The following is a 55,579-nucleotide window of genomic DNA, read 5'->3' as shown; positions in this document are numbered from 1 at the left end:
GCAGCGCGCACCTCGGGCGGCGGGGGCGGATAGGCCTCGCTGTAGTCGGCGGTGCGCAGGGCGGCGCGTACGGCTTCGGGGGCCGTGTCCCACAGCTCCATCGCCCGTTCCAGGAGGCGTACCTGCTCCGAGTAGGCGTGCCGGCGGCGGGCCGCGACGGAGGCGTCGAGGACGGCCGGCAGGGCCTTGGCGGCGTCGTGCGCGTGGTACCAGTGGCTGGCCAGCCGGGCGGCGCGCTCCCCCGCCGGTACGAGGGCGGGGTCGGCCTCCAGGGCCTCGGCGTAACGGCGGTTGAGGCGGGAGCGCTCGCCGGGCAGCAGGTCGTCGCCGACGGCCTCGCGCACCAGGGAGTGGCGGAAGCGGTAGCCGTCGCCGTCGGGTGTGGCGAGCAGGATGTTGGCGCCGACGGCGGCCCGCAGCGCCTCGATGAGGTCGTCCTCCGAGAGCCGTGCCACGGCCGCGAGCAGCCGGTACTCCACCGTCGAGCCGCCCTCGGCGACGATCCTGGCGACCCGCTGGGAGCTCTCGGGCAGGCTCTCGACGCGGACGAGGAGCAGGTCGCGCAGGGAGTCGGTGAGGCCGGTGGCACAGCCGTCATGGGCGGCGACGGCCAGTTCCTCGACGAAGAAGGCGTTGCCGTCGGAGCGGGCGAAGATGTCGTCGACCTGGGCCGCGTCGGGCTCGGAGCCGAAGATTCCGGCGATCTGGCGGGCGACCTCGGCGCGGGTGAAGCGGCGCAGCTCGATGCGGCGGACGGTGCGCAGCCGGTCGAGTTCGGCGAGGAGCGGACGCAGCGGGTGGCGGCGGTGGACGTCGTCGGCGCGGTAGGTGGCGACGACGAGGAGGTGGCCGCTGCGCAGGGTCCGGAAGAGGTAGGCGAGGAGGTGGCGGGTGGAGGCGTCCGCCCAGTGCAGGTCCTCCAGGAGGACGACGACGGGGCGGTCTGCGGCGACGCGTTCCAGGAGGCGGACGGTGAGTTCGAAGAGGCGGGCCATGCCGTCCTCGTCGTGCCGTCCGCGGGTGGTCTCCCCCAACTCCGGCAGCAGCCGGGCCAGTTCCTCCTCCTGGCCCGCCGCCGCGGTGGCCAGTGCGTCGGGCAGATGGCGCCTCAGGGCCCGCAGGGCGGTGGAGAAGGGGGCGAAGGGCAGTCCGTCGGCGCCGATCTCGACGCAGCCGCCGACGGCCACGACGGCGCCCTCGCGGCAGGCGCCCGCCGCGAACTCCTCGATGAGCCGGGTCTTTCCGACGCCGGCCTCGCCGCCGAGGAGCAACGCCTGCGGCTCGCCCGCGGTGGCGCGGGCGAGCGCGTCGTTCAGTACGTCCAGTTCGTCGGTCCGGCCGACGAAGACGGGACTGACGGACCTGGTCTCCACAGCGCCGAGCATCGCACAGGGGTCGGACACGACGGCACTGGTTATCCGCGGCCGGGCCGCGGCCCCCGGGCCGTCCGGCCGGAGCATGCCGGTGGCCTCGGGCCCGGCCGCGGCGGCCGGGGGCGGGTCCGTGACCGGGTGAGCGGTCGTCGCCCCTTCGTTCCGTGCGGGGCGGCCGACCCCCGTGCGGCCGCCCCTCGGTGCCCCGGCGTTCACGCGGCGCGTGCGAACCGGGGCCTGCGGGGGCGGTGGCCGTTCACCCGCCCCTCGCCGTCGTGGTGACCGGACCGCGCGGCCTCGTGCCGGGCGGCACGGCGGGTGCGGACGGCCTCGCGGGCCATGCGGTAGTCGTCGGCGGCGCGGATCATTTCCGCGGCCCGGATCTGCTGGAGCTCGTACTCGAACATCTCGTACCCCTTGGGAAGAGTGACCGGCGAAGAGTGACCGGTGGGGAGTCACCGTCGGCTTCGCTCGTTCGTGATGCCTCCACCTTCGTCTCCCAGGGGGTGCGCCACATCGGGAGAGTTCCGCATCTTGCACGCGCGAGGGGCCTTAGTCCCGCCGTGAGTGGCTCACGGCGGGACTAAGGCCCCTCAGGACGCGCGGTTCCTCGCGTACGTGCAAAGTGGTGCGGTCGGTCAGCCGGTGGTCGTCGGCATGCCGAGCAGGACGTCGGAGTACTTGAGCGCGGCCAGCAGCAGGCCGATGACGCCGAGCGAGACACCCGCCCAGGCGACGGACTTGACCCACGGGGACTGGGCGGGGATCCGGTCCGGGTTGCCGAACGCCGGCCGCACCAGCACCACGACGCCGACGATCAGCGCGGCCAGCGCGAAGAAGCCGGCGACCAGGGCGTTGGCGTTCCAGGAGTCGGCGTACACCTGCTTGATCTGGGTGGCGACGGGCGAGCCCTGCGCGGTCTCCAGCTGGCCGTACAGCGAGTCGCGCGCCTGCGCGATCGTGCCGACCCAGCTGCCGGTCAGCGAGACGATGCCCAGTCCCGCGGAGACGACCGCGGCGGCGCCCATGCCGACCCCGGAACCGCTTCGCGCCGCCACGACGTCCTGTTCGTCCTGCTCCAGGTCGCCGTCGGCCGCCTCGGAGTCCTCGGAGTTCTCGACCTCTCCGACCTCGCCGGCCGTGCCCTTCTCCTCGCTGTTGGCCTCGCCCGTCTCATCGCCCTTGCCGAGCTTCACGGCCTCGTCCTCGCGCTGTGCCTCGGTGCCGGTCTCGATCCCGGCCTCGTTCTCTGTCTTGGTTCCCATGCTCCGCACCGTACGGACGCTGTCTGAGAATTTCTTAAAGATCCCAGGATCCTCACGCACGGGCCGGCAGATCCCCTTGTCCGGCGGCGGCCCGGCGGGCGGCCCGCCACTCCCCCGCGAGGACCGACCACACCTCCGTGTCCTGTCGTACGCCCCGGTGGGGCCAGTTCTCGCGCAGGACGCCCTCGCGGCTCATGCCGAGCCGACGGGCCACGTTCAGGCTGGGCTCGTTGGCGACGGCCGCATGCCACTCCACACGGTGGATGCCGCGTGCGTCGACCGCCCAGTCGATGAGGACGCGGATCGCGCGCGTGACCAGACCGCGGCCCGACACCGCGGGCTCCAGCCAGCAGCCGACCTCGCAGACCCCGTGCTCGGCGTCGAAGACACGGAAGAGCACACCGCCGACGAGCAGGCCCTCCAGCCATATCCCGTGCAGGCTGCCCGTGTCGGCGGCCTTCTTGTCGGCGAACGACTGGAGCAGCTCGCGCGCGGAGCCGGCGTCGGTGACACGCGACCCGAAGGAGATGTACTGCTGGACGAACTCGCGTCCGCGGTCGAGATGAGCCAGGAACTCGTCCGCGTGCCACGGCTCAAGAGGCCGCAGTTCGGCACCGTCGTCACCCAGGGATATCGCGTACATCCTGCTGCCGCTCCTTCACGAGTACCGCCACGGGTGCGTCCGCCGCGTCCACGGGCGCGTCGCCGCGCGCCCCCGGGATCGTCGCACGGCGGTCCGGAGCGGCGGTACGGATTTCCGGCGGCTCGATACTGAGCCGCGGCAGGCGCCGGTCGAGCCAGCCGGGCAGCCACCAGTTGGCGCCGCCGAGCAGGTGCATGAGGGCGGGCACCAGGAGCGTACGCAGCACGAACGCGTCGAGGGCGACGGCGGCGGCCAGCCCGATGCCGAACATCGCGATCACGCGGTCGCCGCTGAGCACGAAGGCCAGGAAGACCGAGATCATGATCACGGCGGCGGAGTTGATCACCCGGCCGGTCTCCGCGAGGCCCACGCGCACGGCCCGGCGGTTGTCGCCGGTCTCCAGCCACTCCTCGTACATCCTGCCGACCAGGAACACCTGGTAGTCCATGGAGAGCCCGAAGAGCACGGCGACCATGATCACGGGCAGGAAGGGTTCGACCGGGCCGGCCCGGCCGAGGCCGAGAAGTTCGCTGCCCCAGCCCCACTGGAAGATCGCCACGACGACTCCGAAGGAGGCGGCGACGGCGGCGACGTTCATCGCGGCGGCCTTCAGGGGGATGCCGACGGACCGGAAGGCGAACAGCAGCAGGAGGCAGCCGAGGCCGATCACCACGCCCACGAAGAGGGGCAGCTTCCCGACGATGACGTCCGCGAAGTCGTCGTATCCGGCGGTGATACCGCCGACCCGGAGATCGAGGGTGGTACCGGCCTCGGCCCGCGGCAGCACGTCGGTACGCAGCCGGTCGACGAGTTCGCTGGTCTGCCGGGACTGCGGTGAGGACTCCGGTACGACGACGAGGTGGGCGGTGTCCCCGTCGCCGTCGTACGTCACCGGGGTCACGTCCCGGACGCCCTCGGTCTGCCGCAGTGTGGCGTCGAGGTTGTCGAGGGCGAGCCGGTCCTGGGCGCCGACGACCGGTGTGACGAGGATCAGCGGCCCGTTCATACCCGGCCCGAAGCCCTTCGAGATCAGGTCGTACGCCTGTCGCGTGGTGGCCGTCTCCGGGTTGTTGCCCTGGTCGGAGGTGCCCAGGTGCAGGGAGAACATCGGCAGCGCGAGCAGCGCCATGGCGGCGAGGGCGGCCCCGCCGAGGAGCTTGGGGTGCCGTTCGACGAAGGCGGACCAGCGGGCGGCGAGCCCGGCGGGAACCTCCGGCTGTGGCCCGTGCTCGGCCAGCCGTCGGCGTTCGCGGCGGCTGAGCGCGCGCGTGCCGATGAAGGAGAGCAGCGCGGGCAGCAGGGTGACGGAGGCCGCGACCGTGAGGACCACGGTGAGCGAGGCGGCGATCGCGACGCCGTTCAGGAAGCCGAGCCGCAGGATGAGCATGCCCAGCAGGGCGACGCAGACGGTGGCGCCCGCGAAGACGACCGCGCGCCCGGTGGTGGCCACCGCCTCACGGGCGGCCTCCTCGACCGGGAGGCCGCGCTTGAGACCGCGGCGGTGCCTGGTCACGATGAACAGCGCGTAGTCGATGCCGACACCGAGGCCGATCAGCAGACCGAGCATGGGCGCGAAGTCGGCGACCGTCATCAGGTGTCCGAGCAGCACGATTCCCGCGTACGCGGTGCCGACGCCCACCAGCGCCGTGGCGATGGGCAGGGCCGAGGCGGCGAGGGAACCGAAGGCTAGGAAGAGGACCACGGCGGCGACGGCCACGCCGACGATCTCGGCGAGGTGTCCGCCGGAGGACTCGGTGAGGGCGACGGCCTGGCCGCCCAGCTCGACCTGGAGCCCGTCGGCCCGGGCGGCCTGCGCGGCGGCGACGACGGCCGCGGCCTCGCCCCGGTCGATGTCCTCGGCCGGTTCGTCGAAGGTCACCGTGGCGTAGGCGGTACGCCCGTCGCCGCTGATCTGCCCGGCGCCGGCGCCCTCGTAGGGGCTGAGGACCGTGCTCACCCCCGGCAGGGCGGCGATCCGGTCGAGGGTGCGGGTCATGGTCTGTTCGACGTCGGCCGCGCGGACCGTGTCCGGGGTGGAGTGCCACACGACGGTGTCGCCGTCGCCGCCGAGCCCGGGGAAGTTCTCCTGGAGCAGTTCGGCGGCCCGGCCCGACTCGGTGCCCGGCACCTGGTAGTCGTTCGAGTACGCGGATCCGGCGACGAGTGCGGCGGCGGCGGTTCCGCCGAGGGCGGTGAGCCAGAGCAGTAGGACGACGAGACGGTGCTGCACACACCAGCGTGCGAGGGCTGCCACGGACGAGCTCCCTGGGGGATTTGTGGATCTTTATCGGGAACTGCCCGCAAAGAACGCATGACCGATGCGTTGTCACTCTTCCAGCCCAAAGAGATCGTCGGCCCCGTTCATGGCCTTACTCACACGAGTGCGAGACAGTTCACACGACATTCCACGGGACTCTGTCGCCCCGGACGGGCATCTGCGGCAGGAAACGGCGGAGGGACGCCGCACCCCAGGTGCAACGCCCCTCCGCACAAGCAAGCCCCAGTCGAGGACTAGCCCTCGACACCCAGCTTCTCAAGGATCAGTTCCTTGACCCGCGCGGCGTCCGCCTGTCCCCGCGTGGCCTTCATGACGGCCCCCACGAGAGCGCCGACCGCCGCCACCTTGCCCCCACGGATCTTCTCCGCGACCCCGGGGTTCCCGGCGATGGCCTCGTCGACCGCGGCCGTCAGCGCACCCTCGTCCGAGACGACCTTCAGACCGCGCTTCTCGACGACCTCGTCCGGCGTGCCCTCACCCTTGACGACCCCGTCGATGACCTGACGGGCCAGCTTGTCGTTGAGCGAACCCTCGGCGACCAGCGCGGCCACCCGGGCGACCTGCTCGGGCGTGATGGCCAGGGCGTCCAGGGACACCCCGGACTCGTTGGCGGCGCGCGCCAGCTCACCCATCCACCACTTGCGCGCGGAGGCCGCGTCGGCGCCCGCCGCGATCGTGGCGACGATGAGGTCGATGGCCCCGGCGTTGAGCATCGACTGCATGTCGTGGGCGTTGACGCCCCACTCCTCGCGCAGCCGGTTGCGGCGGGCCAGCGGCTGCTCGGGCAGCCCCGCGCGCAGTTCCTCGACCCACTCGCGGGACGGCGCGACCGGCACGAGGTCGGGCTCCGGGAAGTACCGGTAGTCCTCGGCCTCCTCCTTCACGCGCCCCGAGGTCGTCGACCCGGTGTCCTCGTGGAAGTGGCGGGTCTCCTGGATGATCGTGCCGCCGCCGTCGAGCACGGCGGCGTGCCGCTGGATCTCGAACCGGGCCGCACGCTCCACGGAACGCAGCGAGTTGACGTTCTTCGTCTCGCTGCGCGTACCGAACTTCTCCCGGCCGTGCGGACGCAGCGACAGGTTGACGTCGCAGCGCATCTGGCCCTGCTCCATCCGGGCCTCGGAGACCCCGAGCGCCTTGATGAGCTCGCGCAGCTCGGCGACGTACGCCTTGGCGACCTCGGGGGCACGCTCGCCCGCGCCCTCGATCGGCTTGGTGACGATCTCGATGAGCGGGATGCCGGCGCGGTTGTAGTCGAGCAGCGAGTGCGAGGCGCCGTGGATACGGCCCGTCGCGCCGCCGACGTGCAGCGACTTGCCGGTGTCCTCCTCCATGTGGGCGCGCTCGATCTCCACGCGGAAGACCTCGCCGTCGTCCAGCTGTACGTCGAGGTAGCCGTTGAAGGCGATCGGCTCGTCGTACTGGGAGGTCTGGAAGTTCTTCGGCATGTCCGGATAGAAGTAGTTCTTCCGGGCGAAACGGCACCACTCGGCGATCTCGCAGTGCAGCGCGAGGCCGATCTTGATCGCGGACTCGACGCCGATCGCGTTGACGACCGGCAGCGCGCCGGGCATGCCCAGACAGGTCGGGCAGGTCTGCGAGTTGGGCTCGGCGCCCAGCTCGGTGGAACAGCCGCAGAACATCTTGGTCTTGGTGCCCAGTTCGACATGGACCTCAAGGCCCATGACGGGGTCGTACGACGCCAGCGCGTCCTCGTACGACACCAGGTCATTCGTGACAGTCACGGTGAAACTTTCCCCTCAGCCCAGCAGGACGTCTTCGTCGCCCAGGCGCTTGAGCTCCCGGTAGAGGATGGCGAGGCCGGTGACGATGGCGGCGGCGGACACGGTCGCGTCGATCAGCCTCAGCGTGTCCCCGTCACTGCGGGCCAGCTTGATCTGCTTGGCGACGCTGATCGCGCCGAACGCGGTACTGCCGAGCGACACGTACAGCCCGGTCTTCGACTTCTTGAAGTTCTTTGCCTTCTTGGCCATGGCGGTCACAGCGACGGAGCCTCCTCGATCAACGGGTGTCCCCAGCGTTCCACGAACGCGGCCTCGACGGCTGCTCCCACCTTGTACAGGCGGTCGTCCTTGAGGGCCGGCGCGATGATCTGGAGGCCGACGGGCAGATTGTCCTCGGGTGCGAGGCCGCAGGGCAGCGACATCGCGGCGTTGCCCGCGAGGTTGGTCGGGATGGTGCACAGGTCCGCGAGGTACATCGCCATCGGGTCGTCGGCGCGCTCGCCGATCGGGAAGGCGGTGGTCGGCGTCGTCGGCGAGACGATCACGTCGACCTGCTCGAACGCCTTCTCGAAGTCCCGCGTGATGAGCGTACGGACCTTCTGGGCACTGCCGTAGTACGCGTCGTAGTAGCCGGAGCTGAGCGCGTACGTGCCGAGCATGATGCGGCGCTTGACCTCGTCGCCGAAGCCCGCCTCGCGGGTGAGGGCGGTGACCTCCTCGGCGGAGTGCGTGCCGTCGTCACCGATGCGCAGGCCGTAGCGCAGACCGTCGAACCGGGCGAGGTTGCTCGAACACTCCGACGGGGCGATCAGGTAGTACGCCGACAGGGCCAGGTCGAAGGACGGGCAGTCCAGCTCGACGATCTCGGCGCCCAGTTCCTTCAGGAGCGCGACCGACTCGTCGAAGCGCTGCACGACACCGGCCTGGTAGCCCTCGCCGCGGAACTGCTTGACGACGCCGACGCGCATACCGTCCACGCTGCCGTTGCGGGCGGCCTCCACGACGGCCGGGACCGGCTCGTCGACGGAGGTCGAGTCGAGCGGGTCGTGTCCGGCGATGACCTCGTGCAGCAGGGCCGCGTCCAGGACCGTACGGGCGCAGGGACCGCCCTGGTCCAGGGAGGACGAGAACGCCACCATGCCGTACCGCGACACCCCGCCGTACGTCGGCTTCACGCCGACCGTGCCGGTGACGGAGGCGGGCTGGCGGATGGAGCCGCCGGTGTCCGTGCCGATCGCGAGGGGCGCCTGGTAGGAGGCGAGGGCCGCGGACGAACCGCCGCCGGAGCCGCCGGGGACGCGGGAGAGGTCCCAGGGATTGCCGGTCGGCCCGTACGCGCTGTTCTCGGTGGAGGACCCCATGGCGAACTCGTCCATGTTGGTCTTGCCGAGAATGACGACGTCGGCCGCCTTGAGCCGCGCGGTGACCGTGGCGTCGTAGGGCGGGATCCAGCCCTCCAGCATCTTCGAGCCGACGGTGGTCGGGACGCCCTTGGTGGTGAAGATGTCCTTGAGCGCCAGGGGCACGCCGGCCAGCGGGCCGAGCTTCTCGCCCCGCGCCCGCTTCTCGTCGACCGCGCGGGCCTGGGCGAGCGCCCCTTCCCGGTCGACGTGCAGGAAGGCGTGCACCTTCTCGTCGACGGCGCCGATGCGCGCGAGGTGCGCCTCGGTGACCTCGACGGCGGTCAGCTCGCCGGCGGCGATCGCGGCGGCGATCTCGGCGGCGGTGAGCTTGATGATGTCGACGTTGCTGCTCGTCGTGTTCGTGCTGTCCGTCATGGTGATTAGTCCTCCCCCAGGATCTGCGGCACCTTGAAACGCCGCTGCTCCTGGGCCGGGGCGCCGGAGAGCGCCTGCTCGGGGGTGAGCGACGGACGGACCTCGTCCGCGCGCATGACGTTCGTCAGCGGCAGCGGGTGGGAGGTCGGCGGTACGTCTTGGTCGGCGACCTCGCTGACGCGGGCGACCGCGCCGATGATGTCGTCGAGCTGACCGGCGAAGTGGTCGAGCTCTTCGGCCTTCAGCTCCAGACGCGCCAGTCGGGCGAGGTAGGCGACCTCCTCGCGCGTGATGCCAGGCATGCGGCGATCCTCAGGGGTGAGTGCGTGTGGTGTGTCCCAATCCTATGGGGCGCGACCAGATGCCCGTACATCGGTTTCCCCGGGGCGCCGGGCGAAGGCGAACGGGCAGTCGCCGACGGCGCGAAACCCCCCGCGGAAAACGTCCACCCGCCGAGGTGCATGTCACGGACGGGCGGGTGGGAAGGGCTTTTTATTCGTCCGCCGCTGCCGCAGGCAATGCCGCGGCGGGCCGCTGCCAGCCCCGCGACCCCCGCGCCAGCAACCACGCCGTGGCCTCGTCCGACGGCATCGCCGCGGCGACCAGCCACCCCTGCACCGCGTCGCACCCGAGGTCGCGCAACCGCTCCCACGTCTCGTCGTCCTCGACTCCCTCCGCGACGACGAGCAGCCCGAGCGAGTGCGCGAGATCCACCGTGCACCGCACGATCTCGGCGTCCTCCGTGTCCACCGCGAGCCGCGCCACGAACGAGCGGTCGATCTTCAGTTCGCTCACCGGCAGCCGCCGCAGGTGCACCAGCGACGAGTACCCGGTCCCGAAGTCGTCGAGGGACATCTTCACGCCGTGCGCGGTCAGCGCCGCCAGGGTGTCCGCGGCCCGCTGCGGATCCTCCAGCAGCACGTGTTCCGTGATCTCCAGCTGCAGCGCCCCCGCGGGGACCCCGTGCCGGGCGAGCCGCGCGGCCACCGATCCCGCGAAACCGGGGGTGTGCACGTCCCGGGGCGACACGTTGACGGCGACCGGCACCCGAAGCCCCTGCGCACGCCAGCGCGCCACCTGGGCGAGCGCCGCCTCCAGTACGTACTCGGTGAGATGCGGCATCAGACCGGACGACTCGGCGATGGCTATGAACTCGTCCGGCGGCACCTTCCCGCGCTCGGGATGCACCCACCGGACGAGCGCCTCGAGGCCGGCGACCTGGCCGTCGAAGCGCACCTTCGGCTGGTAGTGCAGTTCGACGTCCCCCGCGTCGAGCGCCCGGCGCAGATCGCCCAGGAGGCCGAGCCGGTCGGGGGTGTTGGAGTCCCGCTTGGACTCGTAGACCTCCACCCCCGTACGGTCCCGCTTCGCCTGGTACATCGCGACGTCGGCCCGCCGCAGCAGCCCCTCCGCGTCCAGCGCGTGGTCGGGGAAGACGGCGAGGCCTGCGCTGGCCTCCAGCACGAGCGTCAGCCCGTCGAGGTCGAGCGGCGATCCGAGCGCGGTCACGAGGCCGCGGGCGACCCGGGTCGCGGTGGTCGTCGAGTCGGCGACGGGCAGCAGTACGGCGAACTCGTCCCCGCCCAGCCGCGCGGCCTCCGCTCCGCGCGGCAGGGCGATCCGCAGCCGGTCCGCTATCTGCAACAGCAGCCGGTCCCCGGCGAGATGTCCGAGGGTGTCATTCACCGACCGGAAGCGGTCCAGGTCGATCAGCATCAACGCGGAACGCGCACCGATCCGCTCGGCGTCGTCCAGCGCCCGCCAGGTCCGTTCGAGCAGCCACTGCCGGTTGGGCAGTCCCGTGAGGGGATCACGCAGTTGCTCCTCGGCCCGGGCCCGCGCTATCCAGAGCGTGGAGTCGAGAGCGATGAGGGGAACGGCGAAGAGCGGCAGGAGCACGGGCAGGGCGATGGCGACGACACAGATCAGCGGGGCGATACCGAGCAGCGCGACCGCCACCAGCCCCTGTCTGACCAGGGCCGTGCGGGCGACGGTGGGCAGTCCGGGCGTGCGCGGCGCGTGGAGGTACCAGAGCAGCGCGCGGCTCACGACGAGATACGCCCCGGCCGCCAACACCACCTGTGGCACGGTGAAAACAGTCCAGTTCTCCGGTTTCCAGGGCGTCTCGACGGACGGCACCCGGCCGAACGCGGCCAGCATCAGCGCCCCGGCGCCGAGGCCGAGGATGTCCACCGCGCCGTGCAGGATGCCCTGGCGCCAGCGGTGCCGGCGGGCGACGCCGACGAGGACGACGACGGTGAGGCTGACCATGCCGGCCGGCACCCAGCCGTACAGCAGCAGGACGGCGAGGGTGAGGGCCGCTCCGGAGCCCGTGCCGCCCCACCAGCGGGAGCGGCCCAGCGCGACCAGGTGACCGACGATGACGCCGACCAGGGCGGCCAGCGCCCAGCCGGCCGAGCCGGACGGGAAGAGTGCGTGCTGGCCGGTGAAGGCGCGGTAGAACCCCGCGCCCAGCACGGCCGCGGCGGCCACCAGGACCGCCGTGGGCAGCGCGGGCCAGGTCAGCCGCCGGTCACCCTCCTGGCCCGGCGACTGGGAGGGGGAGCCGGGGTCGGCGGGGAACCGGCCCGAGCCGTGCCCGTCCGTGCCGGTGCGCCGGGCCCCGGCGAACCGCGCCGACGACGGCCCCGGCACGCGGGACCGCCGCGCGGGACCGGTGACGCCGAGGCCCGCCCCGAACTCCCGGCTTCGCTCCAGCAAGGGGTGCCCCCATCGCCGCACGCCGGTCATCCAGCGTGGGCGCAGCCGTGAGTCCGGGGCGGCGCTCTCGGTCGGTTCCATTCCCGTCCCTCTCACGGCCGGCGGTGCCCACGCCGCGCGGCCCGATGCACGATCAGTCCCTCTGCGGCTCCGCGTCTGGAAAAGCCTTCCCCCGACTCCTGGAGAGCAAGGGGGTGCCCCAACCGCAGCTGGGCACGGCAGGCGCAGACCTCAACAGTAGGCCGCAGAAGGCTCCTAAGGGCAGCGGTCGTCCACGGTTGCCCGAATGCGACACGGCCGCCCCTATGCATCTGGTATGCGCCGAACGGGTGGTCTTCAACCGTTACCCCTCGATCGGAAGTGCCGCTTCAGCGGCTGCCTCCGGTCCTTGTTCGAGCAGAACGGCGAAACCGTCCTCGTTCAGAACCGGCACTTTGAGCTGCATGGCCTTGTCGTACTTCGATCCAGGATTGTCACCTACGACAACAAATGACGTCTTCTTCGAAACAGAACCGGTCACCTTCGCTCCCCTGCTCTGCAGTGCCTCTTTCGCTCCGTCGCGTGTGTGACGTTCCAGCGTGCCGGTGACCACGACGGTCAGTCCGGCGAGCGGGCGGGGTCCCTCGTCCTCCCCGGAGCCCTCCTCCTCCATGCGGACGCCGGCGGCCTTCCACTTGCGGAGGATCTCCTGGTGCCAGTCGACCGCGAACCACTGCTTGAGCGAGGCGGCGATGATGGGCCCGACGCCCTCCACGGCCGCGAGTTCCTCCTCCGTGGCCTGCTCGACGCGGTCGATCGAGCGGAACTCGCGGGCCAGGGCCTCGGCCGCGACCGGCCCCACGTGCCGGATGGACAGGCCCGTGATGATCCGGGCCAGCGGGCGCTCCTTCGCCGCCGCGATGTTCTCCAGCATCGCGAGAGCGTTCTTCCTGGGCGCGCCCTCCTGGTTGGCGAAGACCGTGGCGATCTTCTCCTCACCCGTCTTCGGGTCCCGCTTGGGCAGTCCGCTGTCCTGGTCGAGGACGTACGCCCTGATGGGCAGCAGCTGCTCGATGGTGAGGTCGAAGAGGTCCCCCTCGTCCCCCAGGGGCGGCTCCGAGGGCTCCAGCGGCTTGGTGAGCGCGGCGGCGGCCACGTAACCGAAGTTCTCGATGTCCAGGGACTTGCGGCCGCCGAGGTAGAAGAGGCGCTCGCGCAGCTGAGCCGGGCAGGTGCGGCCGTTCGGGCAGCGCAGGTCGATGTCCCCCTCCTTGGCGGGGGCCAGCGGTGTGCCGCACTCGGGGCACTCGGCGGGCATCACGAACTCCCGCTCGCTGCCGTCGCGCAGGTCGACGACCGGTCCGAGGATCTCGGGGATGACGTCACCGGCCTTGCGCAGCACCACCGTGTCCCCGATGAGGACGCCCTTGGCCTTGACCACGTCCTGGTTGTGCAGGGTCGCGAACTCGACCTCGGAGCCGGCCACCGTGACGGGCTCCACCTGCGCGTACGGAGTGACGCGGCCGGTGCGGCCCACGCCCACCCGGATGTTGACCAGCTTGGTGTTGACCTCCTCCGGCGCGTACTTCCACGCGATCGCCCAGCGCGGGGCGCGGGAGGTCGAGCCGAGGCGGCCCTGGAGGGGGATCTCGTCCAGCTTGACGACGACGCCGTCGATCTCGTGCTCCACGGAGTGGCGGTTCTCTCCGTAGAAGGCGATGAACTCCCGCACGCCGTCGAGGTCGTCGACGACCTTGCCGTAGCGGGTCGTCGGCAGGCCCCATTCGCGCAGCAGCTCGTAGGCGTGCGAGAGGCAGTCGATGTCGAAGCCCTCGCGCGCGCCGATGCCGTGCACCACCATGTGCAGCGGGCGGGTGGCCGTGACGCGGGGGTCCTTCTGGCGCAGTGAACCCGCCGCCGCGTTGCGCGGGTTGGCGAAGGGTTTGTCGCCGGCCTCCACCAGGCGGGCGTTGAGCTCCTCGAACTTCTCCATCGGGAAGTAGACCTCGCCGCGGATCTCCACGAGGTCGGGGATGCGCTCGCCGGTCAGCCGGTCGGGGATCTCCGCGATCGTACGGACGTTGGGCGTGATGTCCTCGCCCGTGCGGCCGTCGCCGCGGGTCGCCGCGCGCGTGAGGCGCCCGTGCTCATACGTGAGGTTGACCGCGAGGCCGTCGACCTTCAGCTCGCACAGGAAGTGGTACGCGCTCGTGCCGACGTCCTTGGCGACGCGGTCGGACCAGGCGGCCAGCTCCTCGTCGTCGAAGGCGTTGTCCAGGGAGAGCATGCGCTCGGCGTGCTGGACGGCTGAGAACGTCGTGAAGTCCGCCGCGTCCGCCCCCGAGACCTTCTGGGTCGGGGAGTCCGGGGTGCGCAGCTCGGGATACTCGTCCTCCAGGGCCTCCAGGGTGCGCAGGAGGGTGTCGAATTCCGCGTCGCTGATGATCGGCGCGTCATTCTTGTAGTACCGGAAGCGGTGCTCCTCGATCTGCTCGGCGAGCTGCGCGTGCTTCTCCCGTGCCTCGCTGGGCGCGGGCCCCGCGGCCGAGGCCTCGACCTTGGCCCCGGCTCCTGCCTCGGCTTCGGCACCGGCCTTGGCTTCGGCACCGGCCTCGGCTTCGGCACCGGTTTCCGCCCCGGCCTCGGTTTCCGCCCCGGCCTCGGTCGAGGCGGTCTGTGCGTCCTTGTCGCCGGCCACCGTGTCGTCCTCCCGTTACTCTGATTACTCCGGGTTGTCAGCGAGCGATCTCGCCGCCCGTACGCAGTGGGCGAGCGCCCTGCGCGCGTACTCGGGAGAGGCGCCCGCGAGTCCGCACGACGGGGTGAGCGTGACCGCGTCCGTGAGAAGCCCCGGACTCAGCCCCAGCCTGCGCCACAGCGTCCTGACACCCATGACGCTACCGGCAGGGTCTGACAACGGACCGTCCGTACCCGGCACGACACCGGCGAAGAGCCGGGTCCCCGCCTCCACCGCCTCCCCGATGACGTCGTCGTCACGCTCGGTGAGGAGCGAGAAGTCGAAGGAGACCCCGGTCGCCCCGGCCCTGCGCAGCAGCGCGAACGGCACGTCGGGGGCGCACGAGTGCACGACGGAGGGCCCGCCCTCCTGCATCCCGATCACGTCCCGGAGAGTCGCCTCGACGAGCTGCCGGTCCACGGCCCGGTGGGTGCGGTAGCCGCTCGCGGACCTCACCTGTCCCCGGAGTACGGCGATGAGCGAGGGCTCGTCGAGCTGCAGGACGATCTCGGCGCCGGGGACACGGCGGCGTACGTCGGCGAGGTGCTCGCGCAGCCCCTCGGCGAGTGATCCGGCGAGGTCCCGGCAGGCTCCGGCGTCGGAGAGCGCCGCCTCGCCGTTGTGCAGCTCCAGGGCCGCCGCGAGCGTCCAGGGGCCGACGGCCTGCACCTTCAGCGGCCCTTCGTAGCCCTGGGTGAACTCCTCCAGGGCGTCGAGGTCCTCGCCGAGCCAGGACCTGGCCCGCTTGGTGTCGCGGCCCGGCCGGTCCCCGAGCCGCCAGCCGCTGGGCTCCACGCGCGCGTACAGCTCGGAGAGCATTCCGGCGGTCCGGCCGATCATGTCGGCGCCGGGGCCGCGGGCGGGCAGTTCCGCCAGGTACGGCATGCCTGTCTCGGGGCCCTCGAAGGTCCCGGCCACGCTCTTGGCACTCTCCCGGGCGTCCCCGCCCGGCATCGACCCGATGCCGGTGGCGGGGCCGGGCCTGAACTCGCTTTTTTCGCTCACCCGGAAAGCGTACGGAACCGGCGGGGGGCCGGGGCCCACGGGAGGGCGGGCGCGGGTCCCGGCGGCGGCCGGGTCTTGGGCCGGGTCCGGTCGGCGGCCGGGTCCCGGTCCGGTCAGCGGCGGGTCCGGGTCCGGTCCGCGGCGGTTCTGAGTGGGTCAGCGGCCGGGGCGTACCGTCAGGTCGTTGACCTCGGCGTCCCTCGGCAGGTCGAGCGCCATGACGATGGTCGTGGCGACGGACTCGGGGTCGATCCACTTCGAGGGGTCATACTCCTTGCCCTCCTGCTGATGCACCTTGGCCTGCATGGCGCTCGCGGTGCGCCCCGGATAGACGGTGGTGACGCGGACGCCGTTGCCGTGCTCCTCGTGCCGCAGGGAGTCGGCGAGGGCCTTCAGACCGTGCTTGGAGGCGGCGTACGCGGACCAGTCGGCGTACGCGTTCAGCCCGGAACCGGAGTTCACGAAGACGACGTGGCCCTGTGTGAGCCGCAGTTGGGGCAGGAAGTGGCGGGTCAGCTCGGCGGGCGAGATCAGATTGACGTCGAGCTGGTGGCGCCAGGTCTTCGGGGTGAGGTCGCCGACCCTGCCGAGGTCGATGACGCCCGCGATGTGCAGGAGCGAGTCCACCCGGTCGGGGAGCGTCTGGTGGGAGAACGCCCAGGACAGCCGGTCCGGGTCCGCGAGGTCGCCGACGAGGGTCCGGGCGCCGGGGAACTCGGCGGCCAGCTCCTTCGCGCGGCCCGCGTCGCGCGCGTGCAGCACGAGTTCGTCCCCCCGCGCGTGGAGGCGGCGGGCGACGGCCGCGCCGATGCCGGAGCCGGCTCCGGTGATCACATGAGTAGCCATGCCCGCCATGCTCGCAGCATCCGCGGGTGCGCCCCGACGGCAGGTCCCGGGCGGTACCCGCCGTCGGGGTGGCGCCCCGGTCAGCGGACGGTGAAGCCGGCCGCCTCGGTGTCCAGCGTCGTGTTGCCGTTCCGGTCGGTGGCCAGGACGGCGACGTGCCAGGCGCCGCGCGGGGACGACTCGGCGTCGGCGGCGGTGACCGGGACGGTGTAGGTGCAGCGCGCGGTGTCCTCACCGGCCGGCTCGCAGACGGCGGACTCCGCCACGGCCATGTCCTTCTTCGTCAGCCCCTTCTCGGCGAAGGACGAGTCCTCGGGCCACGCCAGCACCTTCACGCTCTTGACCCCGGAGGACGCCGTGACGTCGGTGCCGAAGGTCAGCGAGCCGTCGCGGTCGCCCTCGGGAGCGGCGTAGCGGGCGGCGCTGTCCGCCAGGGCCGGGGGCTGCTCGCCGGCGTGGGCCAGGGCGAAGCCACCGGCGCCGCCGAGCAGGACGACACCGGCGGCGACGGACAGGGCAAGACGACGGGACATGGAGTTCTCCACAACTGACTCGGCTGGGACGGCCGGCGCCCCTGGAGTGCGCCGCTGCACCGATACTCGCCGCGCGCCACCCGTCCGGTCATGAGCGCGCGTACTCAGACGAGCCTGGGTACGTTACCCACGGCCCCGTACTCGGGCCGCTCCCAGCGTGCTCCCCCGCTCACTGCTGGCCGCGGCTCTCTTCCAGATAGGCGAGCGCGCCGACGGCTTCCTCGGCGAAGAACACCAGGTCGGTGAGCGGCACGGGCAGGAACCCCTCGGCCTCCATGCGCAGGAACTGCTCCTTCAACCCGTCGTAGAACCCGGCGGTGTTGAGCAGGACGACCGGCTTGTCGGTGTGCCCGTGCTTCTTCAGCTCCAGGATCTCGGTGGCCTCGTCGAGGGTGCCCGTACCGCCGACCATGATGACGACGGCGTCGGCGTGCTCCAGGAGCAACGCCTTCCGCTCCGCGAGATCCCGCGCGACGATCATCTCGTCGGCACCGGGGCGCGCCTTCGCCGACAGGAACTCCACGGAGACCCCCACGAGGCGCCCGCCCGCCTCCTGCACCCCGTCGGCGACGACCTTCATGAGGCCGACGTCCGAACCACCCCACACAAGCGTGTGCCCGCCCTTGCCGAGCAGCTCGGCGAACTCGCGGGCGGGCCGGGTGTAGCGCTCGTCGAGCTCGGCGGCGGAGAGGAAGACGCAGATGTTCATGCGCACAATTTACGGGTCGCCTTCGGCACCCGGGGAGGGAAGAACGCGACGGCGCCGGACGCTGCACTCATCAAGAACGTGACCGGACGCGGCCGTACGGGCCATACGTCAGCCACCTCCGCGCGACCTCTACCGAGGAGTCGAACCGTGACCAAGGGCCATCGCATCACCGTCGAACAGGGCACCGAGCACGTCCGGGCGGTCCACAACGGCAAGGTGCTCGCCGACAGCACCCGCCCCCTGGTGCTGCGCGAGACGGGCCTCCCGCCGCGCTACTACCTCCCGCCGGAGGACGTCCACGTGGACCTGCTGACCCCGTCGGACACGTCCACCCACTGCCCCTTCAAGGGAGACGCGTCCTACTGGTCGCTCCCGGACGCCCCGGACCTGGTGTGGGCATACCCGGACCCGAAGCCGGAGGTCGCCGAGATCAAGGACCACTTCTGCTTCTACGAGGTGGAGACGGTCGAGGCGGGCTGACGCCACCCCGGCTACGCCCTCCGAGCCCTCGGCAGCATGACGGAGGCCCCCGCCGCAAGTGTTCGCGGCGGGGGCCTCCGTCACGTTCCGGAGCGCTACACGGGCTGCTTCTCCGCGACGACGTCGAGCTGCTCGATCGTGGGCTCCTGGAAGAGCACGCCCGTGTTCGCGCCGAGTGCTTGGGCGACCTGACCCGACAGGTGCGTCTGGCGCCCGTCGTCGTCGGGAAAGGCGTCGAAGATCCCGAACGACGAGGGTCCGAACTGGACTCCGAACCACCTGACGGTCTTGGGCTCCCCTTCGACGATCGCGAGCCCCTGGTTCAGGAAGTCGCGGACGTCGTCCTCCTTGCCGGGCAGTGCTTCGAGGCGTACCAGAACCGCTTTGCTGACCTGTGTTGCCATCTCGGGTCTCTCTCCTTTGCTCGGTCCGCGCTGTCGCGATGATCAGAACGCCGCTACGGCCGCGACGGTGGGGCTGGTGCGCGAACGGCCTGCGGTGCGTGCGACTGGCCGGCTCCCTACCGGTGCCTTGCCCTCCGTCGGGTGCTCCTCTCCGGGGACGAGGCCGGGTGGCCGCCAGCGAGCCGTTCGATCCGCCTCTCCCGCCGCACACTCCTGGTGTCGCCTCACTCGTAACCCAGACTGCGGGCGACCGGCGTCCGATTCGTGGCCCGGGCGGGGACTTCCCCGGGTAATCCGCTCCAACGGCCGAGGCGGCCCTGGCCGGGCCTGATCAAGAACAGGCCCGCGCGGGTTTGCCGGGCGGGCTCCGACGTCCGTAACAGAGCCTCGTACTCCGGTAGGCCGGCGGGCTGTCCGGGTCAGGCGACGAGTGCGGGTGCGAGGGTGCCGTTCGGCGGTGGAACGGGCAGGTTCAGCTCGAACCAGAGTGTCTTGCCGCCCGGCCCCATCGGCTCACCGCCTATGGCGCAACCGCCCCACCGGTCGGCGACCATGCCCAGGATCAGCAGGCCTCGGCCGCCGACCGCATGGGCCCCGGGTGACGCGGGCAGCGCGCCCAGTGGTCCGGGCAGCGTCGGCAGGTCCGGGCTCATGTCCCAGACACTGACCCGCAGTACGGGGTGCAGCCACTGGAGCCGTACGGAGGCGGGGCCCTTCGTGTGCCGTACGGAGTTGGTCGCCAGCTCCGACGTCAACAGCTCGGCCCGGTCGTTGAGTTCGTGAAGACCGTGAGCGTCCAGAACGGCGCGCAGCGTCAGACGGGCGATGCCAGGGCCCCGCGGGTCGCAGGGGAAGCGCAGTTCGTAGTGCCAGGGCGCGGTGAAGGAAAGGGGCGGAGGGTCCGGGAGACCGGTCAGGGGGTCGAGGGCGGGGAGGAGGTAGTCGGGGGCAGGAGGGCCGGTCGGGTGGTGACTCCGGTCGTGCTCTGTGCTCACGGGGCATCTCCGAGGGCGCGCGGTCGTGACTACAAGTGGGCGTGCGCCACGAGCTGTTCGGCCGCTCCCACGACGACTACACCTTCGGGCAGACGGGAGGGGCGGTACGTTTCCGACTCCAGCAGGAATCGAAGTGGCGCGAGTCACACCGTAGAGCACAAAGACTCACTAGTGAGTGCAATCTCCACGTTCTAGTGAACTATTGCCATACTCACTAAAATCACCACATCAGGGCGGGCACACTGTTTGCGCGCATGAGAGAGGAACCATGGCCCCAAGAACCCCACTCACGCACCGCAAACGGCGCCTGGCCTCGGAGATGCGCCGGTTGCGCGAGCAGGCGGGCATCTCCATTCAGGAAGCGGCCTCACTGCTCGGGTCGGACCGGACGATGATCTCCAACGTCGAAGCGGCACGCACCGGCCTCAGCGAGGAGCGAGTACGCCAGATTGCGTGCCTCTACAGGTGCCCGGACCCTGCGCTCGTCGACGCCCTGGCAGCGGTGGCGGGACCGCGCCGAGCCACCTACTGGTGGGACGAGTACCGGGGGAAGCTCCCCGACGGCCACCTGGAGGTCTCGGAGGTCGAGCACTTCGCCACCCGCATTCGCACAGCGCAGACGGTTCACCTTCCGGGCCTCTTCCAGACGGAGGACCACGCACGGGCCATCTTTGAGTTCTCGGTTCCCAAACTGCGGCGATTGGAAGTCGAGCTACGGGTCGAACACCGACTCAGGCGACAGGGCATCCTCAACGGCCAGAACCCGACGCCGTACGTCGGAATCATCCATGAGGCCGCTCTGCGGCTGGAGTTCGGCGGACGCGACGTCGCGCGGGCCCAGCTCGAACACCTTGCGGACGCGGCCGATCGCGATCATGTGACGCTGCTCGTGATCCCTTTCAGCGCCGGAGCCTTTCATGGAGCGGGGCAATCAGTCCTCTACGCCGAGGGCCCGGTACAGCAGTTGGACACCGTGCAACTGGACACCACGCTCGGCGCCCAGTTCGTGGATGCCCCTGCCCTTCTGGCGAACTATCGTGCTCTTCTGGACCTGATGGAACAGTCGGCGCTGCCCGCCGACGAGTCACAGAAGTTCATCCGGACCATCGCGCACGCACTCTGAGGGGAACCCGGACATGGCTCAGGTCACCTGGCAACGGTCGTCCTTCTGCGGCGGAGGAGGCAACAACTGCGTAGAAGTCGCCGCGACCACGAACGGCGCCGCCCTCCGCGAAAGCGACAGCCCCACCGAGGTCCTGGCGACGGACCAGCGCACCCTCCTGTCGCTGATACGCGGGATAAAGACGGCCACCATGCCGCTCCGGGCTTCGCGCCCCTGACAGCGAGGCGAACCCAGACGTGACCCAAGTGAGGTGGCAGCGCTCCTCGTTCTCGGGCGACGGCGGCAACAACTGCGTAGAAGTCGCCGCGACCACGAACGGCGTCGCCCTCCGCGAAAACGACAGCCCCACCGAGGTCCTGGCGACGGACCAGCGCACCCTCCTGTCACTCATACGCGGGATAAAGACGGCCACCGTGCCGTCTACGTCCCGCTCAGTGCGCGCCACGCCGCGTTGATCAGGTTCTGTGCGTCAGCCCCGTACACCGCGGAGTCCCGGAGCGTGTGCCACGTGCGCAGATAGGTGGCGATGGAGTCCCTGTCGTCGACCCACAGGTCCGCGTGCCAGACCTCCACCGTGACCAGCCGCTCGTCATGGATCCAGAAGCCGCCGGTGGGCGGGATTCTCAGTGGGGCGGCCATCGGGACGACACCGAGTTCGATGGTGTCCATGCCGATCAGGCGCGAGAGGCGGTCCAGTTGGACGGCGAGCACTGACGGAGAGCAGATCAGAGAACGAAGCGCCGGCTCCCCGATCAGGATCTTGAACCGTTTGTGCGGGTCGTGCAGCAGGTCCTGTCGCTGCATCCGGGCTCGTACTGCTTCTTCGTCTTCTCGCGATGGATGACCGTGGGCAACGTGCATGAGCGCCCTCTGGAGCAGATCTTCAGCGGTGTCGCCATGCGTGCCGCGCGGGCCGAACTCGAAACCGTCTTCCCGGACACGGCCACCTCGGATCGGCCCACGTGCCTCCCCGAGTGCAATCCGTCGTTCGAGACGTGCGCGCCACAGACAGTGTGCGCGCCGGATGCCGCGTGCACGCCGACCAGCGACGGAGGTCTGTTGAACCGGCCTCTGCCCTCTCCTCACCAGTCGGTGCGCTATCACAACCCGGGGGTGAGCGGCACGCGATGTTGACCGGCGACCGGCGACCGGCAGCGATTCCGGAGCCGACGCCGCGCCGCGCTGGGTAGCGTTGCGGCGTCCGCTATGCCCTCGCCCGGGAGTGACCATGGATGACGTGTCGTTGTACCTCGCGCGGCGTGACGCGTACGCCGCCTTCCTCGTGGCTGCCGACGCGGAATCCCATGTGGCGTGGCATCGGGTGGACGGGCGCTACGCCGACGAGAGTGCCGCGGTGGCCGCGGTCGACGCGGCCTACGCCGCGACGCGGGGCGCCTTCACCGTGATCGAGGTGGAGGGGATCGGCCCGGTCGAGGAGGGGCATGCCGTACTGACGCAGTTGGCCGCGATACACAAGGGGCATGGAAGCAATCCGGATTGGAAGGCCTTCAAGGGGGCGCGTGAAGAGTTCCTGCGCGCGGCGACCGGCTGTCTCCAGGCGATGCGCGACGAACGCTGAGGGGCGGTCGCCGCGCGGTCCGTCGGAGCCTCAGCCCGCGTTGGCGACCGCCGCCCGCACAGTCGTCGCGATCGTCGCCGAGCCCACCACCCGCGTGTCGTCGTACAGGACGATCGCCTGGCCGGGGGCCACTCCGCGGACCGGCTCCGTGAAGGTGACCTCCAGGGTGTCGTTCACCAGTTCCGCGCGGACCTCCGTCTCGCCGCCGTGGGCGCGGAGCTGGGCCGTGTACGTGCCGGGGCCCGTCGGGGCCGCGCCGCACCAGCGGGGCTTGATGGCCGTAAGCCCACTCACGTCCAGGGCCGCCACCGGGCCCACCGTCACCGTGTTGTTCACCGGTGAGATGTCCAGGACGTAGCGCGGCTTGCCGTCGGCGGCCGGCGTGCCGATGCGCAGGCCCTTGCGCTGGCCGATCGTGAAGCCGTACGCCCCCTCGTGGCTGCCGACCACCGCGCCCGACTCGTCGACGATGTCGCCCTCCGCCTTGCCCAGGCGCTTCGACAGGAAGCCCTGGGTGTCGCCGTCGGCGATGAAGCAGATGTCGTGCGAGTCCGGCTTCTTGGCGACGGCCAGGCCGCGGCGTTCGGCCTCCGCCCGGATCTCGTCCTTCGTCGTCACCGTGTCGCCCAGCGGGAACATCGCGTGCGCGAGCTGGCGGTCGTCCAGGACGCCCAGCACGTACGACTGGTCCTTCGCCATGTCGGAGGCGCGGTGCAGCTCGCGCGTGCCGTCCTCGTTCACCAGCACCTTCGCGTAGTGGCCCGTGCAGACCGCGTCGAAGCCGAGGGCGAGGGCCTTGTCCAGCAGGGCCGCGAACTTGATCTTCTCGTTGCAGCGCAGGCAGGGGTTGGGGGTGCGACCCGCCTCGTACTCCGCCACGAAGTCGTCCACCACGTCCTCGCGGAAGCGCTCGGCGAGGTCCCACACGTAGAACGGGATGCCGATGACGTCCGCGGCCCGGCGGGCGTCGCGCGAGTCCTCGATCGTGCAACAGCCACGCGCGCCCGTGCGGAACGATTGCGGGTTCGCCGAGAGGGCGAGATGCACACCGGTCACGTCGTGCCCGGCCTCCGCGGCACGGGCGGCGGCGACGGCGGAATCCACGCCGCCGGACATGGCGGCCAGGACGCGGAGGGGGCGGGGGCGCTGCGAGGTCTCAGTCATAACCCCTCAAGGGTACGGGTCCCCGGGAACCGGAGCCCGCGAGTATCCGTTGACGATCACATGGGGGAGACGACGAACGACTCGGACCGGGGCATCTCGCGCCGCGCGCTGTTCATCGGCGGGGCCGCTGCCGCCGTGGGCACCGCCGTGCTGGCCCGGGACGAGCTGGGGCGTCTGTGGTGGCGCACTCCCGGTGTGGAGAAGCCGCGCAAGGAGGGCGAGGTCGACTTCGGGGGCGCGCGCTGGGTGGCCGCGTCCTCGGCGAACTGGCGGCGGGCGGACCGGCCCGACGACTTCGGCATAGACCGTGTGATCATCCATGTCACGCAGGGCAGCTTCAAGAGTGCCGTGAAGGTCTTCCAGGATCCCGGTCACGGCGCCGCCGCGCACTACATCGTCGGCAAGGACGGCCGTATCACGCAGATGATCCGCGAGCTGGACGTGGCCTTCCACGCGGGCAACCGCGAGTTCAACGAACGCAGCGTCGGCATCGAGCACGAGGGCTTCGTAGACCGGCCGGAGGATTTCACGGACGCCATGTACGAGGCGTCGGCGCGGCTCACCGCCCGGATATGCGCCCGGTACGACATCTCCGTCGACCGTGAGCACATCATCGGGCACGTCGAGGTGCCGGGCACCGACCACACCGATCCCGGGCCGCACTGGGACTGGGACCGGTACATACCGCTGGCGCGTGCGGCGGCGAAGCGGGACGCCGAGCGGACCGCCGGTCCGAGCGCGAGCCCGAGCGGGAGCGCGAGCGCAAGCGGGGCCCTTCGTGCCGGCGAGACGGCCGCTCCGAAGGCCACCCCGACCGCCGAGCGCGGCGCGTAACCCCCCGCGGAGGGCGGGCGGCCCGCGCTAGCTCAGTCCCGCCGTCCGGGCCCTCTCCACCGCCGGGCCGATCGCCTTCGCCACCGCTTCCACGTCCGCCTCCGTCGACGTGTGGCCGAGGGAGAAGCGCAGGGTGCCGCGGGCCAGGTCCGGATCGGTGCCGGTAGCGAGGAGGACATGGCTGGGCTGGGCCACGCCCGCCGTGCACGCGGAGCCCGTGGAGCACTCGATGCCCTGGGCGTCGAGCAGCAGGAGCAGGGAGTCGCCCTCGCAGCCCGGGAAGGTGAAGTGGGCGTTGGCCGGGAGTCGGCCGCCCTCCGCCGGGTCGCCGCCGAGGATCGCGTCGGGCACGGCCGCGCGGACCGCGTCGACCAGGTCGTCGCGCAGCGCGCCGATCTCGCGGCCGAACCACTCCCGCTGTTCGGCGGCGGTCCGGCCCGCCACGGCGAACGCGGCGACGGCGGGCACGTCCAGGGTGCCGGAGCGCACATGGCGCTCCTGTCCCCCGCCGTGCAGGACGGGCACGGGGTTGTACGCGCGGCCGAGCAGCAGCGCGCCGATGCCGTACGGGCCGCCGATCTTGTGTCCCGAGACGGTCATCGCGGCCAGTCCCGAGGCTCCGAAGTCGACGGGGACCTGCCCGAAGGCCTGGACGGCGTCGGCGTGCAGCGGGACGCCGAACTCGGCCGCCACGTTCGCGAGTTCGCGCACCGGCATGATCGTGCCGATCTCGTTGTTCGCCCACATCACGGTCGCGAGGGCGACGTCGTGGGGGTTGCGCTCGATGGCCTCGCGCAGGGCCTCGGGGTGGACGCGGCCGTACCGGTCGACCGGTAGGTACTCGACCGTGGCGCCCTCGTGCTCGCCGAGCCAGTCGACGGCGTCCAGGACGGCGTGGTGCTCGACGGGGCTGGCCAGGATCCGGGTGCGGGCCGGGCCTGCGTCGCGGCGGGACCAGTACAGGCCCTTCACGGCGAGGTTGTCGGCCTCGGTGCCGCCGGAGGTGAAGACCACCTCGCTGGGGCGGGCGCCCAGGGATTCCGCCAGCGTCTCGCGGGACTCCTCGACCGTGCGGCGGGCGCGGCGGCCGGCCGCGTGCAGGGAGGAGGCGTTGCCCGTGACGGCGAACTGGGCGGTCATTGCCAGGGCCGCCTCCGGAAGCATGGGGGTGGTCGCGGCGTGGTCGAGGTATGCCATGGTGAGCCCGATTCTAGGGCCCACTCTCGACCGACTTGGTCGGGTGGGGGCCGTTTGCGCCTCGGCCGTGGTCCGTACCGGGGACCGGCCGGGTCCGTCCGGGCTCCGCCGGGCTCAGAAACTCCAGGACAGGGTGCTGTCCGCCGACATGAAGGCGACCAGGACCACGAGGTCGGCGACGCCGAGGCCGAGGCCCAGGAAGGCGCGTCCGCGGCGGGTGGTGCCCTTCAGGAGGGCCGACGCGGCCAGCACGATGGCGACGGGGCCGAGGATCACGTTCAGCGCGAGCAGTCCGACCAGGCCCAGGATGAAGGACGCGACGGCCATACCGTCGGCGTCCCGGGCGGCGCTCCGGTTCCGCGGGGCGGCGGTGGTGGTGAGTTCCATGAGTTTGCTCCCAGCAGGCAGTCGTACGTGGACAGGTGGCGCACGCAGTCGGCCGCGGACAGGTGGCGCGGTGGTCGCGGTCGGGCGGCCGGCCCGGGGCCGGGCGGTCAGCCCGCGGTCGGGCGGCGGCGGCCCCGGCGCTCGCGGACCGCGAAGACCGCCAGCCAGACGCCGATGACCACGGCGGCCACCACGGTGAAGGAGAGCGGTGCGTGGGCCACGGTGCCCAGCACGACGCCCAGCAGCAGAAGGGCTGCGACGAGGAACAGCATCGGTCGCCTCTCATGACGATTCGGTGAACGCTTGTGGTAACAGTTGTCCACTGACTCTGAAGTCTAACGCGCCCGACGGCTTTCCCCCTACGGAGAACAGTTGTTTACTGCATGGCATGAGTCACAGTCTCGGCGTCCGGCAGGCCCAGAAACAGAAGACCCGACAGGCGTTCCTGGAGGCCGCGTTGGGCCTGCTGGAGGAGCAGAGCCTCAGCAGCATGGGCCTGCGCGAGGTCACCCGCGCCGCGGGCGTCGCCCCGACCGCCTTCTACCGGCACTTCCACTCGACCGCGGACCTCGGCGTCGCCCTGGTCGAGGAGGCGCTGGGCAGCCTGCACCCGCTGATCTCCGGCACGGTGTCCACGGCCGGCGACAGCGACGAACGCATAGACCGCGTCGTCGCCCTGATCGCCCGTCATGTGCGCGCGTATCCGGCGCACATCCGGTTCATCGCCCGGGAGCGCAACGGCGGGGTGCAGAAGGTACGGGCCGCGATCGCGGAGCAGATGGACCGGTTCGCCGACGAGGTGCGGGCCGAACTGGCCGGGCAGGTCGAGTCGGAGGGCTGGAGCGACGACGACCTGCTGATGCTCGCCGGGCTGTACGTCGACCAGATGCTGATGACCGCCAGCGCCTTCCTGGAGGCGGACCCGGACGACCCCGACGAGGAGGACCGGGTCGCCCGGGTGGCGAGGCGCCGGATGCGGCTGATCAGCATCGGCCGCCGCCACTGGCTGGGCTGACACACGCGAGGGGCGCGTACGACGGTCTGGTACGCGCCCCGAGCCCTGCGCTCCCCCGACTTCAGCCCTGCGTCTGCTGACCCTGCCCCTGGCCCTCGGGGCCGCAGCCGCCGCCCTGACCGCCGGGGCCGCCGCTCGGCATCCCCGAGGGCATCCCGGAGGGCGCGCCCGACGGAGCCTTGCCGGAGGGCGCCCCCGAGGGCATCCCGGACGGCATCCCCGACGGGGCCCCGCTCGGCCGCCCCGACGCGCCGCCGCCCGGTCCGCCCGACGGCGGTCGACAACTCGGCTGAGCCGACGTTCCGTTGCCGCCGCCCGAGGAGGAGTCGCCCGAGCCGCAGGCCGTCAGCAGAAGGGGCGCGAGCGCCAGCAGGGCGACGGCGGGGACGTGACGTACACGCTTCATGAAGGCAACTCCGCGGGATGGGGGCAGTCCGAGAGGCGCATGCAACCAGCCATCCATGGCCCCACTCGGGCCCGCGCTGTGCTCCGCCTGTGGCTAGGGCAAAGAACGCCCCAACTTCCCCACCGGCGTACGGAGGTCAGCCCAGCCGTACCCGGGCCAGCTGGCGCGACTGTGCGACGAGCCGGTCCGCGCCGTCCCAGACCTCGGCGTCCTCCTCCAGGAAGCCGCCCGCGAGGTTGCGGGTGGTGATGGCGATCCGCAGGGGCCCCGGCGCCGGCCGACTGCGTACATGGACGGTCAGTTCGACGGTGGGCACCCAGCCGGTCAGGCCGAGTTCGAAGGCGGTCGGCGGCAGCGCGTCCACCGCGAGGAGCAGCGAGAGGGGATCGGCGTCGCGGCCGTCGGCGAGGCCGAACCAGGCGCGCATCTCGCCCCGGCCGGACGGCGCCCCGAGGGCCCAGCCGAGCGTGCTCGGGTCGAGCTTGAGCATCAGCCGGTCGGTGATGGCGGAGCTGCCGGGTACGGGGGCGCCGTCGGGGCTGTCCGAGGCGCCGAAGCACTGGTCGATCGGCGGGATCGCGGGTGGCGACGCGCTCGTACGGACGTCGTCGGGCAGGGCGTCGAGGTCCCCGTACGAGGCCAGGACGCGGATCCGCTCGACCTCGTGGCCCTCGTCGTCGTACTGGAAGAGGGACGCCTGGCCGGTGGAGAGGGTGCGTCCCGTGCGTACGACGTCGGTGCGCACGACCGCGGGGCCCGGGCGGGACGCCGTCAGGTAGTGCGCGGAGATCGTGAACGGGTCGGAGTGCGGCAGGGCGTCGGCGAGCGCGCGGCCCAGGACGGCGAGGAGGTAGCCGCCGTTGACGGCGCTGATGATCGTCCACCCGGCGGACAGGTCGATGTCGTAGACGCCGGGGCCGCGGCGGGTGAGCGCGGTGTCGCGGTCGAACTCGCTGTCGCCGATCCTGGCCCGCAGCGCGTGCGCGGAAGCTGCTTCTGGCATGCGTGAACGGTACAACAAGTGATTACTAAGCGGTAGCTTTCCATGTGTCGATCAGATGAACCACGTCCCCCACATACACAACCCGCTTTCCACGAACCGAGGGACTCAGTCCGGCACCTCCACCGCCGTCGAGCGCCGGTGCCATGCCCGGGGCGCGCGCCAGTGGTAGCGCATCGCGAGCAGTCGCAGCGCGAAGGCGGTGCCGACCGCGAGCCCCGAGGTGTACGGGCTCAGCACGTCGTAGCGGATGCACAGGACGACCATCGTGGCGCCGACGATGGCGGGCACGGCGTACAGGTCTCGGTCCCAGCGCAGCAGCGACGGCACCTCGTTGGCGAGGACGTCCCGCAGCACACCGCCGCCGACGGCCGTGGCGAGCCCGAGGGTCGCGGAGGCGGTGAGGCCGAGCCCGTACTCGTACGCCTTCGTCGTGCCGGAGACGCAGAAGAGGCCGAGGCCGGCCGCGTCGAAGACGTTCACGCCGAGCTGGATCCGTTCCACCTCGGGGTGGAGGAAGAACACGAGCAGGGTGGCGAGGAGCGGGGTGAGGAAGTACCCGAGGTCGGTGAAGGCCGCGGGCGGCACCGCCCCGATGATCAGGTCACGGAACAGGCCGCCGCCCAGCGCGGTGACCTCCGCGAGGACGGCCATGCCGAAGACGTCGAAGTTCTTGCGCACGGCGAGCAGCGCGCCGGAGATCGCGAAGAAGAAGATGCCGACGAGTTCGAGGGTGTGCTGGACGGAGGGAGTGAAGAGTTGCTGGAACACCTCTGCATTCTCACCCAGCGCCGAGCCCCCGCCTTGCATTACAAGGCGGGGGCTCGGTGTTACTTGTCTTACTTATCTCTGTCGGGCCCCACTGCTTCAGGGCCCTGCTGCTTCCGGGCCCTACTTCTCCTTGGCGGGAGCGTCGCCCTCGGGCTCGGTCGCCGCCGGGGTCTCGGCGGGCGTCTCGGCCGGGGTGGCCGTGACCTCCGCCGCCACCGCCGCCGAGGTCGCCGCGGACTCCGCGAGCACCTCGTCGGCCACCAGCTCCGCCGCCTTCTTCGCGACGGTCAGCAGCACGGTGTCCTGCGGTGCCTGGTCCTCGAAGTTCTCCGGGTGGTGGCAGGCGACCTGCTGACCGACCTTCAGCTCCAGGAGCGGCGGCTCGGTCGTCGTGCAGATCTGCGTGGCCTTCCAGCACCGGGTGTGGAAGCGGCAGCCGCTCGGCGGCGCGATCGGCGAGGGCACGTCTCCCTGGAGGAGGATGCGCTCGCTCTTGGCCGACTTGCGCCGCGGGTCCGGGATCGGCACCGCGGACATGAGCGCCTTGGTGTACGGGTGCATCGGCGCCTTGTACAGCGAGTCGCGGTCCGCCAGCTCGACGATCTTGCCGAGGTACATCACGGCGATACGGTCCGAGACGTGGCGTACGACGGACAGGTCGTGCGCGATGATCACGTACGTGAGGCCGAGCTCCTGCTGGAGGTCGTCCAGCAGGTTCACCACCTGCGCCTGGATCGACACGTCGAGCGCGGAGACCGGCTCGTCCGCCACGACCATCTTCGGGTTGAGCGCGAGCGCGCGGGCGATGCCGATGCGCTGGCGCTGGCCGCCGGAGAACTCGTGCGGGTAGCGGTTGTAGTGCTCGGGGTTGAGCCCGACCACCGACAGCAGCCGCTGGACCTCCTTCTTGACACCGCCCGCGGGCGTGACGCCCTGGAGCTTGAAGGGGGCGCTGACGATCGTGCCGATGGTGTGGCGCGGGTTCAGCGACGAGTACGGGTCCTGGAAGATCATCTGGACGTCACGGCGCATCGGGCGCATCGCGCCGACCCCGAGGTGCGTGATGTCCCTGCCCTCGAACTCCACGGTGCCCGCGGTCGGTTCGAGCAGCCGCGTGATCAGCCGGCCCATCGTCGACTTGCCGCAGCCGGACTCGCCCACGACACCCAGGGTCTCGCCGGACTTGACCTCGAAGTCGAGGCCGTCGACCGCCCGCACCGCGCCGACCTGCCGCTGGAGCAGGCCCTTGCGGATCGGGAAGTGCTTCTGCAGACCGGTCACCTTCAGGAGCGTCTCGCCGGGCGCGGCGTCCTTGGTGAGGGTCGCGCCACCACTCTGCGCGGAAGGGGTCACAGCTTTGTCCTCGCTCACAGCTTGGGCGCAATCTCTTCGGTCCAGATCCGCTCCCGCTGCTCCTGCGTCATGTGGCAGGCGGCCCAGTGCTGGCTGCCGACCTCGGACAGCTCGGGGCGGACCGTGCGGGTGACGTTGTCCTTGGGGACGTCCGCGTACGCGCAGCGCGGGTTGAACGCGCAGCCCGACGGGAGGTTGATCAGCGAGGGCGGCGAGCCCTTGACCGGGATCAGCCGTTCGGTCTGCTCACGGTCGAGCCGCGGCATCGAACCCAGCAGGCCCCAGGTGTAGGGGTGCTTGGGCTCGTAGAAGACCTTCTCGGCCGGACCCCGCTCGATGCAGCGCCCGCCGTACATCACCAGGATGTCGTCGGAGAGTTCGGCGACGACGCCCAGGTCGTGGGTGATGACGATGACCGCGGAGCCGAACTCCTTCTGCAGGTCCCGGATGAGGTCGAGGATCTGCGCCTGGACGGTCACGTCCAGGGCGGTCGTCGGCTCGTCCGCGATCAGCAGTTCGGGGTTGTTGACCAGCGACATCGCGATCATGGCGCGCTGGCGCATACCGCCGGAGAACTCGTGCGGGTAGCTGTCCACGCGCTTGTCCGGCTGCGGGATGCCGACGCGGTCGAGCATCTCGACGGCCCGCCGGCGGGCCGTCTTCTTGTCGACCTTGTGGTGGATCCGGTAGGCCTCCACGATCTGCTGGCCGATCGTGTAGTACGGGTGCAGCGCCGACAGCGGGTCCTGGAAGATCATCGCCATCTCGCGGCCACGCAGCTTGCGCACGTGGTCGGGGTCGGCGGAGAGCAGTTCCGTGCCGTCCAGCCAGATCTCGCCGGAGATCTGCGCCTTGCGCTTGCCGTACTGACCGGCCGTGTGCAGGCCCATGATGCCGAGCGAGGTCACCGACTTGCCCGAACCCGACTCGCCCACGATGCCGAGGGTCTTGCCCTTCTCCAGCGAGAAGCTGAGCCCGTCGACGGACTTGACCAGTCCGTCGTCGGTCGGGAAGTGCACCTTGAGGTCGCGGACTTCGAGGAAGGCGGAGGGCGCGGGCGAGTCCTTGACGGGCTCCCCCACGGCGGCTCCGCTCTTGCTGAGTTCGGTCATGAGAGCCTCACTCGGGGGTCGATCACGGCGTACAGCAGGTCCACCAGCAGGTTCGCGACGATCACCGCGAGCGAGGTGATCAGCGTGACGCCCAGGATGATGGGCAGGTCCTTGTCGCTGATGGCCTTGAGGACGGCCTGGCCGAGGCCGGGAAGGCTGAAGGTGGTCTCGGTGAGGATCGCGCCACCGATCAGCGCGCCCAGGTCCATGCCGAGCATGGTGAGGATCGGCGTCATGGTGGAACGCATCGCGTGCTTTCCGATGACGACGGGCTCGGTCAGACCCTTGGCACGGGCCGTCCGGATGTAGTCCTCGCCCAGGACCTCCAGCATGGTGGCTCTGGTGATACGGGCGTACATCGCGGCGTAGAGGAAGGCGAGCGTGACCCAGGGCAGGATCATGCCGCCGAACCAGCCGGTGAAGCTCTCTTCGAGCGGCACGTACTGGGCGTCGATCCAGCCCAGTCCGTAACTGAAGATCGCGAGCGACAGCAGACCGGTGAAGTAGATGGGGAGCGAGACGCCGCCGAGGGCGATGATCATCGCACCGCGGTCCCAGAGGGATCCGCGCTTGAGCGCGGACAGCACACCGGCCGCGACACCGAAGATCAGCCACAGTACGGCGGCACCGAGCGCGAGGGCCAGGGTCACTGGGAAGCGGTCGGTGAGCACCGGCCAGATGGCCTGCTCGCTGCGGAAGGAGTAACCGAAGCAGGGCGCCGCGCACTTGGTGACGTCGCCGCCACCGGAGTACGTACGGCCTACGAACAGGCCTTTGAAGAACTCCCAGACCTGGGCGAAGATCGGGTCTGCCAGACCGAGCTTCTGCCGCACGGCCTCGATGGCCGCAGGGTCCGCCTGCTTGCCGACGAACATCGTGGCCGGGTCCACGCCCGCCCAGCGGGGGACGAGGAAGAAGATACCGAAGACCACCAGAATGATGATCACCAGCATCACTGCGGCGGCGAAGAGCCGCCTGATGAGGTATGCGAGCACTGCTCTCGGCCCGGCGGCGGGGCCGCGGGCCACCGGAGGTCGTCCGGTGGCCCGCGGGTCACGCCGCGCCGGCCTTCACCTGCCTTTCGTGCCGTATGGCGGGTGCGCCGGTCGGTGTTACTTCTTGAGGCCGAGGTTCACGAAGTCGTACTGACCGCTGTAACCGTCGGAGGTGTAGACGTTCGCCAGACGGTTCGAGCGCCAGTTGATGAACTTCTCGAAGACGAAGGGCAGGTAGTAGCCGCCCTCCATGACCTTGTGGTTGATCTCCGTGGAGATCGCGGCCTTCTTCGTGTCGTCCAGTTCCTTCGTGTAGTCCTTGAAGAGACCGTCGATCTTCTTGTCCTTGATCAGGGCGAAGTTGTTGTTGCCGCTCTCAAGGATGTAGTCGCCGCTCCACAGGGGCAGACCGTAGCCCTGGACGGACGGGAAGTCCGGGCCCCAGCCCATGATGATGATGCCGTAGCCCTTCTTCTTCACGTTCGAGGGGCTACCGATGATGCCGGTGGTCTGGGCACCGTCGAACTGGTCGATGTCGACGGTGATGCCGACCTTCTTCAGCGAGGCCTGGAGGGACTCGGCCGTGGCGACCTCGACGGGCTTGTTGTTGCGGACCGCGATGGTGGTCTTGAAGCCGTTCGGCTTGCCGCAGGCCTTGAGCTCTTCCTTGGCCTTGGCGACGTTGCCGTTCTTGTTCGTCGTGGCCGACTCGTACGGGTCGTACTTCTGACCCTCGGAGCCCGGGACCGACGGCGGCAGCATGTTGGTACCGATGTCACCACCGGCGACCGGGCCGCCACGAGCGGTCTGGAGCGACTCGTGGTCGGCACCGTAGATCACGGCCTTGCGGCAGTGCTCGTTGTCGAACGGCTTGACGCTCTGCGGGAAGACCGCGTAGCGGATGTAGCCGGAGACCGGGTTGTCCAGGTTCGCCTTGTGCTGCTTCAGGGCGTTGGTGCGGCCCTGCGGGGAGAGACCGGTCTGACCGAGGTCCAGGTCGTAGTCGCCGTTGATCAGACGCTGGTCCATGTCATTGGCGTTGGTGAAGAAGTTGACCGTGATCTTGTCCGGGTACGCCTTGCGGACCGGGTCGGAAGCCTGCTTCCACTCGGTGTTGCGGACCAGGATCAGGCTCTTGTTCGGCGTGTACGACTCGAACTTGTACGGGCCGGACGAGAACGGCTTCAGGCCGTACTTCGACTTGGTGTCCTTGTCCTGGCGGACCGGGGACGCCGAGGTCAGCGCGAGCATCTCCTCGAAGTCCGAGTTCGCCTCGGGCAGCTTGAAGACGATGGTCTTGTCGTCCGGCGTCTGGATCGCCTTCAGACCGAGCTTGTCCGAGGACTTGTCCTTGTAGGGGCCCTTGTACTCCTTCTTCGGGTCGAGGACCTCCTGAAGGTAGATCGGACCACCCGAGAGCACGTCCTGCGCCCACGCACGCTCGATGCCGTACTTGACGTCCTTGGAAGTGATGGGCTTGCCATCCTCCCAGGTGATGCCGTCACGCAGCGTGTACGTGTAGGTCTTGCCGTCGTCGGAGACCGTGGCGGTCTTCTCGGCGAGGTCCGGCGTGACCGCGGCACCCTTGGCACCCGGCTCCGTGGCGTTGGTCACCAGCTGGCGGCTGTAGTACCGGCTGAAGTTCCACATGAAGCCGTAGTAACCGCGCGTGGTGTCCCACGAGTCGGCGTCCTGGGCGGCCGCGAACTTCAGCGTGCCGCCCTTCTTGGCCGCAGAGGCCTGGGCGACCTTGTTGTTCGCAGCGTCGAAGCCGGCCGCGCCGCTCTTCGAACCGCCCCCGTCGTCGTCGTTGCCGCCGCCGCACGCCGCCGTGGACAGCAGTGCAGCGACCACGGCTGCGGCGGCCACGGCCTGCTTGCGCCGCCCTGTGGTGCGTTGGGTACTCACTCGGATCCTCCGATATGTAGCGGCCCGTCGACAGATGACGGGCCCATGGGGGTACGGCAGTTCAGCGGGAGCCCTTCGGGTCGAGCGCGTCACGCACGCCGTCGCCGAAGAGGTTGAAGGAGAGCACGGTGATGAAGATCGCCACACCCGGGATCACCATGTACATGGGGTCCGAGTCGTAGTAGTCGATCGCCGAGGAGAGCATCTGGCCCCACGAGGCGGTCGGCGGCTTGACGCCGACGCCCAGGAAGCTGAGCGCCGCCTCCGTGAGGATGTTGGTCGGGATCATCATCGTCGTGTACACGATGATCGGCGCGACCAGGTTGGGCAGCAGCTCCTTGAACAGGATGTAGAACCGTCCGGCTCCGAGGCTGCGCGCGGCCTCCACGTACTCGCGCTCCCGCAGGGAGAGCGTCTGGCCGCGCACCACGCGGCCGACGTAGGGCCAGCCGAAGAAGCCGATCACCAGGATCATCACGAACAGGCGCACGCCCGTGCCGGTCAGTCCCAGCATCTCGTTCGGCATGACCGAGACCAGCGCGATGATGAAGAGCAGCTGCGGGAAGGCCAGCAGGCCGTCCATCACGCGGCTGACGGCGGCGTCGACCCAGCCGCCGAAGAAGCCGGCGAGCACACCGAGGACCGTGCCGAGCACCACGGCCACCAGGGCCGACAGGAAGCCGACCAGCAGGGAGATCCGGGCGCCGTAGACGATGCGGGCGAAGATGTCGCGGCCGCTGACGGGTTCGACACCGAGGAGGTGGTCCCCGCTGATGCCGCCGAGGGACCCGGTGGGGGTCGAGAAGAGCGGGTCGATCAGGTCCTCGTGGTGCGTCTCGGGATCCTGGCCGACCAGGTTCGCGATCAGCGGGGCGAACACCGCGACAAGGATCAGCAGGAGAACGACCATGCCGCCCGCCAGGGCCAGCTTGTCCCGCTTCAGGCGCTCCCAGGCGATGCGGCCGAGGGAACGTCCTTGTACCGCCTTCGCCTCGGCGGAGCCGGCAACGAGCGCCGCCTCTTCGGCCGCGCTCGGCGCGGCTTCGGCCGTCGGCTCGTGCAATGGTGCCGTCATCGTGGCAGGGACCCCTCTCAACCGGCGGTAGCCGGCCCACGCTTGCCGCTGTAGCGGCGTGATCAGTCCGTCGTACACATCTGGAGGTTTAAACCCCCTGGACGGGGAGTCTTCAACGCCTCGGTGATCTGAAGCCAGACTTCAAGGCGAATGGATGCGTAACCGTGATGCCGTCAGGAGGGTTCCGTTATCCGAACGCCGGGTAACGGGGGGCGGACACATGACAATGGGGGCGAAAGGTGCCTCGCAACCCATTTACCCGCGTAGATCGGGACATACCACCCAGGGGCGGTACGGGTGCGGGAGCGGACGCTCCACTGTGTGGACTCCCTCTGACGGATCACGCCCACCCGGGCGGGTGGACCGTGTCCGCACAGATCATCTCAGTACGCGGAGGGGAATCCGTAACCGCCCGCCGCCGGCGCCTGGACGGGAGCCGCGTGCGCCTCCCGGTCGTAGAACGGCCGCGCGTTGGCGCGCAGCCACAGAGCCACCGGGTCGTACTCGTCGGACATCGCCACGGTCGACACCGGCAGCCCGTCCGGCACCGCGCCGATCGACTGCTGCATCATCGCCCGCACCGAGTCCACGGCCGGCGGGCTGGTGTCGTACACATCGAGCCCGATGGCGAGGTACGGGGCGCCGAGCGCGGGCTGCACCCAGGCGCGGCGCAGCGAGCGGACGGCGGCCGTCCGGTGCGCGTTCTGGGTGAGCAGGGCGTAGAACTGCGGGATCTCGATGCCGGGCTCGGACAGCCGCAGCGGGCCCGCGGGCTGCCGCTCCAGGCCGGTGGCGATGCGCCGCAGATCGAGCCAGGGGATGCCGACACCGCCGCCCGGGGCGTGCGGGTTCAGCCAGAGGCCGTAGTGGTCGGGGTACAGGGTGCGGGCCACGTCGAGCCCGTCGGCCACCTCGTACGAACGGCTCCAGCCGCTGGCCGAGAGCTCCTGGGCGGAGGTCACACAGGGGGCGTAGCCGAAGCCCTCGACCTCCATGTTCCCGTACTGGGCGTCGGGCGAGCCCGCCTGGCCGTGCCAGAGCAGCATCCACACCTGGCCGGACGGCGGGGTCGCCAGCGCGCGCAGGAGCGCCTCGTAGGCGTCGTAACGCCCGGGCGTCACTTGGCGCAGCATGTGCTCGACCTGCCCGGCCGCGGCCGTGCCCGACGCGCTCACCTTCTACCGCCCCTTCGCGACATCACTGACATACCGGTCCTACGGTTCGCATGCGACGGGGTGCCCCGTTCACTTGAACATCGCACCACTCCGACCGAGCCATGAAACCAGCTTAAGTGGCGATCCCGACAGCACCGTTGCGCTCCGCCGGGTTTGGTGTTCTGAGCTCGGGACTCTCCGTGCGCTGTCGGGTGCGGGCCGTGTGGGGCCGGGCGCACCCTGCGGGCGGCCCCGGAACGGCCCGCCTCAGAACGCCCGGGTGTAGAACGGCCGGACCTCGTCCCGGAGCCAGTGGCCCACCGGGTCCTGGGCCACGTCGAGGAAGACCAGGTTCACCGGGTGGGGCAGGGGGATCCTGCCGAGGGCGCGGCCCAGGGCGTCCAGGGGGAGGGTGCGCGCGTTCTCGTCCCAGTGGGTCACCTCCACGCCGACGAACATCACGGTGTCGCCGCCCTCGATGCTCGCCAGACAGCGCCGGGCGCTCAGCACCAGGCCGGTCGCCTCGAACTCCGCCGAGGCCGCGGCCAGGAAGTCCACCGGGTCGTCCTGCCAGTCCGGCTGGAAGAGCCGGACCCGGCCGCCGCTCGCGGGCCCGTCCAGTTCGGTCCGGCCGGCCCGGCACAGCTCGGCGACGGCGGCCGGGGGCACCGGCATCCCGACCGTGCCGTCCGGATTGAGCACGATGCCGGCCTGGGGCGGCAGACCGCGCGCGAACTCCACGGCGGGCGCCACCGTGTACGCCATGTGGTCGCCGACGACCTGGCGGAACTGCTGCTCCGAGGTGAAGACCGGCACGTACGCCTGCCCGGCCAGCTCGATCGTGGGCAGGTCGAGCGGTCCGCTGTGCGGGCCGCCCCCCTCCGGCAGCGGCACCCAGATGAAGCTGCGCCCCAGGACCTCCACGATCCGGGCCCCCGTCGAGGGCGACGGAGGGAGCCCCAGGGAGGCGGCCAGCACCTCCTCCAGCTCGTTGCCCGGCCATCCCGTGTGGGGGTGCGCGTGTGCCGCAATGTCCTGTGCCTGGAAGTCCATCTCCACCGCCTGCTCCGACCGCTTGTGCGGTTGACGAGGTTAGTCGTCGTCAGTCGTCCTGCGTCGCGTCGTCCTCAGTCGCCGAAGTCGATGCGGCGCAGTACGTCCGCCGCGGCACGGTCGACGAGCACCGCGGAGCCGCAGCCCTCCGGGAGGTCGCCCTTCTCCACCGAGCGCAGCAGCCGGCCGACCGCGCCGCGGTGGCGCGCGAACGCGTACCGCGAGACGCCCCGGCCGCGCTCGCGCTGGCCGTCCAGGGCCGTGCCGGGATCGACGTCGAGGAGCAGCAGGTGCAGGGTGCCGCCGCGGCGCCGGGCGTCCCGCGCCAGCCAGCTGCGCACCCAGGCCTGCGTACCGCAGTCGTGCACGACGACGCCCTCGCCGGAGCGCAGGGCGCGGCGCAGACCCGCGTAGTGCGCGGCGCGCACGAGGGGCCGGTAGACCGCGTACGGCAGGAAGCGGGCCAGGCGCTCGTCCCAGCGGTCGCGGGTGTCCTGGGAGTCGACGCGGCGGCCGGTCACCGCCCGGCGCATCAGGGTCGACTTGCCGCTGCCCGGCAGGCCCGTGACCACCACCAGATCGGCCGCGCCGAAGCGCAGACCGTGCGGGCTGTGTCCCGAGCGGGCCCGCAGATCGCGGACGACGGGCGTCACCAGCGGATCGCACGCCTCCCTGGCCGGAGCGGGTGGCTGCTTGGGCAGCGCGATGCCCGAACTGGTCGCGTACGCCGTGGTCCTGTTCACCCTGATCGTCCTCCCCATGGGGTCGGCAGACCCATCTCCGTCGAGTGTAAAGAGAAGGTAATGCGCTGGTCCCCCTGTTTCTGTTCTTGTCCTGCCACAGCCCCGTCACAGATCACTGTGAACGCCCTGGTTACCCCCACGGAACCCCGCGCGGCCCGCTGCCCCGGCCGGGGGCGTGCAATGATGTGCCCGCCAACTGCATACCGGCCGTTTGAATCCGCGCGGGAGAGTTCCGGGAAACACGTACACCCAGGTGTACGAATGCCCGGGCGCCGAAGGAGCAAGTCCCTCCCTTGAATCTCTCAGGCCCCCGTTACCGCGCGGACGAGGCACATCTGAAAAGCGGGCCGCCCCCTGACCGTCAGGGCGTCGGCCCCACCCAAGGTGCAAGTCAGTGACCCCGGTGTTCACCGGTGGCCACGGCGAACCTCTCAGGTTCCGATGACAGATGGGGAGGAACGACCTCGCCGTCATGCCTTGGGAGCCCCGCCGATGAGCAGCAACGCCTCCGTTGAACCGCGCCGCACCGCGCTCGATGCCCTGCACCGTTCGCTGGGCGCGACGATGACCGACTTCGCCGGCTGGGACATGCCGCTGCGGTACGGCTCCGAGCGCGACGAGCACCTCGCCGTCCGGACCCGGGCCGGTCTCTTCGACCTCTCGCACATGGGCGAGATCACGGTGAGCGGCCCGCAGGCCGCCGCGCTCCTGGACTTCGCGCTGGTCGGCAACATCGGCGGGGTGAAGACCGGCCGGGCCCGCTACACGATGATCTGCCGGGCCGACGGCGGCATCCTCGACGACCTGATCGTCTACCGCCTCGCCGACACCGAGTACATGGTCGTGGCCAACGCCTCCAACGCCCAGGTGGTCCTGGACGCCCTCACCGAGCGCGCCGCCGGCTTCGACGCCGAGGTGCGCGACGACCGGGACGCGTACGCGCTGCTCGCCGTGCAGGGCCCCGAGTCCCCCGGCATCCTGAAGTCCCTGACCGACGCCGACCTCGACGGCCTGAAGTACTACGCGGGGCTGCCCGGCACCGTCGCGGGCGTCCCGGCGCTGATCGCGCGCACCGGCTACACCGGCGAGGACGGGTTCGAACTGTTCGTCGCCCCGGCCGACGCCGAGAAACTGTGGCAGGCGCTGACCGACGCCGGCGCCGCGGCCGGGCTCGCGCCCTGCGGGCTCTCCTGCCGGGACACCCTGCGCCTGGAGGCGGGCATGCCGCTGTACGGCCACGAGCTGAGCACCTCGCTCACGCCGTTCGACGCGGGGCTCGGCCGGGTCGTGAAGTTCGAGAAGGAGGGCGACTTCGTGGGCCGCGAGGCGCTGTCCGCCGCCGCCGCCCGCGCCGAGTCGCAGCCCCCGCGCGTCCTGGTCGGTCTGATCGCCGAGGGCCGCCGGGTCCCGCGCGCCGGCTACCCCGTCGTCGCCGGCGGCAAGGTGATCGGCGAGGTCACCTCCGGCGCGCCCTCGCCGACGCTCGCCAGGCCGATCGCGATGGCGTACGTCGACGCGGAGCACGCGGCGCCCGGCACCACCGGTGTCGGCGTGGACATCCGGGGCAGTCACGAGCCGTACGAGGTCGTGGCACTGCCGTTCTACAAGCGCCGGAAGTGACACTGGTCCGCAAGCACCGCCCGTGACGCCGGTCGGCAGGCGCCACACGTGATTCTGGGCACATCCACCCAGCTCACCCGTACTCCCCCGGCATCAGCACTCACCCGCGTACAGGAGAATTCACGCCATGAGCAACCCCCAAGAGCTGCGTTACAGCAAGGAGCACGAGTGGCTGTCGGGCGCCGAGGACGGCGTCTCGACGGTCGGCATCACGGAGCACGCGGCCAACGCGCTCGGCGACGTGGTGTACGTCCAGCTCCCCGAGGTCGGTGCCGCGGTGACCGCGGGCGAGACCTGCGGCGAGCTGGAGTCGACCAAGTCGGTCAGCGACCTGTACTCGCCCGTCACCGGTGAGATCACCGAGATCAACCAGGATGTCGTGGACGACCCCGCGCTGGTGAACACCGCCCCCTTCGAGGGTGGCTGGCTCTTCAAGGTACGGGTGACGGACGAGCCGAAGGACCTGCTCTCCGCCGCCGAGTACGCCGAATTCTCCGGCTCCTGACTCCGGCTCCCCGCCCTTCCGGCTCCTCGCTAAGGACCCCAGACCGATGTCGCTTCTGAACACGCCCCTGCACGAACTCGACCCGGACGTCGCCGCCGCCCTGGACGCCGAACTGCACCGTCAGCAGTCCACCCTCGAGATGATCGCCTCGGAGAACTTCGCCCCGGTCGCGGTCATGGAGGCCCAGGGCTCGGTCCTCACCAACAAGTACGCCGAGGGCTACCCCGGCCGCCGCTACTACGGCGGCTGCGAGCACGTCGACGTGGCCGAGCAGATCGCCATCGACCGGGTCAAGGAGCTGTTCGGCGCCGAGTACGCCAACGTGCAGCCGCACTCGGGCGCCTCCGCCAACCAGGCCGCGCTGTTCGCGCTGGCCCGGCCCGGTGACACCATCCTCGGTCTGGACCTCGCCCACGGCGGTCACCTGACCCACGGGATGCGGCTGAACTTCTCCGGCAAGCAATTCGACGTGGTCGCCTACCACGTGGACGACGCCGGCCTGGTCGACATGGCCGAGGTCGAGCGACTCGCCAAGGAGCACCGCCCCAAGGTGATCATCGCGGGCTGGTCGGCGTACCCCCGGCAGCTGGACTTCGCCGAGTTCCGCCGGATCGCGGACGAGGTCGAGGCGTACCTGTGGGTCGACATGGCGCACTTCGCGGGCCTCGTCGCGGCGGGCCTGCACCCGAACCCGGTGGAGTACGCGGACGTGGTCACCTCCACCACCCACAAGACGCTCGGCGGGCCCCGCGGCGGGATCATCCTCGCCAAGAAGGCCTTCGCGAAGAAGCTGAACTCGTCCGTCTTCCCGGGCTTCCAGGGCGGCCCCCTGGAGCACGTGATCGCGGCCAAGGCGGTCTCCTTCAAGGTCGCCGCCACCGAGGAGTTCAAGGAGCGCCAGGAGCGTACGGTCGACGGCGCGCGCATCCTCGCCGAGCGGCTGACGGCGGCCGACGCCCGCGAGGCCGGGGTGAACGTGCTCTCCGGCGGCACGGACGTGCACCTCATCCTGGTCGACCTGCGCGAGTCCGAGCTGGACGGGCAGCAGGCCGAGGACCGGCTCCACGAGGTCGGCATCACGGTCAACCGCAACGCCGTCCCGAACGACCCCCGGCCGCCGATGGTCACCTCGGGCCTGCGGATCGGTACGCCCGCGCTCGCCACCCGCGGCTTCACGGCCGAGGACTTCGCCGAGGTCGCGGACGTCATCGCCGAGACGCTGAAGCCGGTCTTCGACGCGGCGGCGCTCAAGGCCCGGGTGACGGCTCTGGCCGAGAAGCACCCGCTGTACCCCGGCCTGGGCAAGTAGTCCGTTTCGCGGGGTACCGCGCACACTGGATGTGCACGCGGTACCCCGTGGCCCGGATCCCTGCCGCCCGACCCTCTCCGCTCCACCCCGCTTCACCCCGTTTTGAGGAGTTCCCGTGGCCATCTCGGTCTTCGACCTGTTCTCGATCGGCATAGGCCCGTCCAGCTCCCACACGGTCGGCCCGATGCGCGCGGCCCGCATGTTCGCGCTTCGCCTGCGCAACGAGGATCTGCTGGCCCCCGTCGTCTCGGTCCGCGCGGAGCTGTACGGCTCCCTGGGCGCGACCGGCCACGGACACGGGACCCCCAAGGCGGTGCTGCTCGGCCTGGAGGGCGCCTCGCCGCGCACGGTGGACGTCGAGGGCGCCGACGACCGGGTCGAGAAGATCAAGTCGTCGGGCCGCCTCGACCTGCTCGGCGAGCACGGCATCGACTTCTCCTTCGACGACGACCTGGTGCTGCACCGCCGCAAGACCCTGCCGTACCACGCGAACGGCATGACCCTGTGGGCGTACGACGCCTCGGGTGCCGAGGTGCTCTCAAAGACGTACTACTCGGTGGGCGGCGGATTCGTCGTCGACGAGGACGCGGTGGGCGCGGACCGCATCAAGCTGGACGACACGGTCCTGAAGTACCCCTTCCGAACGGGCGACGAGCTGCTGCGGCTCACCCGGGAGACCGGCCTGTCCATCTCCGCGCTGATGCTGGAGAACGAGCGGGCCTGGCGCACCGAGGAGGAGATCCGCGAGGGGCTCCTCGCCATCTGGCGGGTGATGCAGGCGTGCGTCTCGCGCGGCATGTCCCGCGAGGGCATCCTGCCCGGCGGCCTGCGCGTGCGCCGCCGCGCGGCCGTGTCGGCCCGCCAGCTGCGCGCCGAGGGCGACCCGCTGGCGCACGCCATGGAGTGGATCACCCTGTACGCGATGGCGGTGAACGAGGAGAACGCGGCGGGCGGCCGGGTCGTGACCGCCCCCACCAACGGCGCCGCGGGCATCATCCCCTCGGTTCTGCACTACTACGTGAACTTCGTCGCGGGCTCCTCCGCCACGGCAGAGGAGAAGGACGACGGCGTCGTACGCTTCCTGCTCGCCGCGGGCGCCATCGGCATGCTCTTCAAGGAGAACGCGTCCATCTCGGGCGCCGAGGTCGGCTGCCAGGGCGAGGTCGGCTCGGCCTGCTCGATGGCGGCGGGCGCGCTGGCGGAGGTGCTCGGCGGATCCCCCGAGCAGGTCGAGAACGCCGCCGAGATCGGCATGGAGCACAACCTCGGCCTCACCTGCGACCCGGTCGGCGGCCTCGTCCAGATCCCCTGCATCGAGCGCAACGGCATGGCGGCGGTCAAGGCCGTCACGGCGGCGAAGATGGCGATGCGCGGCGACGGCTCGCACAAGGTCTCCCTCGACAAGGTCATCAAGACGATGAAGGAGACGGGCGCGGACATGTCCGTCAAGTACAAGGAGACGGCCCGGGGCGGGCTCGCTGTGAACATCATCGAGTGCTGAGCGGCTGGGAACCTGGACCTGTTCCGGGGGGCGCGTGCTCCGGCGCAACCTTCGGGGCGTCGGTGGGCGTGAGGGTAGTACGGGCCAAGTGCGGGCACCACAAAGGGGATTGCCCCCCACAGGCCCCAGGAGGCACGTCCGTGTTTCCGGCCACCCAGCACCAAGGAGTCACGCATGTTGCGCGGCATCGACGTAAGCGCCTACCAGTCGTCCTCGTACAGCACGGAAGGTCTGTCCTTCGTCTTCGTCAAGGCCACGGAAGGCCGGACGTACGTCAACCCGAAGCTGAGCGCGCAGACGAAGCGGGCCAGGGACGCCGGCTGCGTGGTGGGGTTCTACCACTTCCTGTGGCCCGGCAACCTCACCGCCCAGGCCGAGTACTTCGTCAGCAAGGCCCCGGAGAAGGCGGGCGACATCCTCGCCGTGGACTGGGAGACGACGGGCGAGGGCACCCACGCCAGCAACGCCGAGAAGGACCGCTTCATCCGCAAGGTGCGCGAACTGCGGCCGAACAACAGGGTCCTTCTGTACTGCAACCGGAGCTTCTGGTTGAACGTGGACACGACGTCCTATGCCGGTGACGGTCTGTGGATCGCCGACTATGTGTCGTCGGGCAAGCCCCGCATCCAGGCCAAGTGGCGCTTCCACCAGTACACGGACGACCCGCTGGACAAGAACGTCGCCGATTTCTCCAGCAAGGCGGCCCTGCGAGAATGGGCCGAGGACGCCTGAGGCGTCCGGCCGAACGGTCCCGGTACGAGGGGAGGCTGCTCAGCAATGGGCGGGAGTGTCGCTGCGGTGAGCAGCAATGATGTGTACTCGTTCAGCAAGCCGAATCGGGAGAGCGTCACGCTGCTCGCGGGGCTCGGGGTCGAGGGTGATGTGCATGCCGGGGTCACCGTCAAGCACCGGTTCCGCATGCGGAAGGATCCCTCGCGGCCCAATCTGCGGCAGGTGCACCTCATCCACGAGGAACTGTTCGACGAGGTCCGGGCGGCCGGGTTCGAGGTCGCGGCCGGGCAGCTCGGGGAGAACGTCACCACCCGGGGCCTCGATCTGCTGGGACTGCCGGCCGGGACCCTGCTGCGGCTCGGGGACGAGGCCGTGGTGGAGGTCACCGGGCTGCGCAATCCCTGTGCGCAGATCGACACCTTTCAGAAGGGGCTCATGAAGCAGGTCGTGGGCCGGGGCGAGGACGGCGGGCCCCGGTTCAGGTCCGGGATCATGAGTGTGGTCGTCGCCGGCGGGCTCGTGCGGCCCGGGGACCCCGTCGAGGTCGAACTGCCGGCCGGGCCGCATCTGCCGTTGGAGATCGTCTGAGCGGTGGGCGAAGGGGTTACGCGGTGAAGTCCGGGGTGCGTTCCCTGGACGCCTCCGCCAGGGCCTTCGTCACCCCGTCCACGTCCGCCTGGAGGCCGTAGACGGGGGTGCCGGGCTGCTGGCGCCAGGAGTCGTCGAGGGTGCCCGAGTCCACGGTGTCGAAGCCGAGTTCGTCGATGAGGGCGCGTACGACCTGCTTGGCGGCCGGGTCGTCCGCCGCCACCGGCAGGGCGATGCGGTCGGCGGCGCCGGCCGGGCGGGGACGGTCCAGGATGTCCTGCGCGTACGTGCCGTTGAAGGCCTTCACGACCGTGTGGCCGAGGTGCTGGGCCGTCCAGCGGGACTCCGTGAGGCCCTCGTCCAGGATCGCGGCGATCCGGCCGTCCCGCTGCGGGTAGTAGTTGCCGGTGTCGATGACGGTCACTCCGTCGGCCGCCTGGTCCAGCAGTCCGGACGGCAGGTCGGGAATCGCCTTCAGGGGAATCGTGACGACGACGATCTCGGCGCCCCGGGGGGCCTCCTCGACGCTCACGGGGGTGGCTCCGGTCTCCTCCGCCAGGGCCGTGAGCGTCTGCGGGCCGCGGGAGTTGGCCACGTACACGTCGTGCCCGAGTGCGGTGAGGCGCCGGGTGAGGTTGCCGCCGATGTTTCCTGCTCCGATGATGCCGATCTTCATGGGACTCGCCCTTCGAGGGGTGGGAGGGGCTCCTGACGCCCTGTACCAACCCCGGGGCATACCGGGCTATTCCACTCTCCACCCGGATGGCCGAACACGGCGAAGGGGCGCCCTCCGTGAACCGGTGGGCGCCCCTTGTGCCGGGGTCACTTGTTGATGTGGGCCCAGAACTCGTCGAACGAGAGCAGCTTGTCGCCGTTGAGGTCCTGGGCGGCGATGACGGCCTCGGCCACCGACTCCGTGACGTTCCAGTCCCCGCCCTGGGCCAGGGCCTTCTTGAACTCGGCGGCGGTGATGTAGCCGTCCCCGTCCACGTCGATGCGCTCGAACGCCTTGCGTGCTTCCTCGATGTCCGCCACCGGACCCGCCCCTTCGTGGTGCTTCACTGACGAGGTCAGATTAACGTTCCACTCCGGCACGCGGCGCGCCGACCACCCGGGCGGACTCCTCAGTGCCAGGGCTCGTAGTGCGGGTTGCTCTCGCAGTCGCTCATGATCTCGGTCTTGGTCTTCTTGTCGACGGGGCAGACGCCGATGATGTACTGCCGCGCGATACCGCCCGGGAAGGCGACCTCGACCTGGTCGGCCCACCTGTGGGTGTCGCCGATGGTCCTGTTGACGTCCACGCCGCCCGGGGCGTCGATGTAGTAGTTGTAGCCGCTCTTCCACCACGTCTTGTAGAGGTCGTGGTCGTAGCTCGTGGAGACGTACGGGGAGGGCTGGTTGACCAGGACGTACTGCTCGATGTCGTACTGGCCGTCGATGACGTCCTTCGGCAGGAAGCCCTGCTCGAAGACGACGGAGGGGCCGCGGCCGTCGCTGCGGTAGAGCGTGCCGCAGCCGGTGCGCCAGACGGGGTCGGGGGTGATGCGGTCGACGTCGACGCGGTGGTCGGCGGCGGCGTGCACGGGGTCCGCGTACCGGGGGCAGGCGGGGGCGGCTGCCGCCTTTGCGGTGGGCGGGCTGGTGGGGGGTGTTGCGGCGGAGGTGGTGAGGAGTGCGGTCAGGGTGAGGGCGAGGGTGGTTGCGTGACGCTTCCAGCGGGTTGTGATCATGGGAGCACGATCTCGGCGGGGTCTGCTTCGGGGGCGGACCCTCACTCGTTCGGCGGCGAGTCCGTGGGCGGGGTTGCCAGCGGGTTTGTCTCGCCCCCGCCGCCCCTACCCGTTCCCGACACTGACTCGGGGGCGCTGCCCCCGAACCCCCGGTCCTCAAACGCCGGACAGGCTATCTGGTAGCCCGTCCGGCGTTTGAGGACGAGCGCGCAGCGCGATAGGGGGGCGAGGGGGCGCAGCCCCCTGTGTGGATGGGAACGGGTAGGGGCGGCGGGGGCGAGGCACCCCTAGCGGTCCGCCACCCGCATTTCGAACCACGTCGTCTTGCCGCGCGGCAGGAGGTCGACCCCCCAGCGGTCGGAGAGTTTGTCGACGAGGAACAGGCCCCGCCCGCTGACGTCCATGTCCTGCACCGGCATCAGACACGGCAACCCCCGCGAGGGGTCACGGACCTCGACCCGGATCCAGCCGCGCCGGCGCCGCATCCGGAGCCCGAAGACCCGCGCCCCCGTATGCCGCACGGCGTTGCCCACGAGTTCCGACACCAGTAACACGGCATCCTCGGTCATCTTCGGCGAGAGCCCCCACTGGCGGAGCACCACGACCTGGGTGAGCCGGCGCGCCGCGGCGGCGGACTCCGGCCGGGACGGCAGCGGCACCTCCGCCTCGGTGGGATCGCCGAACAGCTCCAGTGCCTTCAGCGCGTGTTCGTCCTCGACAGCAGGCGACCAACGCGCCGCGGTCGCACTCCCGTGCCGCCGCGGCTGTTCGATACCCTCCAGCCCCGCCATGCCCCCATCATGACCCCCGGAAGGGCTTCTTCGGGGTGTTCCGGAGGAATACACCCCCCGGAACCCGTTGTTCCGCATCATCCGATTGACATATGCCATCGGCATCACTGCGACCCATGCACCCCAACTGGCCTGCGTGAACAGGGCCGTTGGGGGCAATCGACCGCGCTCCCCCGCAAGGCAGCCTTAAGGCTGTCTTAAGAGTCGGATAAGCCGTCCCTCCGCGCCATATCTCCACGCGGACGGGTGATACATCGCGTCAACAGCAAGTGGACCGGCGGTATCGATTCAACGGCCGGCCGCTCAGCGGAACTTCGCCTTGCCCGGGCCCTCCTCGACGAAGCTGCGCATCCCCGACTCCCGGTCCTCCGTCGCGAACAGGCCCGCGAACCAGTTGCGTTCGACCGCGAGCCCGGTCTCGATGTCCGTCTCCAGGCCGACGTCGACGGACTCCTTGGCCGCGCGCAGCGCGAGCGCCGGTCCCTGCGCGAGCTTCGCGGCCCAGGCGTGCGCCTCGGTGTACACGTCGGCGGCCGGTACGACCCGGTCCACCAGGCCGAGCGTCAGGGCCTCGTCGGCCTTGACCATGCGGCCGGTGAAGATGAGGTCCTTGGCGCGGGAGGGGCCGATCAGCCGGGACAGGCGCTGGGTGCCGCCGGCGCCCGGGATCAGACCGAGGAGGATCTCCGGCTGGCCCAGCTTGGCGTTGTCCGCGGCGATCCTGAAGTCGGCGCACAGCGCCAGTTCGCAGCCGCCGCCCAGCGCGTAGCCGGTGACCGCGGCGACGACCGGCTTGGGGATGCGGGTGACCGCGGTGAAGGAGTCCTGCAGCGCCCGGGAGCGTACGACCATGGCCGCGTGGTCCATGGCCTGCATCTCCTTGATGTCCGCGCCCGCCGCGAACACCTTCTCGCCGCCGTAGAGGATCACCGCGCGTACGTCCTCGCGGCGGGTGGCCTCCTCGGCGAGTTCCTTGAGCCGGTCCTGGGTGGCGACGTCCAGCGCGTTCATGGGCGGACGGTCGAGGCGGATCGTGCCGACGCCCTCGGCGACTTCGAGATGCACAGTCATGGGAGGAGGTTAACGAAGGCTAACGCGTACGGCCCCGGTGTGCTCCGTCACAGAGGAGCGACGGAGTACACCGGGGCCGTACGGTCAGAGAAGAGAGCGGCGGGTCAGGCCGTCCACTTCTCCCATGACATGTTCCAGCCGTTGAGGCCGTTGTCCGGGTCGATGATCCGGTCGTTGGAGTTCTTCACGATCACCACGTCGCCGACGATCGAGCGGTCGAAGAACCACGCGGCCGGGGCTCCCCGGTCACCGCCGCCGCGCTGGTCGCGCAGGCCGATGCAGCCGTGGCTGGCGTTGTAGTTGCCGAAGGCGTCGCCGCCCCAGTAGTTGCCGTGGATGAACGTGCCCGAGTTGGACAGGCGCATCGCGTCGGGCACGTCCTTGATGTCGTACTCACCGCCGTAGCCGACCGTCTCGCCGTTCATACGGGTCACCCGCAGGCGCTCGCTGATGACCATCTGGCCGTTCCAGGTCTCGTAACCCGCCTTGCCCGTCGTGACCGGGATGGTCTTGATGACCTTGCCGTCGCGCTTGACGGTCATCTTCTTGGTCTTGACGTCGACGGTGGAGACCTGGCTGCGGCCTATCGTGAACTTCACGGTCTTGGCCTGCTCGCCGTAGACACCGGGCCTGCCCTCGACGCCGTCGAGGTTCAGGGTGACGGTGACCTTCGTACCGGACTTCCAGTACTTCTCCGGGCGGAAGTCGAGGCGGTCGTTGCCGAACCAGTGGCCCTCGACGTCGACCGCGGGCTCGGTCTTGATCTTTATCGCCTTCTCGATGTCCTCCGGGTGCGTGATGCCCCGGGTGAAGCGCACCGAGAAGGGCATTCCGACGCCGACCTTGGAACCGTCCTCGGGCGTGAAGATCCCGACGAACGTGTTCTTCGGGGTCAGCGTGGTGAACGCGGACTCCTCGGCGGCCTCACGGCCCTCGGAGTCCTTCGCCACGGCGTGGACCTTGTACTTGGTCGAGGCGGCGAGATGGGCGGCGGGCGTCCAGCTGGCGCCCCCGCCGGTGATCTCCCCCTCGACCGGGTTGCCCTTGGTGTCCTCGACCTTCACCTCGGTCAGCTTGCCCTTGGCCGCCGTCACCTTCAGCGCGCCGCTGGTCTTGACGGCGTCGGCGCCGTCCTTCGGCGCGATGGTCACGACCGCCTGCGAGACCTTGGTGTCCGCCTGGCTCGAATCCTTGTCCTTGCCCTTGTCCCCGCCGGACCCTGAGCCCGAGTCCCCTCCTCCGCCGCACGCGGTCACGAGAAGCAGCAGCACCCCCAGCACAAGTGCCAGGGCTCCCTTGCCGTTCCGTGTCCGCGCGCCAACCGACGCCCCCGATATCGGTCGCCCGTTCAAGTTCGTTCTCCCCTCGCACGGCCTGTTCAGGCCCGTACTACGGCGCGTCACGCGCACGCATCGCGCTAATTAATCACACTGCCAGGAGAGATGACCTCCCGGGAATGTCACCGTTCAGTCCCAACTGATCGAGCCGGGCGCGCGATGGGGCCTTTCCTGTGCGTACCCCTATGTCGGGCTACTTCACCGCGGAGCCCGCTTTCCAGGCTTTCCAGCCCATGTTCCACCCACCGAGGCCGTTGTCGGGAGCGACCTTCTTGTCATTGCTGCGGACGACCTCGACGACGTCACCGATGAGGCTGCGGTCGAAGAACCAGCCCGCCGGGGTCGCGGAGCTGCCGCCCTTCACATCGCGCAGTCCCACGCAGCCGTGGCTGACATTGGCCGTGCCGAACACACCCTCGGCCCAGTAGTTGCCGTGCAGGAAGGTGCCGGAGGAGGTGAGGCGCACGGCGTGCGGGACGTCCGGGATGTCGTACTCGCCCTTGCCGTCGGCCCGTTTGAAGCCGACGGTGGCCCCGTTCATCCGGGTCACCTCCAGCATCTCGGTGATCACCATCTTCCCGTTGTACGTGGTGTTCCCCGGCGCCCCCGCGGTGATCGGCACCGTGGACAGGAGTTCGCCGTCGCGGCTCACCCGCATGGTGTGGGCGGCGGCGTCGACGAGGCTGGTCTGGTCGCGGCCGACCGTGAAGGAGAAGGTCTTGTACTGCAGCCCGTACACGCCGGGGGCCGCCTCGACGTCCCGCAGCCGCAGGTCGACGGTGACCTTGGTGCCGGGCTTCCAGTAGGTCTCGGGCCGGAAGTCGAGGCGGTCATCACCGAACCAGTGCGGGGCGATCTCCGTCTTCGGTACGGAGGTCACGCGGATCGCGCGCTCGACCGCCGCCCGGTTCCCGATCTCCCGGTTGAACTCCAGGGACACGATCATGCCGGTGCCGACCGTCGAGCGGTTCTCCGGCATGACGTATCCGATGAACCGCTCGTCGGGGACGTACGTCGTGAAGGCCACGTGCCGGGCCACCCGCCGGCCGTGGGCGTCGAGCGCGACCGCGTCGACCGTGTACTTGGCGGCCAGCGCGAGCTTCGGGTCGTCGGGCCGCCAGGTCGTGCCGTCCTCGCCGATCGAGCCGGGCACCGGGAACTCCTGCGCGTCCTGGGACTTCACGGCTTTCACGGACTCCAGGCGCCCGGCCGGCACGCGTACCCGCAGGCCCTTCTCGGGCCGTACGCCCTTGCTGCCGTCGTCCGGCGAGACCCGGATCGCCTCCTCCGGCGAGCGGGGTTTGCCGAGCATCTCGTCCACCCCGTGCGAGGTGCATCCCGCGGCCGAGGCCAGCAGGCCCACCCATGTCAGTACGGCGGCCAGCGCGGCCCCTGCGCGCCCCGCGCGCGTCTGTGCGTGCATCACGTGGGACCCAACGACGCAACGCCCCCCGGGGAAGTGGGTCCGTTCGACGGGCGCCGGGCGGCGCCGGGCGCGCCTGACATTCCGTGCCTTTGTTCGGCCTGCGCCTCAGGAAACGTGAGTGCGAGCCCGGCTCTGGGCAGAACAGGGGGGAGGACGACGCGACAGGAGACCGCGGCCCGGGACGCCGCGGTCCTCCTCGTGCCGCTCCGACCGAGCCGCGGGAGGGCCCAGGGTGTCGAGCGCAGCCGAGCAGGAGGCAGTGCGGGAGCCGGTGCAGGAGGGGCGCGCCCTCGGCGGAGGGCTGCCCGCACAGGTCGCCCCCGCGGTGAACGGCACGGCGCGTTCGGCACCGGAGGTCGCCGCGTGGCCGGGTGCGCCGACCCCGCTCGGGGCGCGCTTCCATACCGGGCCCGACGGGGTCCCGGGCACCAACTTCGCCCTGTGGGCGGGCGGGGCCGAGTCGGTCGAGCTCTGCCTCTTCGGCTCACCGGACGACGGGGACGACGCGGGCGGCGAGGGCGGCGGCAGGGAGGTCCGGGTGCCGCTGACCGAGCTGACCCATGAGATCTGGCACGGCTTCGTGCCCGGCGTGCGGCCCGGACAGCGGTACGGCTTCCGGGTGCACGGCCGCTGGGACCCGTGGACCGGCGCCCGCTGGAACCCCGCGAAACTGCTCCTGGACCCGTACGCCCGCGCCGTGGACGGTGCCGGGCGCGACGAGTTCGGGAGCCTGCCGCCCGAGGTGTACGGGCATGTGCGCGACTGGCCGCAGCAGCACGTCGCGGACACCGTGCGCGACGACCGGGACTCGGCGCCCCACGTGCCCAAGGGGGTGGTCGTGCACGACGACACACCCGGCGACGAGTGGGCCGACGACCGGCGCCCGAAGACGCCGTGGGCGGACTCCGTCATCTACGAGCTGCACGTCAAGGGCTTCACCAAACTGCACCCGGGGATCCCGGAGGAACTGCGGGGCACGTACGCAGGACTGGCGCACCCCGCGGCGATCGAGCACCTGGTGGCGCTCGGCGTGACGGCCGTGGAGCTGCTGCCGGTGCACCAGTTCGCGCACGAGGACCATCTGCTGCGCCGGGGCATGAAGAACTACTGGGGCTACAACTCGATCGGCTACTTCGCCCCGCACGCGGGATACGCGGCCTCCGGGACCAACGGCCGGCAGGTCGGCGAGTTCAAGCACATGGTCCGCGCGCTGCACGCCGCCGGGATCGAGGTCATCCTCGACGTGGTCTACAACCACACGGCGGAGGCGAGCGAGCTGGGCCCCACGCTGTCGCTGCGCGGGATCGACAACCGCGGCTACTACCGGCTGCAGGACGACGCCCGGCGGTACGCGGACTACACGGGCTGCGGCAACACCCTGCACGTCGTCCAGCCGCACGTGCTGCGGCTGATCACGGACTCGCTGCGCTACTGGGTGACGGAGATGGGCGTCGACGGTTTCCGCTTCGACCTCGCGGCGGCGCTGGCCAGGTCCATGCACGACGTCGACATGCTCTCCCCGTTCCTCGCCGTCATCGCGCAGGACCCGGTGCTGCGCCGCGTGAAACTGATCGCCGAGCCGTGGGACGTCGGCTCCGGCGGCTACCAGGTGGGCGCCTTCCCCCCGCTGTGGACGGAATGGAACGACCGCTACCGCAACGCCGTACGGGACTTCTGGCGGGGCGCGCTGCCGGACGTGCGGGACCTCGGGTACCGGCTCTCGGGCTCCAGCGACCTGTACGCATGGGGCGGGCGGCGGCCGTACGCCTCGGTGAACTTCGTGACCGCCCACGACGGTTTCACCCTGCGGGACATGGTGTCGTACGAGCGCAAGCACAACGAGGCCAACGGCGAGGGGAACCGGGACGGCACGGACGACAACCGGGCGTGGAACTGCGGCACCGAGGGCGAGACCGACGACGCCCGGACACGCGCTCTGCGGCGCCGCCAGCTCCGTAACCTCCTGACCACGCTGCTGCTCTCCACCGGTGTCCCGATGCTGGTCGCGGGCGACGAACTGGGGCGCACGCAGGGCGGCAACAACAACGCGTACTGCCAGGACAACGAGATCAGCTGGCTCGACTGGAGCCTGCTGGACGACCCCGGCTGGCGGGCCCTGTTCGACCTGACCTCGCGGCTGATCGCGCTGCGCCACGCGCATCCGGTGCTGCGGCGGCGCGCGTTCTTCTCCGGGCGGGCGCACTCGGCGGACGGGCTGCGGGACCTGGCGTGGTTCACCGCGCAGGGCACGGAGATGACGGAACGGGACTGGTACGCGCCCGCCGGCACGCTGGGCATGTACCTGTCCGGGCGGGACATCCCGGGCCGGGACGCGCGGGGCGTGCCCGTGACGGACGACAGCTTCCTCGCGGTGCTGCACGCGGGGGACAGACCCGCGGGCTTCCTGCTGCCGGGGCCACCGTGGGCCCGCTCGTACGAGGTCCTCGTCGACACCTCGCGGGAGGAGCAGTCGGCCGCGCCGGACGTGGAGCACCGGGCGGGCGCGACGATCACCGTGCCGGCGCGGGCGGTGCTGCTGCTGCGGGTGGTGGGCTGAGCGGCCGGGCACGCGACGCCCAGCCGAAACTCGCTGGGTGTTGTCAGTGCCGAACCGTAGGCTCGCTGCTGATGCCCACCACACCTGCGCCCGCCGAGGGAACCGATGAGACCCGGCCCGCCGAGAGCCGTTCCGCCGTACGCAGCCTGCTGCGGCTGTGGCCGTATGTGAAGCCCGTGCGCGGGCGGTTGGCCGTCGCGGCCGTCGTCGCGGTGGTCGCCTCCTGTACGGGTCTGGTGATCCCGCTCGTCCTGAAGTGGATCGTGGACGGGCCGGTGGCCGACCGGAGCACGGGCGGGGTGTGGCTCGGGGCGCTGTACCTGCTGCTGCTCGGGGTCGCGGAGGCGGTGCTGTTCGGACTCCGGCGGTGGCTGGTGGCCCGGCCGCTCGCCGGGGTCGAGGCGTCGATGCGGGCCGATCTGTACCGGCATCTGCAGCGGCTGCCCATCGCGTTCCACGACCGCTGGCCGTCGGGACAGCTGCTGTCGCGGGGGACGACGGATCTGATGCTGCTGCGGATGTTCCTCGCGTTCCCGCTGACGTTCCTGCTGGTCAACTCGGTGACGATCGTCGTGGGCGTGCTGATCATGCTGGCCCAGGAGTGGACGCTGGGCCTGGTCCTGCTCGCGCCGGCCCTCCCGGTGATGGTCGTCTGCTGGCTCTTCGAGAAGCGGTACTCGCGGGTGGCGCGGCAGGCGCAGGACCAGGTCGGTGATCTGACGACGCTCGTCGAGGAGAGCGTGCTGGGGATCCGGATCATCAAGGGGTTCGGCCGTCACCGCAGCCAGGCGCTCGCCTTCCGGGAGCTCTCCCGGACCCTGCGCGGCACGGAGCTGGCGAAGGCGCGGCTGCTCGCCGCCATCTTCGCCGCGATCACGACGCTGCCCGAACTCGCCATCGGCGCGGCCCTGGTGCTCGGCACGGTGCAGGTGGCCGACGGCTCCCTGTCGGCCGGCACGCTGGTCGCGTTCCTCTCCACGGCCCTCGCCCTGCGCTGGCCCGTGGAGTCGATCGGCTTCCTGCTCGCGATGAGCCAGGAGGCGGCGACGGCCACGGAACGCTACTTCGAGGTCATGGACGCCGAGCCGGAGGCGGACACCGCGCCGGCGTCCGGGGCGGCACCGACGGCCGGGGGGACACGGACGTCCGGGGCGGGGGCCGGGCTCCGGTTCGAGGGAGTGCGGTTCCGGTATCCCGATGCCGGGAGCGACAGCGTTCCCGTGCTCGACAGCATCGACCTGCACATACGGCCCGGCGAGACCATGGCCCTGGTGGGCGGGACGGGGTCCGGGAAGACGACGCTCACCGCGCTCGTGCCCCGGCTGCACGAGGTCACCGCGGGCCGGATCACGCTGGACGGCGTGGACATCGCCGAGATGCCCAGGGAGGAACTGCGCGCCCTCGTGGCCGTCGCCTTCGAGGAGCCCACCCTCTTCTCGGCGGGGGTGGGAGAGAACGTCCTGATGGGGGCGCCGGACACCGCGGGCGAGGCCGAGCTGGCCCGCGCCCTGGCCGTCGCGCAGGCCGACTTCGTCCACGCGCTGCCCCAGGGGACGGACACCCAGGTCGGCGAGCAGGGCCTGAGTCTCTCCGGCGGCCAGCGCCAGCGTCTCGCCCTGGCCAGGGCGGTCGTCGGCAGCCCCCGCTTCCTCGTGCTGGACGATCCGCTGTCCGCCCTGGACGTCCACACGGAGGCCCTGGTTGAAGCGGCCCTGCGGCGCGTCCTCGCCGGGACGACCGCCCTGGTCGTGGCCCACCGCCCGTCCACGGTCCTGCTCGCCGACCGTGTCGCCCTGCTCTCCGGCGGGCGTGTCACCGCCGTGGGCACCCACCACGAACTGCTGCGGACGAGCGCGGAGTACGCCTGGCTGATGTCGGGAAGGACTCGGACGAGCGAGGAGGAGAACCGATGACGGCGCCCACCACCACCGCGCCGGCAGACGGCGGCACGGCACGGCCGACGGCGCCGCCGCCCCAGGAGGGCGATCCCTTCGACCGGGACGCCCTGCCCGCTCCCCCGCGCGCCACGGCCACCCTCCTGCGTTCCCTGCT

57 protein-coding genes and 1 riboswitch (2 of these 58 cut by a window edge) are annotated in these 55,579 nt (G+C 70.7%); of the genes, 17 read left to right on the top strand and 40 right to left on the bottom strand.

The genetic code is table 11. The features are described 5' to 3' along the window. The 15 genes from K3769_RS17750 to K3769_RS17680 form a co-directional block, all read right to left on the bottom strand. On the bottom strand, positions 1–1,385 hold the 5' end (the start) of the coding sequence (locus K3769_RS17750; protein ID WP_267031426.1) for a helix-turn-helix transcriptional regulator. Its footprint begins 1,702 nt before the window's first position; 1,385 of the gene's 3,087 nt are visible here — the first part of the coding sequence; its start codon is at positions 1,383–1,385; its stop codon lies off the left edge, out of view. A gap of 200 nt (positions 1,386–1,585) precedes the next feature. Continuing rightward, positions 1,586–1,780 carry a hypothetical protein gene (locus K3769_RS17745; RefSeq protein WP_267027392.1) on the bottom strand — a complete coding sequence of 65 codons (195 nt, stop codon included), beginning with the start codon at positions 1,778–1,780 and terminating at the stop codon, positions 1,586–1,588. Positions 1,781–2,011: 231 nt separating this feature from the next. After that, complete coding sequence (locus tag K3769_RS17740; RefSeq protein ID WP_267027391.1) at positions 2,012–2,638, bottom strand: hypothetical protein; 627 nt, start codon at positions 2,636–2,638, stop codon at positions 2,012–2,014. A gap of 52 nt (positions 2,639–2,690) precedes the next feature. Beyond that, positions 2,691–3,281, bottom strand: a complete 591-nt coding sequence (locus tag K3769_RS17735; protein ID WP_267027390.1) for a GNAT family N-acetyltransferase — start codon at positions 3,279–3,281, stop codon at positions 2,691–2,693. Then, on the bottom strand, positions 3,259–5,535 hold the full coding sequence (locus K3769_RS17730) for an MMPL family transporter (protein ID WP_267027389.1): 2,277 nt from the start codon (positions 5,533–5,535) through the stop codon (positions 3,259–3,261). The genes K3769_RS17735 and K3769_RS17730 overlap by 23 nt, the downstream gene beginning before the upstream one ends. A 257-nt stretch (positions 5,536–5,792) precedes the next feature. After that, a complete protein-coding gene (gene gatB / locus K3769_RS17725; protein WP_267027388.1) occupies positions 5,793–7,304 on the bottom strand; it encodes an Asp-tRNA(Asn)/Glu-tRNA(Gln) amidotransferase subunit GatB in 1,512 nt (503 codons plus the stop codon). Positions 7,305–7,319: 15 nt separating this feature from the next. Further along, positions 7,320–7,553: a hypothetical protein gene (locus tag K3769_RS17720; RefSeq protein ID WP_189776246.1), complete on the bottom strand. Its 234-nt coding sequence runs from the start codon at positions 7,551–7,553 to the stop codon at positions 7,320–7,322. 5 nt (positions 7,554–7,558) lie between these two features. Beyond that, on the bottom strand, positions 7,559–9,082 hold the full coding sequence (gatA, locus tag K3769_RS17715) for an Asp-tRNA(Asn)/Glu-tRNA(Gln) amidotransferase subunit GatA (RefSeq protein WP_267027387.1): 1,524 nt from the start codon (positions 9,080–9,082) through the stop codon (positions 7,559–7,561). A gap of 5 nt (positions 9,083–9,087) precedes the next feature. Further along, positions 9,088–9,384 carry an Asp-tRNA(Asn)/Glu-tRNA(Gln) amidotransferase subunit GatC gene (gatC, locus tag K3769_RS17710; protein ID WP_267027386.1) on the bottom strand — a complete coding sequence of 99 codons (297 nt, stop codon included), beginning with the start codon at positions 9,382–9,384 and terminating at the stop codon, positions 9,088–9,090. Positions 9,385–9,574: 190 nt separating this feature from the next. After that, positions 9,575–11,884: a putative bifunctional diguanylate cyclase/phosphodiesterase gene (locus K3769_RS17705; RefSeq protein ID WP_267027385.1), complete on the bottom strand. Its 2,310-nt coding sequence runs from the start codon at positions 11,882–11,884 to the stop codon at positions 9,575–9,577. A gap of 262 nt (positions 11,885–12,146) precedes the next feature. Next, positions 12,147–14,480 carry an NAD-dependent DNA ligase LigA gene (gene ligA, locus K3769_RS17700; RefSeq protein ID WP_267027384.1) on the bottom strand — a complete coding sequence of 778 codons (2,334 nt, stop codon included), beginning with the start codon at positions 14,478–14,480 and terminating at the stop codon, positions 12,147–12,149. 24 nt (positions 14,481–14,504) lie between these two features. Next, positions 14,505–15,473 carry a methionine synthase gene (locus K3769_RS17695; protein WP_267031425.1) on the bottom strand — a complete coding sequence of 323 codons (969 nt, stop codon included), beginning with the start codon at positions 15,471–15,473 and terminating at the stop codon, positions 14,505–14,507. Between the two features lie 207 nt (positions 15,474–15,680). Further along, the gene (locus K3769_RS17690) at positions 15,681–16,379 is read right to left on the bottom strand and encodes an SDR family oxidoreductase (protein WP_267027383.1); all 699 of its coding nucleotides are present in this window, start codon (positions 16,377–16,379) and stop codon (positions 15,681–15,683) included. Positions 16,380–16,450: 71 nt separating this feature from the next. Next, the gene (locus K3769_RS17685; RefSeq protein ID WP_267027382.1) at positions 16,451–16,903 is read right to left on the bottom strand and encodes a DUF5707 domain-containing protein; all 453 of its coding nucleotides are present in this window, start codon (positions 16,901–16,903) and stop codon (positions 16,451–16,453) included. Positions 16,904–17,072: 169 nt separating this feature from the next. Beyond that, the gene (locus tag K3769_RS17680) at positions 17,073–17,612 is read right to left on the bottom strand and encodes an LOG family protein (protein ID WP_267027381.1); all 540 of its coding nucleotides are present in this window, start codon (positions 17,610–17,612) and stop codon (positions 17,073–17,075) included. Positions 17,613–17,759: 147 nt separating this feature from the next. Between K3769_RS17680 and K3769_RS17675 the strand changes: the two genes are divergently transcribed. Continuing rightward, the gene (locus tag K3769_RS17675) at positions 17,760–18,092 is read left to right on the top strand and encodes a DUF427 domain-containing protein (RefSeq protein ID WP_267027380.1); all 333 of its coding nucleotides are present in this window, start codon (positions 17,760–17,762) and stop codon (positions 18,090–18,092) included. A 95-nt stretch (positions 18,093–18,187) separates the two neighbouring features. Here K3769_RS17675 and K3769_RS17670 read toward each other — a convergent pair whose 3' ends face one another. Then, a complete protein-coding gene (locus K3769_RS17670) occupies positions 18,188–18,496 on the bottom strand; it encodes a putative quinol monooxygenase (protein WP_267027379.1) in 309 nt (102 codons plus the stop codon). A gap of 419 nt (positions 18,497–18,915) precedes the next feature. Next, positions 18,916–19,491 (bottom strand): ATP-binding protein, encoded by a 576-nt coding sequence (locus K3769_RS17665; RefSeq protein WP_372514965.1) that lies wholly within the window; start codon positions 19,489–19,491, stop codon positions 18,916–18,918. A 268-nt stretch (positions 19,492–19,759) separates the two neighbouring features. Here K3769_RS17665 and K3769_RS17660 point away from each other — a divergent pair, with 268 nt between their 5' ends. The 3 genes from K3769_RS17660 to K3769_RS17650 are packed head-to-tail and all read left to right on the top strand — an operon-like array spanning position 19,760 to position 21,069. Further along, positions 19,760–20,614: a helix-turn-helix domain-containing protein gene (locus K3769_RS17660; protein ID WP_267027378.1), complete on the top strand. Its 855-nt coding sequence runs from the start codon at positions 19,760–19,762 to the stop codon at positions 20,612–20,614. A gap of 13 nt (positions 20,615–20,627) precedes the next feature. Then, positions 20,628–20,831 (top strand): DUF397 domain-containing protein, encoded by a 204-nt coding sequence (locus K3769_RS17655; RefSeq protein WP_267027377.1) that lies wholly within the window; start codon positions 20,628–20,630, stop codon positions 20,829–20,831. Between the two features lie 19 nt (positions 20,832–20,850). Next, positions 20,851–21,069 (top strand): DUF397 domain-containing protein, encoded by a 219-nt coding sequence (locus tag K3769_RS17650; RefSeq protein WP_267027376.1) that lies wholly within the window; start codon positions 20,851–20,853, stop codon positions 21,067–21,069. Here the strand turns inward: K3769_RS17650 and K3769_RS17645 are convergent. Next, positions 21,035–21,475, bottom strand: a complete 441-nt coding sequence (locus K3769_RS17645) for a Scr1 family TA system antitoxin-like transcriptional regulator (protein ID WP_372514964.1) — start codon at positions 21,473–21,475, stop codon at positions 21,035–21,037. The two genes, K3769_RS17650 and K3769_RS17645, sit on opposite strands and share 35 nt — an antisense overlap. Between K3769_RS17645 and K3769_RS17640 the strand changes: the two genes are divergently transcribed. Further along, on the top strand, positions 21,395–21,748 hold the full coding sequence (locus tag K3769_RS17640; RefSeq protein ID WP_267031762.1) for a hypothetical protein: 354 nt from the start codon (positions 21,395–21,397) through the stop codon (positions 21,746–21,748). The genes K3769_RS17645 and K3769_RS17640 overlap by 81 nt on opposite strands. 94 nt (positions 21,749–21,842) lie before the next feature. Beyond that, on the top strand, positions 21,843–22,193 hold the full coding sequence (locus K3769_RS17635; protein ID WP_267027375.1) for a hypothetical protein: 351 nt from the start codon (positions 21,843–21,845) through the stop codon (positions 22,191–22,193). A gap of 30 nt (positions 22,194–22,223) precedes the next feature. Here K3769_RS17635 and mnmA read toward each other — a convergent pair whose 3' ends face one another. Beyond that, positions 22,224–23,357, bottom strand: coding sequence for a tRNA 2-thiouridine(34) synthase MnmA (gene mnmA, locus K3769_RS17630; protein WP_267027374.1), 1,134 nt, complete (start codon positions 23,355–23,357; stop codon positions 22,224–22,226). Positions 23,358–23,417: 60 nt separating this feature from the next. Here mnmA and K3769_RS17625 point away from each other — a divergent pair, with 60 nt between their 5' ends. Next, entirely contained in the window at positions 23,418–24,191 is a 774-nt protein-coding gene (locus K3769_RS17625) for an N-acetylmuramoyl-L-alanine amidase (RefSeq protein ID WP_267027373.1), read from the top strand. 27 nt (positions 24,192–24,218) lie between these two features. Here K3769_RS17625 and K3769_RS17620 read toward each other — a convergent pair whose 3' ends face one another. The 3 genes from K3769_RS17620 to K3769_RS17610 form a co-directional block, all read right to left on the bottom strand. After that, positions 24,219–25,388 carry a cysteine desulfurase family protein gene (locus K3769_RS17620; protein WP_267027372.1) on the bottom strand — a complete coding sequence of 390 codons (1,170 nt, stop codon included), beginning with the start codon at positions 25,386–25,388 and terminating at the stop codon, positions 24,219–24,221. Positions 25,389–25,502: 114 nt separating this feature from the next. Then, the gene (locus K3769_RS17615; protein ID WP_267027371.1) at positions 25,503–25,775 is read right to left on the bottom strand and encodes a DUF4190 domain-containing protein; all 273 of its coding nucleotides are present in this window, start codon (positions 25,773–25,775) and stop codon (positions 25,503–25,505) included. Between the two features lie 107 nt (positions 25,776–25,882). Further along, positions 25,883–26,047 carry a hypothetical protein gene (locus tag K3769_RS17610; protein WP_267027370.1) on the bottom strand — a complete coding sequence of 55 codons (165 nt, stop codon included), beginning with the start codon at positions 26,045–26,047 and terminating at the stop codon, positions 25,883–25,885. A gap of 116 nt (positions 26,048–26,163) precedes the next feature. Between K3769_RS17610 and K3769_RS17605 the strand changes: the two genes are divergently transcribed. Then, positions 26,164–26,790 carry a TetR family transcriptional regulator gene (locus tag K3769_RS17605; protein WP_267027369.1) on the top strand — a complete coding sequence of 209 codons (627 nt, stop codon included), beginning with the start codon at positions 26,164–26,166 and terminating at the stop codon, positions 26,788–26,790. Between the two features lie 61 nt (positions 26,791–26,851). On the opposite strand, the gene K3769_RS17600 is transcribed toward K3769_RS17605, so the two are convergent. From K3769_RS17600 to K3769_RS17550, 11 genes are all read right to left on the bottom strand, one after another. Further along, positions 26,852–27,196: a hypothetical protein gene (locus tag K3769_RS17600; protein WP_267027368.1), complete on the bottom strand. Its 345-nt coding sequence runs from the start codon at positions 27,194–27,196 to the stop codon at positions 26,852–26,854. 136 nt (positions 27,197–27,332) lie between these two features. Then, positions 27,333–28,199: a thioesterase family protein gene (locus K3769_RS17595; RefSeq protein ID WP_267027367.1), complete on the bottom strand. Its 867-nt coding sequence runs from the start codon at positions 28,197–28,199 to the stop codon at positions 27,333–27,335. A 105-nt stretch (positions 28,200–28,304) separates the two neighbouring features. Continuing rightward, positions 28,305–28,967 carry a trimeric intracellular cation channel family protein gene (locus tag K3769_RS17590; RefSeq protein WP_267027366.1) on the bottom strand — a complete coding sequence of 221 codons (663 nt, stop codon included), beginning with the start codon at positions 28,965–28,967 and terminating at the stop codon, positions 28,305–28,307. A gap of 120 nt (positions 28,968–29,087) precedes the next feature. After that, on the bottom strand, positions 29,088–30,320 hold the full coding sequence (locus tag K3769_RS17585) for an ABC transporter ATP-binding protein (RefSeq protein ID WP_308216361.1): 1,233 nt from the start codon (positions 30,318–30,320) through the stop codon (positions 29,088–29,090). A 14-nt stretch (positions 30,321–30,334) separates the two neighbouring features. Then, the gene (locus K3769_RS17580) at positions 30,335–31,432 is read right to left on the bottom strand and encodes an ABC transporter ATP-binding protein (protein ID WP_267027364.1); all 1,098 of its coding nucleotides are present in this window, start codon (positions 31,430–31,432) and stop codon (positions 30,335–30,337) included. Then, the gene (locus K3769_RS17575; protein ID WP_267027363.1) at positions 31,429–32,427 is read right to left on the bottom strand and encodes an ABC transporter permease; all 999 of its coding nucleotides are present in this window, start codon (positions 32,425–32,427) and stop codon (positions 31,429–31,431) included. The genes K3769_RS17580 and K3769_RS17575 overlap by 4 nt, the downstream gene beginning before the upstream one ends. A 117-nt stretch (positions 32,428–32,544) precedes the next feature. Continuing rightward, the gene (locus tag K3769_RS17570; RefSeq protein WP_267027362.1) at positions 32,545–34,335 is read right to left on the bottom strand and encodes an ABC transporter substrate-binding protein; all 1,791 of its coding nucleotides are present in this window, start codon (positions 34,333–34,335) and stop codon (positions 32,545–32,547) included. Positions 34,336–34,396: 61 nt separating this feature from the next. Next, positions 34,397–35,410, bottom strand: coding sequence for an ABC transporter permease (locus K3769_RS17565; protein WP_267027361.1), 1,014 nt, complete (start codon positions 35,408–35,410; stop codon positions 34,397–34,399). 383 nt (positions 35,411–35,793) lie between these two features. Continuing rightward, the gene (locus K3769_RS17560) at positions 35,794–36,585 is read right to left on the bottom strand and encodes an enhanced serine sensitivity protein SseB C-terminal domain-containing protein (protein WP_267027360.1); all 792 of its coding nucleotides are present in this window, start codon (positions 36,583–36,585) and stop codon (positions 35,794–35,796) included. A 246-nt stretch (positions 36,586–36,831) separates the two neighbouring features. Continuing rightward, positions 36,832–37,617 (bottom strand): enhanced serine sensitivity protein SseB, encoded by a 786-nt coding sequence (locus K3769_RS17555; protein WP_267027359.1) that lies wholly within the window; start codon positions 37,615–37,617, stop codon positions 36,832–36,834. Positions 37,618–37,691: 74 nt separating this feature from the next. After that, positions 37,692–38,360, bottom strand: a complete 669-nt coding sequence (locus tag K3769_RS17550; RefSeq protein ID WP_267027358.1) for an AAA family ATPase — start codon at positions 38,358–38,360, stop codon at positions 37,692–37,694. 212 nt (positions 38,361–38,572) lie between these two features. Next, positions 38,573–38,689, top strand: a riboswitch (glycine riboswitch). 163 nt (positions 38,690–38,852) lie between these two features. Here K3769_RS17550 and gcvT point away from each other — a divergent pair. The 6 genes from gcvT to K3769_RS17520 all read left to right on the top strand — a co-directional run bounded on the left by gcvT (position 38,853) and on the right by K3769_RS17520 (position 44,615). Next, on the top strand, positions 38,853–39,980 hold the full coding sequence (gcvT, locus tag K3769_RS17545) for a glycine cleavage system aminomethyltransferase GcvT (RefSeq protein ID WP_267027357.1): 1,128 nt from the start codon (positions 38,853–38,855) through the stop codon (positions 39,978–39,980). Between the two features lie 127 nt (positions 39,981–40,107). Continuing rightward, positions 40,108–40,485, top strand: coding sequence for a glycine cleavage system protein GcvH (gcvH, locus tag K3769_RS17540; protein WP_267027356.1), 378 nt, complete (start codon positions 40,108–40,110; stop codon positions 40,483–40,485). A gap of 46 nt (positions 40,486–40,531) precedes the next feature. Next, the gene (gene glyA, locus K3769_RS17535) at positions 40,532–41,794 is read left to right on the top strand and encodes a serine hydroxymethyltransferase (protein ID WP_267027355.1); all 1,263 of its coding nucleotides are present in this window, start codon (positions 40,532–40,534) and stop codon (positions 41,792–41,794) included. Positions 41,795–41,909: 115 nt separating this feature from the next. Beyond that, the gene (locus K3769_RS17530; protein WP_267027354.1) at positions 41,910–43,295 is read left to right on the top strand and encodes an L-serine ammonia-lyase; all 1,386 of its coding nucleotides are present in this window, start codon (positions 41,910–41,912) and stop codon (positions 43,293–43,295) included. 174 nt (positions 43,296–43,469) lie between these two features. After that, entirely contained in the window at positions 43,470–44,027 is a 558-nt protein-coding gene (locus K3769_RS17525) for a glycoside hydrolase family 25 protein (protein ID WP_267027353.1), read from the top strand. 45 nt (positions 44,028–44,072) lie between these two features. Then, positions 44,073–44,615: an MOSC domain-containing protein gene (locus K3769_RS17520; protein WP_267027352.1), complete on the top strand. Its 543-nt coding sequence runs from the start codon at positions 44,073–44,075 to the stop codon at positions 44,613–44,615. A gap of 16 nt (positions 44,616–44,631) precedes the next feature. On the opposite strand, the gene K3769_RS17515 is transcribed toward K3769_RS17520, so the two are convergent. The 7 genes from K3769_RS17515 to K3769_RS17485 all read right to left on the bottom strand — a co-directional run bounded on the left by K3769_RS17515 (position 44,632) and on the right by K3769_RS17485 (position 50,970). After that, a complete protein-coding gene (locus tag K3769_RS17515; RefSeq protein ID WP_267027351.1) occupies positions 44,632–45,351 on the bottom strand; it encodes an NADPH-dependent F420 reductase in 720 nt (239 codons plus the stop codon). 86 nt (positions 45,352–45,437) lie between these two features. Further along, complete coding sequence (locus K3769_RS17510; RefSeq protein WP_210890568.1) at positions 45,438–45,650, bottom strand: EF-hand domain-containing protein; 213 nt, start codon at positions 45,648–45,650, stop codon at positions 45,438–45,440. Between the two features lie 89 nt (positions 45,651–45,739). Further along, positions 45,740–46,345: an ADP-ribosyltransferase gene (locus tag K3769_RS17505; RefSeq protein ID WP_267027350.1), complete on the bottom strand. Its 606-nt coding sequence runs from the start codon at positions 46,343–46,345 to the stop codon at positions 45,740–45,742. A 287-nt stretch (positions 46,346–46,632) separates the two neighbouring features. After that, on the bottom strand, positions 46,633–47,136 hold the full coding sequence (locus tag K3769_RS17500; RefSeq protein ID WP_267027349.1) for an ATP-binding protein: 504 nt from the start codon (positions 47,134–47,136) through the stop codon (positions 46,633–46,635). 303 nt (positions 47,137–47,439) lie between these two features. Beyond that, positions 47,440–48,207 carry an enoyl-CoA hydratase/isomerase family protein gene (locus K3769_RS17495; protein ID WP_267027348.1) on the bottom strand — a complete coding sequence of 256 codons (768 nt, stop codon included), beginning with the start codon at positions 48,205–48,207 and terminating at the stop codon, positions 47,440–47,442. A gap of 104 nt (positions 48,208–48,311) precedes the next feature. Next, positions 48,312–49,559: a L,D-transpeptidase gene (locus K3769_RS17490; protein ID WP_282566204.1), complete on the bottom strand. Its 1,248-nt coding sequence runs from the start codon at positions 49,557–49,559 to the stop codon at positions 48,312–48,314. 178 nt (positions 49,560–49,737) lie between these two features. Continuing rightward, entirely contained in the window at positions 49,738–50,970 is a 1,233-nt protein-coding gene (locus K3769_RS17485; RefSeq protein ID WP_267027346.1) for a L,D-transpeptidase, read from the bottom strand. Positions 50,971–51,202: 232 nt separating this feature from the next. Here K3769_RS17485 and glgX point away from each other — a divergent pair, with 232 nt between their 5' ends. The 3 genes from glgX to K3769_RS17470 all read left to right on the top strand — a co-directional run. Then, positions 51,203–53,527 carry a glycogen debranching protein GlgX gene (gene glgX, locus K3769_RS17480; protein WP_267027345.1) on the top strand — a complete coding sequence of 775 codons (2,325 nt, stop codon included), beginning with the start codon at positions 51,203–51,205 and terminating at the stop codon, positions 53,525–53,527. 71 nt (positions 53,528–53,598) lie between these two features. Beyond that, positions 53,599–55,440 (top strand): ABC transporter ATP-binding protein, encoded by a 1,842-nt coding sequence (locus tag K3769_RS17475; protein WP_267027344.1) that lies wholly within the window; start codon positions 53,599–53,601, stop codon positions 55,438–55,440. Beyond that, on the top strand, positions 55,437–55,579 hold the 5' end (the start) of the coding sequence (locus tag K3769_RS17470; RefSeq protein ID WP_267027343.1) for an ABC transporter ATP-binding protein. Its footprint extends 1,735 nt past the window's final position; 143 of the gene's 1,878 nt are visible here — the first part of the coding sequence; its start codon is at positions 55,437–55,439; its stop codon lies off the right edge, out of view. Before K3769_RS17475 ends, K3769_RS17470 begins: the two co-directional genes overlap by 4 nt.

The sequence above is a fragment of the Streptomyces ortus genome (assembly GCF_026341275.1).
In the GTDB taxonomy this organism is placed as follows: Bacteria; Actinomycetota; Actinomycetes; order Streptomycetales; family Streptomycetaceae; genus Streptomyces; species Streptomyces ortus.
Note: the sequence above shows the minus strand (reverse complement) of the source record. Positions and strands in the feature narration are given on the sequence as shown.

Bases quoted from the DNA above. Each gene is read 5' to 3' on its own strand.
- K3769_RS17520 (WP_267027352.1), top strand. From the start codon at position 44,073: ATGGGCGGGAGTGTCGCTGCGGTGAGCAGCAATGATGTGTACTCGTTC.
- K3769_RS17705 (WP_267027385.1), bottom strand. From the start codon at position 11,884: ATGGAACCGACCGAGAGCGCCGCCCCGGACTCACGGCTGCGCCCACGC.
- K3769_RS17555 (WP_267027359.1), bottom strand. From the start codon at position 37,617: ATGGACTTCCAGGCACAGGACATTGCGGCACACGCGCACCCCCACACG.
- K3769_RS17645 (WP_372514964.1), bottom strand. From the start codon at position 21,475: ATGCACGTTGCCCACGGTCATCCATCGCGAGAAGACGAAGAAGCAGTA.
- K3769_RS17495 (WP_267027348.1), bottom strand. From the start codon at position 48,207: ATGACTGTGCATCTCGAAGTCGCCGAGGGCGTCGGCACGATCCGCCTC.
- mnmA (WP_267027374.1), bottom strand. From the start codon at position 23,357: ATGACTGAGACCTCGCAGCGCCCCCGCCCCCTCCGCGTCCTGGCCGCC.
- glyA (WP_267027355.1), top strand. From the start codon at position 40,532: ATGTCGCTTCTGAACACGCCCCTGCACGAACTCGACCCGGACGTCGCC.
- gcvH (WP_267027356.1), top strand. From the start codon at position 40,108: ATGAGCAACCCCCAAGAGCTGCGTTACAGCAAGGAGCACGAGTGGCTG.
- K3769_RS17610 (WP_267027370.1), bottom strand. From the start codon at position 26,047: ATGCTGTTCCTCGTCGCAGCCCTTCTGCTGCTGGGCGTCGTGCTGGGC.
- K3769_RS17635 (WP_267027375.1), top strand. From the start codon at position 21,843: ATGGATGACGTGTCGTTGTACCTCGCGCGGCGTGACGCGTACGCCGCC.
- K3769_RS17655 (WP_267027377.1), top strand. From the start codon at position 20,628: ATGGCTCAGGTCACCTGGCAACGGTCGTCCTTCTGCGGCGGAGGAGGC.
- gcvT (WP_267027357.1), top strand. From the start codon at position 38,853: ATGAGCAGCAACGCCTCCGTTGAACCGCGCCGCACCGCGCTCGATGCC.
- K3769_RS17695 (WP_267031425.1), bottom strand. From the start codon at position 15,473: ATGCCGGGCGGGGACGCCCGGGAGAGTGCCAAGAGCGTGGCCGGGACC.
- K3769_RS17720 (WP_189776246.1), bottom strand. From the start codon at position 7,553: ATGGCCAAGAAGGCAAAGAACTTCAAGAAGTCGAAGACCGGGCTGTAC.
- K3769_RS17505 (WP_267027350.1), bottom strand. From the start codon at position 46,345: ATGATCACAACCCGCTGGAAGCGTCACGCAACCACCCTCGCCCTCACC.
- K3769_RS17595 (WP_267027367.1), bottom strand. From the start codon at position 28,199: ATGCCAGAAGCAGCTTCCGCGCACGCGCTGCGGGCCAGGATCGGCGAC.
- K3769_RS17735 (WP_267027390.1), bottom strand. From the start codon at position 3,281: ATGTACGCGATATCCCTGGGTGACGACGGTGCCGAACTGCGGCCTCTT.
- K3769_RS17685 (WP_267027382.1), bottom strand. From the start codon at position 16,903: ATGTCCCGTCGTCTTGCCCTGTCCGTCGCCGCCGGTGTCGTCCTGCTC.
- K3769_RS17565 (WP_267027361.1), bottom strand. From the start codon at position 35,410: ATGACGGCACCATTGCACGAGCCGACGGCCGAAGCCGCGCCGAGCGCG.
- K3769_RS17600 (WP_267027368.1), bottom strand. From the start codon at position 27,196: ATGAAGCGTGTACGTCACGTCCCCGCCGTCGCCCTGCTGGCGCTCGCG.
- K3769_RS17525 (WP_267027353.1), top strand. From the start codon at position 43,470: ATGTTGCGCGGCATCGACGTAAGCGCCTACCAGTCGTCCTCGTACAGC.
- K3769_RS17615 (WP_267027371.1), bottom strand. From the start codon at position 25,775: ATGGAACTCACCACCACCGCCGCCCCGCGGAACCGGAGCGCCGCCCGG.
- K3769_RS17745 (WP_267027392.1), bottom strand. From the start codon at position 1,780: ATGTTCGAGTACGAGCTCCAGCAGATCCGGGCCGCGGAAATGATCCGC.
- K3769_RS17515 (WP_267027351.1), bottom strand. From the start codon at position 45,351: ATGCCCCGGGGTTGGTACAGGGCGTCAGGAGCCCCTCCCACCCCTCGA.
- K3769_RS17690 (WP_267027383.1), bottom strand. From the start codon at position 16,379: ATGGCGGGCATGGCTACTCATGTGATCACCGGAGCCGGCTCCGGCATC.
- K3769_RS17625 (WP_267027373.1), top strand. From the start codon at position 23,418: ATGGGGGAGACGACGAACGACTCGGACCGGGGCATCTCGCGCCGCGCG.
- gatC (WP_267027386.1), bottom strand. From the start codon at position 9,384: ATGCCTGGCATCACGCGCGAGGAGGTCGCCTACCTCGCCCGACTGGCG.
- K3769_RS17660 (WP_267027378.1), top strand. From the start codon at position 19,760: ATGGCCCCAAGAACCCCACTCACGCACCGCAAACGGCGCCTGGCCTCG.
- K3769_RS17620 (WP_267027372.1), bottom strand. From the start codon at position 25,388: ATGGCATACCTCGACCACGCCGCGACCACCCCCATGCTTCCGGAGGCG.
- K3769_RS17475 (WP_267027344.1), top strand. From the start codon at position 53,599: ATGCCCACCACACCTGCGCCCGCCGAGGGAACCGATGAGACCCGGCCC.
- gatA (WP_267027387.1), bottom strand. From the start codon at position 9,082: ATGACGGACAGCACGAACACGACGAGCAGCAACGTCGACATCATCAAG.
- K3769_RS17680 (WP_267027381.1), bottom strand. From the start codon at position 17,612: ATGAACATCTGCGTCTTCCTCTCCGCCGCCGAGCTCGACGAGCGCTAC.
- K3769_RS17500 (WP_267027349.1), bottom strand. From the start codon at position 47,136: ATGGCGGGGCTGGAGGGTATCGAACAGCCGCGGCGGCACGGGAGTGCG.
- K3769_RS17605 (WP_267027369.1), top strand. From the start codon at position 26,164: ATGAGTCACAGTCTCGGCGTCCGGCAGGCCCAGAAACAGAAGACCCGA.
- K3769_RS17670 (WP_267027379.1), bottom strand. From the start codon at position 18,496: ATGGCAACACAGGTCAGCAAAGCGGTTCTGGTACGCCTCGAAGCACTG.
- K3769_RS17580 (WP_267027364.1), bottom strand. From the start codon at position 31,432: ATGACCGAACTCAGCAAGAGCGGAGCCGCCGTGGGGGAGCCCGTCAAG.
- K3769_RS17740 (WP_267027391.1), bottom strand. From the start codon at position 2,638: ATGGGAACCAAGACAGAGAACGAGGCCGGGATCGAGACCGGCACCGAG.